A 57,671-nucleotide genomic window follows, 5' to 3' on the forward strand; every position below is an offset into this window, starting at 1 on the left:
ACAACTCAATAAATAATATTAAGGGATTCAAAGAAAATACTTGATTAAATATATAAATCGAGATATTAACGCAGGAAAAAATCTAAAAAATGAAGCCATAAGACTTCTAACCGTTGGAATGACGGGGATAGCCTAATCAATAACTAGCCGATAGGCTGGTGTTCTTAGGAATCTCCCACTTCAATCAGCTCGCAAGAGCGATAAGTGGTGAGAGGTTCAATGTTGACAAAAGTTATTGATTTATATTACAATCTCGTATATAATCAAAACTACAAAAATTTAATAAGTTTTTTCTTCTTATCCAGAGAGGTGGAGGGACTGGCCCTATGATACCTCGGCAGCGGACTTCAATCGGAAGCACCGTGCCAATTCCAGCAAGCTAATGTTACTAGCTTGGAAGATAAGAACGAGTGGTGGAATAATAACAACCTCTCATCTTATCTTGTTTATGGATAAGGTGGGAGGTTTTTTATTCCATTTTTTTCTCCCGCTCAGTGAAAGGGAAGGTGTTGTTTTGTTAAAACCAAGTATTCATATTTATTTTATAGGAAATTGGAGGGAATGGAATGATAATTTTTGAAAAAGTAGGGAAGAAATTTCAGTCAAAAGACCGGGAGATCCAAGCGGTAGAGGATGTTAGTTTTGCAGTAGAGGAAGGGGAAATTTTTGGCATTATCGGTTTTAGTGGAGCGGGAAAAAGCACCCTTCTTCGTTTAGTAAATTTGTTAGAACGCCCAACGACGGGCACAGTTTATGTGGATAATTTAGCAATTGATAAACTATCTCAAAAGGAATTGAGGAAACTTCGGCAAAATATCGGGATGATTTTTCAAAACTTCAATTTATTCAATTCCCGGACAGTGTTTGGCAATGTTGCTTATCCATTACGCATTGCTAAGCTGCCGAAAGACGAGATAAGCAGGCGGGTAACGGAGCTGCTCCGATTTGTTGGGTTGGAGGATAAAGCTAACAGTTATCCAGATCAACTGTCAGGAGGACAAAAACAACGAGTAGGGATTGCTAGAGCATTAGCAACTTCGCCGAAAATACTAATTTGTGACGAAGCAACATCTGCCCTTGATCCAGAAACGACAAATGAAATTTTACATTTGTTGAAAAAAGTTAATGAGGAATTAAACATTACTATTTTATTAATTACCCATGAAATGAACGTTATTCGAAAAATTTGTGACAGGGTAGCTGTCATGGAAAATGGACGAATTATTGAAGAAGGTACAGTTCTAGATATTTTTTCAAACCCAAAAACGAAAACGACGAGAAATTTTATTAGCTCCATTTTAAACGATTCGCTTTCCGATACGTTAAGGAAAAATTTACATAGTGAAGGAACAAAAGTACTTTACCGCTTAACTTTTAAAGGGGAAGTGACGAAACGTCCGATTTTATCGGAAATTGCTAAAAATTTCAATGTTGATGTCAACATTATCAATGGGACCATTGATGAAATTCAAGGAGGTTTATTTGGAAATTTAATGGTTGAATTGAGAGGCAAAAACAGCGAAGTAGCAAAAGTAATTGCACAGTTGAGTAAAGTTGTTCAAGTGAAGGAGGTTTATTTACATGAAAGTTGATTGGCAAACATTTTGGCCACGAGTGCTGGAGGGGACAGGGCAAACGTTAACGATGGTTTTCTTTACACTTATCTTTTCCTCTATTATAGGCATTGTCATGGGATTGATATTATTTGTCACGAGAAAAGGTAATTTACTAGAAAATAAAGTTTTAAATACAACATTAAATATTTTTATCAATATTATTCGACCAGTTCCGTTCATTATCTTTCTTGTTGCAATTGCACCATTAACTCGAGCTGTAGTTGGTTCAACGATTGGAACGGCTGCAGCCATTTTTCCAATGACAATCGCAGCATCATTCGCAGTAGCCCGGGTGGTGGAAAATAATTTAGTTTCCATCGACCCTGGTATTATTGAGGCTGCTAAATCTATGGGGGCGAGTCCGTTAAGAGTTATTTTCGATGTTATGATTCCAGAAGCTATTGGCCCATTAATTTTAGGCTTAACTTTTATTACAATTTCATTAATTGATTTTTCAGCGGTTGCCGGAACGGTCGGTGGCGGTGGGCTCGGTTACTTGTCTCTAACTTATGGTTATCAACGATTTGATACATCGGTTATGTTTGTTACTGTCGTCATTTTAATCATATTAGTACAAATAGCTCAGTTCATAGGTAATTATTTTGCTAGATTGTTTCTTCGGCGTTAATCGAATAATTACTATTTTAAAAAAACAAGTTTTGTTCTTAAATAGACTATAAGAGGAGACGATAGAATGAAAAAGAGATTGATTGTAGGAATACTGTTGATTGCAAGTGTATTCATTTTAGGTGCTTGCGGAGAGAAGACAAGTGGGGAAAATGTCGTGAAAATTGGTGTAACAGGGTCAGATGGTCAAGTATGGGACGTAATTAAGAAAAAGGCCGCGGCAGAAGGAATTGAAATCCAATTAGTGGAGTTTAACGATTATACGTTACCAAATAAAGCTCTAGCAGATGGAGATATTGACTTAAATGCATTCCAACATATTGCTTTTTTAAATCAATTTATAAAAGAACATAAATTAGACCTAGTACCAATTGGGACGACACAAATTGCGCCAATGGGCATTTATTCTAGCAAATTAAAATCAGTAGAAGAGATGAAGCAAGGTGCAAAAATTGCAATTCCAGATGATCCTTCCAACCAAGCTCGGGCATTAAAGGTGTTACAATCCGCTGGTTTAATCAAATTAAAGGAAGATTTTGGGTTATTTGGCGATGTTAGTGGTGTTGTTGAAAATCCGAAAAATGTACATATTATTCCAATGACTGCACAACAAACTCCAAGAGTATTAGATGATGTTGCTATTTCCGTTATTAATAATGGTGTTGCTGGGCAAGCAGGATTTGTTCCTAATGAAGATGCGATATTTTTAGAGGATCCTAATGATAAGGAAGCCCAGCCATATATTAATATATTCGCAGCCCGTGCAGCGGAAAAAGATAATGAAGTATATCAAAAAATTGTTGCCATTTACCATGATCCAGAAGTGGTAGAGAAAATAAAAAAGGATACGAATGGAGGATCGATTGTAGTTAATATTCCGATAGAGCAGTTGGAGGATGTAATCCAATAAGTCTTTTTGAAATCACGTTAGATAAAAAACTAATATATTAAGGGGGAATTTTGGATGGCAAGCAATGTTATTTTACAAAGAGAGACGATTGTTAACCATATTGAAAAGAACAGAGAATTATATATTTCGACCAGTCATGCGATACATGAGAGACCAGAAATAGGCAATGAGGAATTTTTTGCGGCAGAAACGTTAATAAAGCTTCTCGAAGCGGCTAGTTTTGACGTTATAAAAAATGTGGCGGGACATGAAACCGCCTTTGTGGCGAGAAAATCTTCTGGTGTAGACGGACCGAAAATTGCTTTCTTAGCGGAGTATGATGCATTGCCAGGAATTGGTCACGCTTGTGGACATAATATAATTGGAACAACAAGTGTCGCAGCGGGCATTGCGTTAGCAGAAGTGATAAACGAAACGGGTGGAGAAGTAGTTGTATTTGGTACTCCTGCAGAGGAGGGAGGACCAAATGGATCGGCAAAAGGAAGCTTCGTTAAGCACGGATTAGTTGAGGATATCGATGTTGCGCTAATGATTCACCCAAGTGGAAAAACTGGATTAACCGGTCCAACACTTGCTGTCGATCCACTAGATTTTCACTTTTTCGGAAAACCAGCCCACGCTTCCGGCTCTCCTGAAGAAGGAATTAATGCATTGGATGCTGTCATTATGCTGTTTAATGGCATTAATGCATTAAGACAGCAACTTCCGACTGATATCCGGATTCATGGCATTATTACAAGTGGTGGAGATGCCCCAAATATTATTCCTGAATATGCTTCCGCACGATTTTTTATTCGGGCAAGCACGTGGGCTCGTTGTGAAGAAGTTTCTGCAAAGGTTCGAAATATAGCAAAGGGTGCAGCCCTTTCGACTGGGACGAAAGTGGAGATAGAAAGATTTCAAAATGAGGTACATGATTTCGTCTTGAATCGAACGCTTGATTTGATTATTGAAGAAGAATTAATGGCTCTTGGTGAAGTTGTTCATAAAGATAAGGGAAAAGGGATTGGTTCGACAGACGCAGGAAATATTAGTCATGTTACCCCGACTGCTCATCCATACATTAAAATTGGTCCAGATTCATTAATTGGTCATACAGTCGAATTCCGTGAAGCAGCAAAGTCGGAACAAGGAGATGCCGCCCTGATAAAGGGAGCAAAGGTGTTAGCATTAACAGGACATCGATTGTTTGCAGATGCAAAATTGTTGAAACAAGTTCGTGATGATTTTGAGCAAGAAAAAAAGTAGAAAAATAGTTTAGCTACTTTTCAAAAGCTACTCTCCTACCAAGTTTTTTATTTACCTAAAAAAAATCTATCGTTTATAATGAGTTAATAGTAATAAATTACGTTAGGAGAAATGCTTTTTATGAATAAAAAAGATGTAGCAAACTTTCGAAAACAGTTAAAACTTGATAACGACTTGTTGAGAATTACAGATATTTTTAATGTATATGTTCGGAAAGAAAGTAATGAAGTCTATCATTATGAAAGTCATCCATTTTCTTTGTTAGATAGAGAACAACAAGAACTGTTTATGGCCAATTTTAAAAAGGTGTTAACAGGTCAACTCGATATCAAACTATTTGAATTGAAGTTCCAAACGGAAATAGAAATGGAAAATCATACACGTAATGTTTTGCATGGCTCTTTACAATTAGAGGATATAGATGATTGGATTGAGCAAATGCTTCTCATGGTTGAGAAAATGTTTAAAAATAGGCAATATGAAATGGATGTTGTCGTAAGCTTTATTCGTGGGACATTTTTTCAACCATTGAAAAAGAAGAATGAAGCAACGGAAGATAATGAACGGGATGAAGTGACCGTACATCCGTTTATCCTTTGTAGTATAAATAAAACAGAGCAACCGAAGAAGACGTTATTGTTTGATTTTATTGGCAAAGAATTCAAATCCCATGTAGTCGTGGATGCTGTCATTAATTTGACCGCTCCTTTAGGTGGCTTCCTTTATCCATGTTTTACCGACGGCTATTCGGATGTGAACCATATCCTTTATTGTTCAGGGAAAGCAAATGAGCCCGACTATTATCTTATTGAAGATGTGTTAAATGGTGAGGCTATTACAACTGCAATGGAAGAAAAAGTAGTTTTTGAAGAAATAGTCAAACATGTAGTTGGTGAACAAGTCAATGCCGAGACACTTGCCAACGTGTATGAAGAAATTAACCAAATGATTGAAGTGGAAAAAGAAGAAGGTGAAGAAGAACCACGGTTAGATTATAAAGATGTGGAACGAGTGTTAAAAGCTAGTGGAGTGGAAAATGTCGACATAGAAAAAGTTGAAGCAGCCTTTCAAACAGTAATCGATGATGAGTCCTATGAGCTGAAGGCAACTAGTATTTTACCGAAATACAATTCCAAATCCATTAAGATTAGCACTAAAGTGGCAAACATTGCGATAAGCCCACAAGATTTAAAATATATTCGCCAAGTTACAGTAAATGGTAAAAAATGTGTCTTAATCGAAGTAGAGGAAGATATTGATATTGAAGGATTTAAACTAATTCCTGAGACATTGTTAAGTTAAAATGGTGGGATCTGTTACTTTATATTATTCGCGGACATCGGAACAGCTATGTCCGCGTTTTTTTACTAATGGCGTCTGATTGGATGTAAGTCAGCTAAATACAACAAATGTCTTTTTTTGCTAAGAATGGTGTTGTTTCCTTTCAATTGGTAAAGTACAGCATCGAAATGAGCCACCTGATTTAATTATTTCCGTTATATCGACCTCAATTACCTCGTATCCATGACTTCTTAACTGCTCATTGACATGTGTATTTACGGGAAGACTAATAATTTTTTTATTACCGATGGATAACACATTTGTGCCGAGAGTAAATTGTTCTTCATCCGTGACTTCAATTAGCTCGTAACGTTTTTGCAATAGAGCAATATCTTCTTTTCTTAATGCTTTAGGATAGTATAGGGCTAAATTAGGTGAGATAATATTAAATACACAATCTAAGTGTAAAAATTTCTCTTGAAAATCAATTTCAACAACTTCCATTTGTTTTCCAATTAAATTTCTAACATGCTCTACTGCTTCCCGATTTGTCCGATTACTTAAACCGATATAGACAGTATCTTTATCAATTAGCACATCGCCGCCCTCAATTTGATGACCGATTATATTATAATACGAAATTCCTTCATCCTCTAACCATTGCTTTAAAATATCTTCTTCGCCGTTTCTAATATTACTCGCCATATCGGCTACAAATATCGTTTCCCCAAGGGTAAATCCGATGTCTCTTGTGAATACTTGTTCAGGAAATTTTCTATGATAAGGTAGTAAAAAAACTTCAATATCATTGGCCCGTAAAGTTTTAACGAACGTTTCGTGTTGTTCGAGTGCTTTTTCAATATGAATTCCTTCATTTTTAAAATGCTTTTGTGTTTCATTTATTACATCCCGAATGGTCATATATTGAGGTTGACATAATATTACTTTTTTCAGCACATCATATTCAGTAAAGCATTGAATACGTATCGGTTTTCTTTCTTTTAAATCATTCCTATTCATATTTATTCCTCCCATAATAGCTATTATTGACATGTAGGAAAGGTAATATGTAAATGAAAAACATGTGAAAAACATATATGAAAAGAATAGAATTATTTGTAGTGTTGATTAAAGTTGTTAGTCGATAGCTCGGGTGAAATTATGAGAGGGAAAGAAAAAAGAGCATGTACAATTGTACAAAGCTCTTTCGATAAGTAGTGTATTATCTGTCTTCCTTAAGACGATTAAAGGAAAAAAATACGTTCGCTTTCTGGAATGTGATTTTTGCTTTAAAACTTTGCAACTCCAAGCATTTTTTTGATGAACGTTTTATAGTAACTGCATTGTCGTAATACATGTTTTATCGCCTGCAAATGTGGAGAAGGTTAATTCTGATATTTTCCCGTCTTTTTCAATTTTAGCAAAAAATGTATTATCACGTGGTAGCCAAAGATCAATAAAGCCATTGTCAAGAGATGTCATCTTTTCATTGACAATAATATTTCCGTCTTTATCTTCAATATAGACATGAAATTCTTCCTTTGCTAATTCTCCCCGGCAACCAGTTAAACTATGGATTTCACATGGATGGGTTTGCTCGTAAAAAGGAGCGATCGAAACGAAAAACTCATCTTTAGGTAAATCGAATGTTTGCTTCTTCCCGTTTTTCTCTATCAAAATTAATTCATTAGAAGTGATAGATGCGGCAAGATTCGTTTTTGTGTTTGCACTGTATTCTGCGACTAGCTGTTTTACATCATCAGATGGGATATCACTAGCAGAATCATTTCCAAAACTTGAGAAAACCATATATCCTCCAATGGCAACTACGGCTATGGCAATTATTAATAAAAGTTTATTTTTCATATATAGGTAACACCTTCTTTATAATAAAATTTTTTCTAAATGGAAGTTACTGTTTAAAAGCTATCCGTTTCGCACATAGTCTAAGCGCGACAATCCTGCAAATAGTCGAGGACAATTTTTTTAAATAAACTCAATTGTTTCTCTGGCTCGAGGTCAAGTTCAAGCCACAAAATACTACGATGAATCGCTAATTTTCTAGTAAAAAGACCGAACGCATTCATTAATGTTGTCAATGTATCTCGTATATTAATATCGGCACGAATAGATCCATCTTTGATTCCTTCCTCAACAATGGAAGAAAAAACTTTTGAAACTTTTCGATATGCAGCATTAAATTCTTCGATATCCTCTATCGGACTTTGGATTCTTGATACGTATGTATCAAAGTCTTCTAATATTCTCGTAGTGTAGTTGTTTTCTATACGTAATGATTGGAAAAATGAATCTAATATCCATTCGATTTTTTGAATACAAGGAACTTTTAAGGCAGCTGCTTCTTCAAAGGCGTGTAAAATAGAATTAACCTTTCTAGTAGCAACCGCAACGATTATTTTTTCTTTTTTTGAAAAAAAGCGAAAAACAGTTGCAACTCCTAAATTTGCTGCATCAGCAATATCTTGCATCGTTGTATTTTCAATCCCCTTCTCTGCAAAGAGACGACTAGCAGCATCTAAAATAGAGTTAAGCCTTTCTTCTTTCATCTTTTTCCGTTCTAAGTCATAGCGTTGCCTTGGTTTCATATTGTCAACCCCGTTTTTCATCGTTGTTTGTTAATGGTGTTCATAGGGAGTTTTTTATGGATGGTAGGTAAGTAAGGACAATCCCCATTTTTAGTCGTTATACGTCCATTGTATTATTTGTAAAATGTTGATGCAAGTAATCTGTTATTGCTACCAAAGGTTACTACTTCTTCAATTGTTATTCATTAATAATCATTTTAATTGACGTGGCTTTTTACTCGTGATAGTATTACTATCAAGGTAATAGCATATATATCATTATAATAGTGATAATAGAATCTATTACAAAACATGAACAAATTAATTTTAAATAAGTAAGCCAGACAATATGAAATACCTGAAATGTATGCGCTTACTATTGAGAGACAAAAAATAAAACGAACGAGGGGGAAATAAGATGACAGGAAAAAAATATCAATGGGATCGCGTAGTTGATGTAGTCGTTGTAGGAACTGGGGGAGCGGCACTTACGGCAGCTACACTTGCACATGATAATGGAGCTAGTGTATTAGTTTTAGAGAAATCTGCACAAATAGGTGGTACGACAGCTATCTCTGGTGGAGTACCATGGATTCCTCTTAACCATTATATGGAAGAAGAGGGAATTAAAGATGAATATGAAAAAGCAAAACAATATATTTTACGTCTATCCAATGGAAAAGAACCGGACACGAAATTAATTGATGTGTTTTTAGAAAACGGTCGGAAAATGATTAAATATTTACATGATTATACACCAGTGAAATTTGCGGTTCCAAAAGGTTATGGGGACTATTATGCGGACTTGCCTGGTGGGTTAGTAGAAGGGCGTTCCCTCGATCCACTACCATTTGAGTTGAATCAACTAGGTGAATGGGCAGAACTCATCCGCAGAAATCCAATTTTTCCACCATTAACTCTTGCAGAAGGTGGAGCAGATAAAGATTCTATTGACTATGCAGTGATGGCTGAGCGGATGGAAAAAAATATTACAACAATGGGAAGAGCATTAATTGCTGCTTTATTTAAAGGGTTATTGGACCGTGGCGTGGAAACACTTGTAAATACTCCTGGAAAAAAATTAATACAAAATGATGCAGGCGAAATAATTGGCGTTATCGCTGAACAAAATGGGCAGGAAATCTATATTGGAGCAAGAAAAGGCGTCATCTTAGCAACAGGTGGATTCGAGTGGAATAAAGAATTAATTCGTGCTTTTTTACCAGGAGAACCGACACACCCACTTTCCCCTCCATATAATGAAGGAGACGGACTAATTATGGCAATGGAAGTTGGTGCCGCCCTTGCCAATATGAGTGATGCGTGGTGGTACCCAGCAACACAAGACCCTTCGATTGAATATGAAGGAAGACCATTTAATATTATCAATAGTCCAAGAAACTTGGCCAATAGCATAATTGTTAACCGTTTTGGAAAACGTTTTGTCAATGAAGGATCTACTTATAAAGATATGCCGCGTAAATTTTTTGCCTATGATGAAGTAACACAAAGCTATCCGAATGAATCCAATACATGGTTAATTTTTGACAGTCAGTTGAAAGATAACCATCTTGTCGTTACAATCGCACCAGATGAGCCAGCACCAGAATGGATGATTCAAGCTGATAGTTTAAAAGAATTGGCAAGTAAGATCGGTGTCGATCCAGTTGGCTTAGAAGAAACGGTAAATCGCTTTAATGAAAATGCGGAAAAAGGAGTCGATCCAGATTTTCAACGGGGAACATTGTACTTTGAAGGAATGGGTCGTGGAGGAGGTTCTGCTGAGCTAAATCTAGGACCAATTAATAAAGGTCCATTTTATGCAATTCCTATTTATTTCGGTTTATTAGGAACATCGGGAGGACCAAGGGTGGATGAAAATGGCCAAGTCGTCAACGTTAGAGGAGAAAAAATCCCTGGCTTGTACGCTGCAGGAAATACAGCGATGGCAATCTTTGGGCCGAACTATCCTGGTGCAGGAGCTACAATTGGACCAGGCATGACTTGGGGATATTTGTCTGGTAAGGCTGTCGCAAAAGCACCAACTCGATTAGTTGAGCAATATCAAACATTGTCACAAGAATAATGTTTCATTGATTAGTAACATACATTAAATTGTATTGAAAAAATTAGAGAAAACAAAGGGGGATTTGCTATGCCAAGTGGCACACATCATTTAAATATCGACGTACCTATTAATAGAGTTTGGAATTTCGTTAGTTCCATTAATAATTGGGCCCCATTAGTTCCAGGGTATATTAATCATGAAATTATTAATGATTATGAGTCTACATGGGAATTTAAAGGTGATTTAGGTTTTATGAAAAAAACTGTAAAATTAAAAGTTGACATTACGAAATGGGAAGAACCTACGAAAGTAACGTTTAATCTAACAGGTTTATCCGATAACTTCGCAGGTAATGGATATTTTGAAGCGGAAGTTATTAATGATAAAACAACAGCGATGACAGGTAATTTAGACATTACTGCTCGTGGGGCAATGGGACCAATGATAAATGCCATTTTAAAGAATTTCGTTCCACAAACCGCGGAGGAATTAACCGCTGCTGTTGCTAATAAAATAGTGGAAGTTGAAAATGTGAAGGCATAAATGATTACAGAGAAAACAAATAAGCAAGCAGTTGATTCTTTTTACCAACTGCTTGCTTTTTTAATAAATTTCAGCACTGAATAATAGTTAGAAATTATTTGAAAACGATTGTTTTTAGTAGTATTATTGTGTATCTTTATAGTATAAATGGATGTTCAATTTAGTCTCAATAGGTGTACAATTTAATAGGTATTACAGAGTGATAATTATATATTTTGCTTTAACCTATAATTTTTTTGGGGTGAAAAAGATGCACAAAGACAATGTAGTGGCAAAGATTATATTTTGGATTGGTGTTTTTGAGATGATTGCTGGTGTCGTATACGGAATTATTGTTGCACAAACTTCTTCTAATGATGGTTTTTCGTTGCTTTTTACTTGGAACCGTGCCATTATTATCGGCATGCTTTTTATCGGTTTTGCTGAGGTAATCGAATTACTACATCAACTTCGAGAAAACAGTGACCGAAAGTTGGAACATGTAAATGGAAATGAGAAATCTCATTGGGGAGTCTCGAAAAATATCCAAAATAAGATTAATAATTTCTATTACAATCAAGACCATTATCCAACAGAATACTATAAAACTCCTTTTGCCAATCATTATTATGTAAAATTAAACAACAATGAATTCCGAATGTTAGTTGTTGAACGCTTCGGTGTGAAGGAAGAATTGCCGAAACGAGTTTGGAGCGAAGCAATGGTTAAATGGGTGGATGAGAACTATCCTACACTTCCATAATGAGTAATGCTGTATCCCTATGTAACCCTATCTAACTGATAGAAAATAATAGTATGTCACAAAAGCGTGCGATGTATCGTTTCTATGACATTTCTTTTGTCCAGAACGGGGGGAGCTAAGGGAGCCCACAATTGGGCATCTAATTCCCCCATAGGAAAAACCGAATGCCTCAAAATATTTGTAATTTAAGGAAAATCAACTGCGACACATCAGTTATCTAGTATAATAGTAGCCTGCTTGCCTTTTTGTATTAACTTTCCAGTAATTTCACCAAGTTCTTCTAATTTGATGTTCTTTCCGTTCTCAATCGGCTTAGTTTTACTATAATAGTACATTTCTTTACATTGTAAATCGTTCCCTGTTAATGTTGTGAGAATAGGTTGCATTAGGAAATACCTTTGTTTATTTATTGTAAAAATAAGCATTCTTTTATGTAACAATTGTTGTTCTTTAGGTAATAAATTCATCGGGTCGAACCCTGTAATGTTTATGTTGCCGACAATCTTTATTAAATATCCTTCATTATGATAAAACTGTTGGAAATCATATAGTTGCTTTTTCTTAGTTTTTTCAAAAATTAGTTTGGCACTTGCAATTGTTTGTTCGTCTTGTTTCTTATGCGGATGCACAATAATTGAATTTATCCCATACTCTGTGATATTTTGCTTAGATTGCTCGAATGTTGTTTTTTTCTTTATTTTTTTTCGTAAAAAAGTATATAAATAATCTTCTGTCTGAATATATTCTTCCTGCCAATTTGGTGAGATGGAATCAAGTAAAAAGGCGATAGCCATTCCAGATGAATAGCAACTTTTTCTCAGTTCATACAGAGTATCTGTTGGTCTAACTAGTTCATTGCTAAGTTCTGATAAATGGGATAAGGGTGGTTTGGAAGACTCGCTCATTAAAGCTTTTGCTTCCACATATTGGGCAAGACCTTCATAGCTTTCTTGACCTAATTCATAATTCAAATAATCTAGAATGATCGAATGGCGTTGTTCTCGGAAGTAAAAAAATACGTTTGCATAGTTTTGCTTCGTTACAATATCTTCTGCAAATAGTGCATGATGAAGTGCTTTTCTTTCTAATATTCGATAGGTAATATTTTCAATTGACTGCGGGTAATGAAAGTATAAGCTTTCTTTAGCTGACCGATTATAGTTAATCTTTGTCTGAAAAGCATGATACATTTCGTGAACAATTAAGGAATATAGTTTTTCGAATGTCATATCGGGACTAATCGTACTCACATCCCAAATGGCTGTCGGGTAACCGTTTAGTGTAATGGCTGTATTTCCATTAAATTGCTCACTCCATTTTCCAACAAATATACCATTTTTGCACTCGAACTCCGTAGGCGGCTCTGGATGGTTTTTTAAATAAACTTTTTCCCGTGTGAAAAATGCAAATGGAAAAGGTTTGAAGTCGGGCCAATATGTTTGAAAAAGTTCATCAGATAATCTACTAGCTAACAATTTTATCAATGGGAAAATTTTTGTTTCTTCCACAAATAAGACCTCCTTTCTTCCATTTTAATAGAATCATTGATACTAGTCATTACAAGAAATGGCTGTTTTGTGAAAAATGAAAATTTTAACTTGCTAATATTTCATTTGTTGTGAAGGGAATTGGACAAAAAATACAGTTGATTCCCTTGTAATCGCGCATACGGTATTATTGATTCTGTCAATTTGCTATTAATTGAAGTATCGACATTGTTAAATGTTTTTTAAGAGGAGAAAAAACTGATTGAAAGGAAAATCGTCCCTTTGTCTTCTAGATGATAGTTATCTTTGTTATATTATTGTATACTAAATATAGTAAAATTGAGAATCATAAATTGAGGAGTAGGCAATGGAGAAAGCAAAAAATTTGTTACAAACCTTTTTTGGTTATGACTCATTTAGAATTGGACAAGAGAAAATTATTGAACAAATACTAGCAGGAAAAGATACCCTCGGAATTATGCCGACTGGTGGTGGTAAATCAATTACTTATCAAATTCCTGCTTTAATGTTTCCAGGGATCACCCTCGTTATTTCCCCATTAATTTCTTTAATGAAGGATCAAGTCGATGCACTTCAGTCTATCGGTGTCTCTGCGACTTTTATTAATAGTTCCCTAACACTACAAGAAATTCAAACTAGAAATGAGCAAATAATGGCTGGAGAATGTAAGATTATTTATGTTGCACCAGAACGACTGGACTCGCCCTTTTTTACAGAGTTACTACAAAGGATGGAACTCTCGCTTATTGCCATTGATGAGGCACACTGTATTTCTGGCTGGGGTCATGATTTTCGCCCAAGTTATTTACAAATAGGGCCGTTTATTGAAAGTTTGCCGAAGAAACCGGTTGTTCTCGCATTAACAGCAACAGCAACTCCAAGGGTAAAACAAGATATTTGCGAACAATTACACATTTCGATGGTGGATACTGTCCAAACAGGGTTTGCCCGTGAAAATTTGCGTTTTAATGTCATGAAAGGGGTAAATCGTGACGATTTTTTATTAGAATATATCCGGAAAAATAAAGATGAAGCGGGTATCATTTATGCATCCACAAGGAAAGAGGTTGAACGGATCTTTGGACTTTTAAGTAAAAATGGAATATCTTGTGGAAAGTATCATGCTGGAATGAATGAACAAGACCGTAATCAATATCAAGAATTGTTCTTATATGATGAAGTGACGGTCATGGTTGCTACATCGGCATTCGGAATGGGAATTGACAAATCAAATGTCAGATTTGTCATTCATTATCAAATCCCGAAAAATATGGAATCTTACTATCAGGAAGCAGGGAGAGCTGGTAGGGACGGATTGGAAAGTGACTGTATCTTACTGTTTGCAGCACAGGATGTACAGATTCAGAAATTTTTAATTGAACAATCGGAAATGGATGCAGGGCGCAAAGAGCTGGAATATGGCAAATTAAGTAAGATGATTGCCTATTGTCATACAGAATCATGCTATCAAAGTTACATATTGCAATACTTCGGGGATGACGCTAGTAACTGTCATAAATGTGGGAATTGTACAGATGAACGGGATTTAACAGATATTACTCGTGAGGCACAAATGGTTTTATCATGTGTCAAACGAATGAAAGAACGATTTGGCCGGACGATGATCATGAAGGTGCTTACCGGTTCGTCTGATAGAAAATTGAAGAGTTTCGGTTTAGACCAACTTACGACTTACGGAATTATGAAAAAAAAATCCCAAAAGGAAGTTACCGCGCTAATTGATTTTTTAACAGCGGAAGGGTATCTCGTGCCAACGGATGGGGCTTATCCGACATTGACAGTAACAGAGAAAGGGATCGCCATCTTAAAAGGGGATGGGACCGTTTATCGTAAAGAAAAAATGCAAGTGAAACAAATGGTGACTAATGATACTGATGGAGAACTTTTCCAATTGTTACGGAGACTAAGAAAAGAAATTGCTGATCGAGATAATATTCCCCCATTTATCGTTTTCTCCGACCAAACGTTACGGGAAATGTGCATAGTAAAACCAAAGACGCCAGCAGAGTTGTTACAAGTAAAAGGAGTTGGTCAACGGAAATTGGACCAATACGGGGATGCATTTTTGGCATTGATTTTATCGTATAGTAATAATGAAAGTACAGAGGAAAAAATTTCTATTGATTGATTACCATCTATAGATGGCTAGGAAAATGAGAGTGAGGAATAACAAAGCGCAGGGCCGTCAATGTCCTGCGTTTTTGTAACTAACGCAAATATTAAAACTATTCCACAATAGGCACAACTACTAATAAGAAGCGAATTAATCGTAAGGATGGATTAAAAAATTTTTACACGATTACTATCCTTTTGAGAAGGATAAGTTAGTTGGATTAATCCATGATGATAGTGAATTTGGATAGATTGCGGATCAACTAGTCCTGGGAGTTGCATTGTTCGTTCAAATGGACCGTAAAAACGTTCCTTATTCACATCCATCGTGTCTGGAAAAAATGGTTTTGCGACACCTTGAATAACTAATTGATGATTATTTTGTAAAGTAATTTGGATATCTTCCCGATTAATACCAGGTGCTTCTATTAAAATGTATGTTTGTTCCTCATCGCGATAAATATCTATTTTTGGAAAAATGGTGTTATTGCGAGAATCTTCTTGTGGGATAGGTGGAAATTGTTCTGACGAAAATGGATGATTGTATTTGGACCAAAATCCATTTTTTTGAAATTCATTTGTGAAGTCAATCCATTTTTTAATTTTATTATAGTTCATTATCGCACCTCCAAAAAAGGCCGGTTTTTGTCATAATTATTCGTGAAAAAAAGTCGAAGGTTGTTTTCTTCGATTTTTTTCAAAACTTACAGGTGTTTATATTTTCTTTCTTTTAGGAAATAAATTTTAATTTGAACATTTGCTATTGCAATCTCAATGAATTATTGAAACTCCTAACTCCTGTTTTATAATAATAACTATATTTGCCCAGTAATTGGCAAGGATGGGTTAGCATTTTGGTCTTGATCACTGACGTCAGGGTCTAAAATGCTCGTATTCATTTGTGACGACGTCGGTGAAAAATCTCCTTGAGAAAAATTTGCACCAAATAATTTCGTGTTAGCTGTATGGCTATTGTGAACAGTCGGCCCAATATCAAAGTTACCATTTTGGGTAACCCCATTTACTTTAATATTAAAAATATTTATTTGATAAGGCATAATATCCTCCTTAATTATATATCTCCAAGTGGTAATGACCATGGACTGGCTACATTAGTCGAATCGATATTACCAAGATCAGATTGGTCATTTACATCAGGATCTATATAAATATTTTCCATCATTCCTTCTGCCGGTGCTAAATCCCCGAAAGATGAATTAACTCCTTGGGATTTACTATTTGCTGTATGGCTATTATGGGTTGCTTCTCCAACTGTGACCGAACCATTGCCAGAGACGCTGTTAATTTTTAAATAGTAAAGATTAATCGTTATCTGCATGATAACCACCCTTATAATGTCTTTGCAGTACTATATGCAATAGGAAGCCTAATCGTTCATTGACATGAAATGGATTTGATTTGATTTCAAGTAGGGAAAATATCGTTCTTTAAACTATCATCTTAACACCTATTGGACAGTGACAGGTAAACGAAAAAGGTCATAAATTTTTTTGTGGTGGAAAGACTGTTACTGTAATGATGAAAGGAGATGAAATGAATGACAAAAAAATACAATAAAGGTGGCAGTATGAATCAAAATGCCCCTGACAGGCATGGGGAAAAACCAATTAGTGGCGATAATAGTAAAGGAAATAAGCGCAATATTAAAAGGCAAGTCGATAAAACAGCGGAGTAATTTGTGACAAGCAATTTAGTATATCCTATGAATGGTTGGATGAAATAAGGGCAATCTAGCAAGTCAAAATTTCGACTTCTCGATGCCCTTTTAGCTTTTTTATAACAACAATCATGCAATACACTGAAATGGCTGGAAAAACGTATTTGCTATTTTTTTATAAAATCATTGAAATGGATATGGACTTTGTTCATGCCTATATGTTGAATCATTTTTATTATGATCGATGGTATTTGTTAATTGGTGTTGTAGTTGATTGCAGTAGTTAATGATATCTTGACAACGTTTAGCTGCTAGTTCTTGTTTTTGTAAAGCTTGTTCAAGACCAATAATAGCTTGCTTTTCATTTTGAATTACTTGATTAAGCATTTGTACATTTTGTTTTTCTTGATTAATGATTGCTCGATATTGCATGCTACCTTGTTGTGTTTCATGGAGTAATTGTGATGCTATTTGACGCGTTTGATTAAGTTGCTCAAATGTTGATTGGTAAGAATCCACATTAATCCCTCCAAGACCATCATATTCGCTACTATTTTCAACTGTTTTTCAAGAAAAAAACAGTTAATGCCTTCCATTCTTCCACTCAAAGTTATTTACAAATGTTGGATAAAGATCAACCGAATGAAATTTATTACAAAAAGAGGAATAATGATTTTGATTCACCAAATTATGTAAAAAATAATATATAATTAATTTTAAACTTTTCCAGTGATTGTTTTCCTGCGATATTATTTGTCAGTAAAGAGAAAATATACTTTAGGAAGAACTTTAGTGATGCTGTTTTAACATTTATTTTGCGTGGAAGTTTCACTTCAATAAACAAGAGGAGATAAAAAATGGAAGAAAAGAAAAATCCGAAAAAACCGTTAATATATTACTTAGGAATAGCAGTTGGAATTGTTTTATTATTAAATGCTTTTGTTTTTCCAGCCATTTTGAAAAATCAAGTGAAAGAAGTTGATTACGGTACGTTTTTACGTTATGTGGATCAAGGGAATGTAACAGAGGTAGAAGTTCAGGAAAACCAAATTATTTTTGTTGTTCGTAATAAAGGTGGCAAGGACCAGTATTATTTAACGGGAAGAATGGATGACCCAGAGCTTTCTAATCGGTTGTATAGTGCGGGAGTAAAGTTTACGAAAAATATCCCAAAAGAAAATTCACCATTAGTTAGTTTTCTTTTAACATGGATATTACCACTAATTATCTTTTTTGCTATTGCTCAATTTTTTGCTAGTCGGATTCAAAAGCGATTCGGCGGTGGTGGAAACGCAATGACTTTTGGAAAAAGCAATGCGAAAATTTATGTAGAAGCACAAACTGGAATTACTTTTAAAGATGTTGCTGGACAAGATGAGGCAAAAGAGGCGTTGCAAGAAATTGTCGATTTTCTCCATAATCCGAAAAAATATAAAGAAATTGGTGCAAAAATTCCTAAAGGAGCATTATTAGTTGGACCACCAGGTACGGGAAAAACATTGTTAGCAAAAGCGGTTGCAGGGGAATCAAAGGTACCGTTTTTTTCTATATCAGGTTCTGAGTTTGTTGAGATGTTTGTTGGGATGGGTGCTGCACGTGTTCGGGATTTATTTAAACAGGCGCAAGAAAAAGCTCCTTGTATCGTGTTTATCGATGAAATAGATACGATTGGTAAAAGTCGAACGGGTGGTGGACCTATCAGTGGAAATGACGAGCGGGAACAAACATTGAACCAATTATTAACAGAGATGGATGGCTTTGACCCTGATAAGGGGGTTGTAATTTTAGCAGCAACGAACCGTCCAGAAACATTAGACAAAGCGCTACTACGTCCTGGAAGATTTGATCGCCGTGTACCAGTGGAGTTACCTGATTTAAGGGGGCGTGAAGCAATTTTACATGTTCATGCAAAAAATGTGAAAATGGATCATGATGTTAACCTCCATACGATTGCAAGGGCAACCCCTGGTGCGTCAGGTGCTGATCTTGCTAACATTATAAATGAGGCAGCGTTGCGGGCTGTTCGCTTAGGCAGGAAAGAAGTAAAACAAAGTGATTTAGAAGAATCGGTAGAAGTCGTAATTGCTGGTTACCAAAGGAAAAACGCCGTATTATCCATGAAGGATAAATTAACGATTGCTTACCATGAAATCGGGCATGCATTAGTTGCAGCGAAACAAAGTAATTCGGCACCTGTTCATAAAATTACTATCATACCTAGAACATCTGGAGCACTTGGATATACGATGCAAGTAGAAGAGGGCGAGCAAGTGCTCATGTCAAAAGAACAGGCACTGGATAAAATCGCGGTACTCATGGGTGGTCGAGCAGCCGAGGAAATTATTTTTAATCGAATTACGTCTGGAGCTTCTAATGATATTGAACAAGCAACAAAATTAGCGAGAGCAATGGTTACAAGATTTGGAATGAGTGAGCGGTTCGATATGATGGCGTTAGAAACAGTGAATAATCAATATCTTGGTGGCGACACCTCGTTAATCGTTTCATCGGAAACAGCTTCTATTATTGATGAGGAAGTGTTAAATATTATTAAATCTTGTCATGAGAAAGCAAAAACGATCTTAGCAGATAATAAAGAAAAACTTCACGAGTTAACAAAGTACTTAATGGAGAAAGAAACGATAACTGGCGAAGAGTTTTTACATGTACTAAATGGCTAAAAAGATGTTTAGCGTTGTGTAGGCTAAATTTATTGAGAGAGAAATGAGTTGAATAGAAAAAGGAACTTAAATGATAGAGTCCGCTGAAAAAGTATATGGAAAGATGAATCACCCATCTTTTAACTAACAGTTTTTCAGTGGTAAAGATTTTTAAGTTCCTTTTTTCCGTTTTGTAAATTTTGTTTATGTAAGCACTTACAAAAATTAGCTAGTTAATTTTGAACGATGATACTTGATTTTATACGATAACTTTTCCTTTATATTTTCATCTAAACAATCTTGATAAATAATAAAGTAGTAATTATGAAGAATTCGGTGAAGAAATTTCATTTTGAAAACCTCCTTTTTTATATCCCACATAATCGGGCAGTAATCCACCTTCAAAATTTAAGTAAAACGCGGGATCAACTGCTAGTAAAAGCCTAACTGGGTTAAATAACAATCAGTGAGAATAAAGCAAGCAAAAAACTTAATGTCCTATGAGAGCACTTGCACTAGTACGTCTTATACGTCGGAAACCTCTTACTGATGGAAGTTTCACTTTATCAAACCGTACTGGAGGTAATTTAGTATTCGGTAACTGGCTAGCTCCGTCATAGACATAAGCCCCTGTAGTTTTGCGTCCCCATCTTTCAATAGGTTTGCCCTTTCGTACGATTTTCATCATTATACAATAATGATATGTTTGTTTGAAAGGAAATAGGATGGTTTCAGCGAAAAATAGTCCCTTTGGCATATTGGTATTTTGAACTTTTATGATAAATAGCCTTTTAGTCGGGTTTTGTAATGGGGCTAATCGTCACCGTCATTTCATGGAATGTGTTACAATTCACAAATGAACGAGGGGAAAATGAGAAACGATTTTCATTTTTTGTTGTTAATTTCGTAAGTATCACTTTTAGGATAGGTTCTATGAACGGAAACGAGGAATGAAGTTTCCCTTCTGATTTTGTATAACTAGAGCTCTCTTTCTCATGTTTTGAAGTAAATAACATACGGGGATAAGAGCAAGAAAATCATGATTTTCACTATAAGTTGAAAAGTTGATGCAGGCGAAAGACAAAATCATCTTAAAACGCCTGCACTAGTACGTCCTGTACGTCGGCAGGCTAAGAACACGACGTCCTGTCGTACCGCCTGCACTAGTACGTCCTGTACGTCGCATTCAGGATATAATGAGGATGGTTTTAGTTATTATCCATTAATTCGGAGTCGCTACTTAATGCTTCTCTATTCGCATTAGGATCTACGATATTTCCGCCATAATCTGGAACATGACTGGCATTTTCTAAATGATATTGAGAGCCAGATCCTTGCTCATATTTATTTTTTGCTTGATTATTTTTATCTTTGTTTGTCAATGAATGGACCTCCAATTCCAATTTCTTGTACTATTTATTCTCATGTAATGTTTCCAAAGTAGAAGTAAATTATTCAGAGCTTTTTTAAGTAACGCTTATCTCATAACATACTGATGAGAGAGAATGGATTGGTGATTTGTGTATTGAGTGTAGGGAAAAGGGGAATTAAATATTTATCGGTGGTGAAATGAATTCAGTAAGTAGATAACAAGAAAAAAGCTTATTTGCCAGAAAAACGATAGGAAAAATAGTTTTCGTTATTTTTTTATAAAGAAGAAGGATGAAAAAAAATCCATCCTTCTTAGTATAGGTATTACCTAACATTAAATTCGCTAGGTTTTGGACCTTTTCTTTCATTTCGGTTTAGTTTGTTAATCGCATCCATTTCTACTGCAGATAGTTCAAAGTCAAAAACATTAAAATTTTCTTCAATTCTGGATGGCGTTACCGATTTTGGAATGACAATGGTGTCATTTTGTAAATGCCAGCGTAAAACAACTTGAGCGGTTGTTTTATTGTGTTTTTTTGCGATCGATTGAACAGTTTCATTTTTCAATACTTCTCCACCTTGTTGCAATGGACTCCACGCTTCCACAAAAATATCATGCTTGGCGCAAAAATCTTTTAATTCATTTTGTGCTAAAAACGGATGACATTCTACTTGGTTTAAGACTGGTTTTATTTCACATTCATTTAATAACCGTTCTAAATGTTCTATTTCAAAATTACAAACACCGATTGCTTTAACACGACCATCTTTGTATAATTTTTCCATCGCTTTATATGTATCAACGTACTGGTCAAATTTTGGTGTTGGCCAATGGATGAGGTATAAATCAACATAGTCAAGACCGAGTCTTGATAGACTTTCCTCATAGGCGCGTAAAGTATTCTCATATCCTTGGTCACTATTCCAAACTTTTGTCGTTATGAACAGTTCTTCTCTCGAAATCTCTGTTTCACGGATCGCTTTACCGACCCCTTCTTCATTTTGATAAATCATAGCAGTATCAATGGAACGATAGCCAACTTCAAGTGCTTTTTTAACAGCAATAGTTGCTTGATCGTTTTCCACTTGCCAAACTCCGAACCCGAGTTGTGGCATTTTTAAGCCGTTATTTAATGTGACAAAATCCATCTTGTTGACACTCCTTTATATGAACGTTCCCTACTTAGCATAACAATGTGGGAAATTTTTATCAAATTTATCAAGGACTTATCTATAAAAATTTTCTAATGCTATTTTTTTAAAGTGTTAAAGTATATATTGCAAATGACATTTAATTAGAAATTTATGGGAAACGGGAAGTAGCTCGGTTTGGTAGAGCACCACGTTTCGGACGTGGGGGATCGCATGTTCGAATCCTGTTTTCCTGATAAAAAAAGTATTAAGCGATTCTTGAGAATAATAGAATCGCTTTTTTGTGAAACAATATTCGCCCTTTTGTGTTTCACAGGAATTTCACCGGTAAATGACTACGGATTTTTACTGTTTTCGTGGGTGCAATAATTCATTTTAAATTAAAGGACCAATTAAAAAGATTGCTTTACATTTGATTTCATGCTGGATTTCCCTTTGTCTTTTAAGCAAAAGTTGTATGTTTTGTTTTCCACTTTTCTAATTTAATAAATACCCAAAATCCATAAATACCAAAAGTAATTACTGTAAAAAACCACCATTTTATCCAGTGGCCAAATAATCCGATGGCAGTTCCATTAAACTTCAATCTCTTACCATTAATTACGGTATGTTCAATTTTCCAACGATAAATCATTGTATAAGACCAAGGTAAGCAAATCCCAAGTGTAAAGACTGTTACCAAGAAACCAAGGATTCTCCAACCAATATATTGGAGTAATCCTCCATCAAAATAAGACTCACCATCATTTGTTTTATTTCCGGTTAGTTCCATAGTTGGTTTATTCATTACATAACCCACTCCTTTAAATAATTATGTAACTAGGTATTTATACCTAGAATCACCAAAAAGCTATATAAATCTCTCCTACACATACCAAATACCGTTTTCTCTTAAAATATTCTGCTATAGTTCCATTTTTATAAATTGTATATGTAACTCTGGCAGCTCTTATTAAATTGGCTACATATTTTTGTGTAAATTTCCAATTTTTTCTTCCCACCATTATTTTAGTCACTTTGCTAAGACAACCATTAAACTGACACCGAATCTCCTGTATTAATTTAATTATAATATTAGTAACAGAAACTTTAAAGATTATGTTCCAAAAATTTGCAGAATTAGACAGTAAAGCATAAATTGAAAGAATTTTTAAAAAGTCTTTCTAGTTATGCTTTCTCTTATAACGAAAGGGTAATAGGAAGATACTTATGTTAACGGAAACGATGAAGTTTTTCATATTTTATATCAGATGAATAGAAAAGCCGAATAAAAAGACATTACAGCCTAAAAATAAAAGCTATGGCGAAAGGAATTATAGCAAAAGAGGTTGTGAAAAGGGTAAAATAAAGGTTCAGTGGATTCGTTGCTGACAATAAATATTTGGAGGGAAGTAATTTGCTGGAAAACGGTTTAGTAATGGTTGTGATCATTCTTGTCATTAATATTGTTTATGTTTCGTTTTTTACAATTCGGATGATATTAACTTTAAAAGGACAGCGATATTTAGCTGCATTTATTAGTATGATTGAAGTTGTAATTTATGTAATTGGGCTCGGTCTCGTTTTAGATAATTTAAATGAAATACAAAACTTAATTGCCTATGCGGTAGGATATGGGATTGGAGTCATTTCAGGGACAAAGATTGAAGAAAAATTAGCACTGGGATACATCACGGTGAATGTAATTACGAAAGAATATGATGTTGATTTACCGAAACAGTTACGAGAAAAGGGATATGGAGTGACCAATTGGGCGGCGAATGGGTTAGAGGGGGAGCGAATGGCATTGCAAATTTTAACTCCGAGAAAATACGAATTGAAATTGTATCAAACGATTAAAGAATTAGATCCGAAAGCCTTTATCATTGCTTATGAGCCGAAAACCATTTACGGAGGATTTTGGGTTAAGTCTGTGAAAAAAGGAAATTTATTTCGATCCCATAAATCCTCCTAATATTTAACATTTTTGTAAAGAAAGTGATAAATTTTCACAGTATGCACAAAATTGCTATGACATGCTTAATTTTACGAAGCTACCCTGAAAATAGCTGTATTTCCAGGGTAATCTTTACTAAAGTTTCCCACTTTTGGTCTTCATTGTTCAAAATCAAAATGAGTCTAGATTAAAAAAAGCTTGTGTATTATTAAATAGGAGTTCGTACGTTTCTAATAAATTCAATCTTTTGATGCAGGCAATTTTTCTCATTGTTTGATGTATCATTTTAGGATGGGTCATTTTACTAGTGAAAATACCTACAAATGGCCACGGACCATCTGTTTCTACCATTAGTTGTTCAATTGGAAATTGCCTCACAAGCTTTTCTGTCCGTTCTTTATAGAAAATGTCTGGTGTAATTGAAACAAAATATCCATTTCTCGCCAACCGTTCAATGGACTTCTTATCTCCTTTATACCAGTGAAAATGAGCTTTTTTTATTGTGTGTTTTTCTAACAAGTCACAAACGATTGCAGTATGCTCATAAATAGCATGCAAAATAATTGGTTTATCCAGTTTCGCTGCCTGAACGATGAATGCTTCCAACAATTCCATGTATGGTTTCAAAGGAAGTTGTTTCTTTTCTTGTTTTACATAATAAGGAAGCCCAACTTCACCAACGGCAACGATTTGATCGTGTTTATTTTCCAATAACTGTAATAGATCACCCAATTCTTCCTCAGATGGTAAAGACTGTTCGGGGTGAAAACCGATCGCAGGTTTCACTTTATTATTATTTTCATATAACTTTAAATTTGCTAATGAAGATTGGTAGTTTTTAGACACAGAAATCAAGGAGTTAATCGAATACTTATCCAAATCGTGTAAAATAACCTCCCTATCTTCAGTTTTGTACAAATCTAAATGAATATGTGCATCAATAATTTGTTGATTCAATTATTCACACCTCACGATACTTTATAACAAAAAGAAAAGTTTCCCGGGTAATAAATTGTCCATTCGGTAAAGAAAAAACTATTGTAATATAATTTCATTTGTTCAGTAGGAAGGTCGAAACTCCAATGAAAGGCTTGTATAGGAAGTAAGAACAACAGAAATATATTTCAATAATATTTTTGAGAAAATCTGAATTATATAGATGGAAATCCCCATTTCTTTACCCCAAGAGTTAGTAGCTGGCTAATGAGCGAAAGGCACGCTTTGTTCGATGGAGAAAGCTTCATGTTTTTATTAAATATAGTAGTTATGTTATTTGATAATTAGTAATTAGTTGCTCTACAATGGAAAGGATAAATTTTCTCCAATTTTATTGCTTTTTACAAAAGTAAAGTAACCTTTTTAATAAGATTATACCTTATTATGTTGATTGCAAAAAGGTAGATAGGTTCCACTTAGTTGAGGAGATTTGTCAAGGGTTTGGAATAATCATTTTTTGATGTGAACGAAAGAAAGAGGCAGTGAAAATAAGTGGACATACGAAGGAAAGAGGTTTAAAGGATGAGAGAAATATATAGTGATATTATCCAATTTCGCGGTTCCTATTTTGATTTTGGTTTTATGCAAGGTGAACGTTTAAAGAACTCTCTGACAATCATTAATCGAGAGAAACAATGGAAAACAAGAAAACCGCGTTTTTCAATAAATGTGGAAGAAACGAAACAAATGATAACTCGTTTTGCACCTAGTATTTGGGAAGAATTATTAGGTCTTCAAGAGGCATTAAAATGGTCGCTGGAAAAAGTTTTACAAGAATTTGGCGGTTATCGAGTGAATTATTACAGATCTGGATGTTCCATTTTTACGGGAAAAAATTTTTTAATAAGAAATTATGATTACCATCCGAAAACGTATGAAGGGAGATATACGATATTTCAGCCGACAGATGGGAAGGGATATGCAATTATTGGACCTAGCCAAAGGATTACAGGAAGAATGGATGGCTTAAATGAAAAAGGGTTAGCGATGGGGTATAACTTTATGAATCGGAAGCAACCAGAAGATGGTTTCGTTTGCTTTATGATTGGGAGAATGATATTGCAGTCTTGTGCAAATGTAGAAGAAGCAGTGGAAATGTTGCGAGAAATCCCTCATCGGCATTCCTTTAGTTATATTATTTATGATAAGAGCGGTAGAACGTATATTGTGGAAACTTCTCCAAGGCGAGTGGAAGTTCGACAATCGAATATTTGCACGAACCACTTTGAAATTATGACAGAGGAAAATCGCCATCATTTAGTCGATTCTATGCGAAGGATGGAAATAATTGAACATAATAGTTCCGAGATGATCGATGGTTATGAAGCGTTCCGTTTATTTAATGATGCGGATAAAGGGGTATTTTCGAAGTTATATAGTAGTTGGGCTGGCACAATCCATACTTCTGTATATTTTCCACAGGAAATGAAGGTATGGTTTGCATTAGGTCATAATCAAGAACCTACCGAAATAAATTTTGCCCAATGGTTAGCAGGGGAGGATTTGAATCAGCAACGAATTTTTGGAACAGTTGAGACAGATGTACCGTTTTTATATTTGGATGAAGGGGCAGATTGGGTGAAACGGTGATTTTTTGTAAGAAATTTTTGAATTGTTGGGGACAGTCCCCCGTATAAGGAAGGAGTTTGTGGCGATTGGATATTCCGATATTATATGAGGATAATCATTTGTTAATTGTGGAGAAACCAGTGAATGTCCCAGTTCAAGAAGATAATTCAAAGGATAGGGATTTGTTGACAATTTTGAAAGCGGATATAAAGGACCGCTATCAAAAGCCAGGAAATGTCTATTTAGGTCTTGTGCATCGACTAGATCGGCCTGTCGGCGGAGTAATGGTTTTCGCGAAAACATCTAAGGCAGCTTCAAGGCTTTCAGAGAAAATTCGGACAGGAGAGTTTGAAAGGAAATATTTAGCTATCGTCAGGGGGCGACCGCCTCAAGAACAGGGGACACTGAAACACTATTTAGTGAAAAATCATAATAAAAATAAAGTTTTTGTAGTGTCAAAAAAAGATAAAAAGGCAAAAATAGCTATCTTGGAATATGAGACAATACAACATTACGAAAAACTTAGTTTAGTTTCTGTAAGACTGCACACTGGCAGATCTCATCAAATACGTGTTCAGTTTGCCTCATCAGGTTGCCCTTTATATGGAGATCAGAAATACGGCGAAAATATAAATAAGCCGGGAGAACAAATAGCGTTATGGTCCCATTCTATTAAATTTGAACATCCAACGAAAAAAGAAATCATTGAAATTAAATCAACACCACCTATTAATTATCCTTGGTCTATTTTTGACTCAGAACAGATAAAAAATAGTTTTACAGTGGGGGACTGTCCCCTACAATTACTAATTTTCTAATAATTCATCTGTCTTGCGTGTTGGGTGGGGTTTGTATTACAATTGTTATTTGTAAATGTTGTTTAGATTATTTTCTATGTGAAAATGGTTATTATGTAACAAACATTAGTAGATAGGTGGTTGACATAGATGGTTGAATCAAAACCATATCGAGTATTGCTTTATTATTATTATACGAAGATTGATAATCCAGAAGAGTATGCTGCTGGACATTTACAATTTTGTAAAGAGCTCGGTTTAAAAGGGCGCATTCTTGTGGCAGAAGAAGGGATTAATGGAACAGTTTCTGGCACTGTTGAACAGACAAATCAATATATGGAAATGATGAAAAGCGATCCACGCTTTAAAAATATTATGTTTAAAATCGATGAGTCTGAGGGACATGCATTTAAAAAGATGCATGTACGTCCCCGCAAAGAACTTGTTACGCTTCGATTAGAAGATGATATTAATCCGAATGAATTAACAGGGAAATATTTAAGTCCAAAAGAATTTTATGAAGCAATGCAAGATGAAAATACGGTCGTATTAGATGCACGAAATGATTATGAATATGATCTTGGCCATTTCAGAGGAGCCATTAAGCCAGAAATAAAAGCCTTCCGCGAACTGCCAAATTGGGTCCGGGCTAACCGTGAAAAATTGGAAGGAAAACGAATTTTAACATACTGTACGGGTGGAATTCGCTGTGAAAAATTTTCCGGCTGGTTAGTGAAACAAGGGTTTGAAGATGTTGGCCAACTACATGGCGGTATCGTAACATACGGAAAAGATCCAGAAGTCCAAGGAGAATTATGGGACGGAAAATGTTATGTATTCGATGAACGGATTGCTGTTCCAGTTAATCAAAAAGAACACGTAATCGTTGGTCGTGATTACTTTACGGGTGAACCTTGCGAGCGCTATGTGAATTGTGCAAACCCAGAATGTAATAAACAAATCCTTTGCAGCGAAGAAAATGAGCACAAATATATGCGTTCTTGTACGGATGAATGCCGTGTCCATCCGCGTAATTTATATGTTAAAGAGCATAATTTAAGTGAAACCGACATTGCTGAAAGATTAAAAATGATTGCAGAAGATAAGGCTGTCGCTAAATAAATAATATGGTAATCTTATGCCTTCATATAAAAAACTTAACAATCCATGTTAGTTAGACAAAAATCTTGCTGTAGCTAGTCTAAATATAGTGAAATCTCGGATGTATAAACTAGAAAATATGGAGATGGAAAAAGAATTACAAAAAGCCTTTATAGTAATAAAATTGGAAAATGCAAAACCGATGGTTGTTGAATGATCAGCAATCCTCGGTTTTACTTTTTGACCCAGTTTATGGGACAAAGTATTTCAGATAAAGAAAAAACCGAACTATCATACGAAAATGTCGTTAAGTACTTCATAATAGCTCGGCTTTTTAATTATTATTTCTTAATAAAATGCTCTGTTAAAGATAAATGTTGATATTTGATACCTTCTCTATTCAAAGATTGTCTACAAAGTATCTCGACAACTATCTTGCGTGGTTCTTGTTTTGGATAGTCGAAGGAACGAATGCACAAAACACAACATTAAAGAATTTCTTTTAACATCATTTGTAATTGAAATGACTGATACTTATGATAGTTTACGTCTATCTAAATTGGCTATGTAGTCAATTAAAAAATGAATGGAGGTATCAATGTGAATGCTAGAAAAATGATGGATATCGCACTGAAAAATGTTGTAATACCCAAATTAAGAGAACAAGGATTCAAAGGTTCATTCCCACATTTTAGAAGGGTCAACGAAAACAATATAGATTTGATTACATTCCAATTTAATAGATGGGGAGGTTCATTTGTTGTAGAGTTAGCTTCTTGCCCCAAGGATGGGACAACTATGAGTTGGGGAGAAAAAATCCCTCCAAATAAAGTAAATGCTCAACATATGAATGACCGTTTCAGATTAGGAGCGGAGTCTTTAGAAGAGGATGGAATATGGTTTGATTACGAAAAAGCCATCACCGAAGAAGATTATTCCAAAGTTGCTGAAAGCGTTATAAATCATCTTAAAACCTCGGATACAAGTTGGATTTCATCTCTCATACGATAAATCTACATCTACATAGTCGGAAGTTCCCAAAACATAGGAACCTCCAATTTTTTTAACAATAAATCAACATTAAAGTTTAACAGAGAAACCAATGAAACCAATATTCTACCATGGTGAATGAAAATAGCTGTATTTTCAGGGTGGCCAATAAAATAAAAACCACCATGCTTTAACAATAGACAATTTTGTTTTGTCCCAGTCTCTTTTCGTAAAATGATCTTCTTCAACTACCGCCCCGTTAGTCGCACAAAACATTATGTTCATTCGCATATTTCGTTAATCTAAATACATTAAACTTTTACGAAATCCGCACAAACCCACCCTCAAATAACCAGTCCGTTCCTTTTTAACTTATGATAATGATGGATAAAAGCAATTAAGGCGCATTTAGTAGCGAAATTTATTATAATAGAAGTTCAGTGACAGCCTGGAAGGAGAATAGACTTGACTTGGGAGATATTGAACATCATTGGTACTTTAGCGTTTGCTATAAGTGGGGCTTTAGTTGCTACTGAAGAGGAATTTGATATTTTCGGTGTATTTATACTAGGTTTCACTACTGCCTTCGGGGGTGGCCTTATTCGTAATTTGTTAATTGGATTACCAATAGAAAAAATTTGGCAGCAAGATTTATTGTTTATTATTGCCTTTTTGGTTATTTTACTCGTCTTTCTTTTTCCAAATCGATGGATGAATCATTGGAAAAGATGGGTAATATTGTTTGATGCCATTGGTTTAGGCGCTTTTGCCATCCAAGGAGCAAATTATGCTGTTTCCATTGATGCCCCATTAATTGCAGTAGTTGTTGCAGCAATTTTAACTGGTGCTGGTGGGGGAATGTTGCGTGACGTCTTCGCAGGTAGGAAACCAATGATATTTCGTTCCGATATATACGCATTATGGGCCGCATTAGCAGGAGTAGCAATCGGTTTTGACCTTGTACATACAACATTTTCGACTTTTCTTTTACTAGCGTTAGTAGTAGTGTTTCGAATGCTTTCCGTTTATTTTCACTGGAATTTACCTAGAAGCATTAACTGGGATAGACAAAAGAAACTTCGTGGAAAAGGACGCGAAACAATAGGCGGGTAGCGACTTTTTTTCATAACAGGTTCTCCTTATGGTGCAAAAACTAAATACTATATCAATTCACACAAGCAGAGCAGGGCGATTCACATAGGACTTTCCCTGCTTTTATCGTAATAAAAGCTGATCAATAAAAAACTATTGTTGCATAACATTTTATTTGGGTTGTTATTTAGAGTGTTTGCCCGTTCATTGAGAACCCGTTACGTTTTCTTTGTTATCTCTTTTAAAATTTGTATAATAATAGTGAAAAGCTAGACGAAAATCTTATTTCGTCACATGAAAGCACCGTCATTTTTTGTTAAGCCCTTTAATACCGATAGTTTGATAAAAAGGAATGAAAAACTTCTTAAAGTTTGAACTCATTATAGGGATGGAGGAGAAATAATTTGAGCAAAAAACCATTTTCTATTCGTGTTGAACAAACTGTCAGTAATAAATTTAAGGCACTTTCTTCTGTATTAAATGTCGATAGTGCTACGTTGTTTTCACAGTTAATTTCAGAAAAAGAGAGTAAACTTACAGACGATGAGCGAAAAGCATATGAAGCACTGCTAGTTGTTTGGAAAGATGACTAGAAACGATAGACAGATACATACTACACATAGTTGAAATGTTTATTAAAACAGGAATTATCCCGAAAAATTCGGTTTGTTCTAATCAAAGGTTTGTCTAGTTCCTTCGTGCTGCGGAAAAAAGTATATGCTAAACTAAAAGAAATAGTGTAAAGGGGATGATTTAATGAGAGAAAACGAACAAAAACACGAGCAAAAATCTGAGCAAAAACCCGAACAAAAACAGGAAAAAACAAAACCAATTAAGCAAGTGAAATTTGAAAATGAAGAAAGTCAGTGTGTACACGAATTTGCAACAATGCTAGAGACTATTGCCAGAAAACTAAAAGAAGATGGGAAGTTCGTAATTGCTCATGGAGAAGATGAGATTATTGTATCACCGACAAACGAGTTATCGGTTGAGTTAGAATATGAAGTGAAAGGTGATAAACACTCATTTGAGATTGAATTTGAGTGGTATGAAGGCAAGGACAAAAATAAAGTTAGAATTTTATAAAAATATCATTCGTGACCGGTTTCTATTGCAGAAATCGGTTTTTTGTTATAAATAACCGGATCATCGTTGAAAGCTAATCGTAATAACCGATAATATTGGCTATTATTTTTTCAAACTAAGTAAATCTCATCATGGATGAGACTAGAGGGGCTGTCCAGAAAGTCGTATTTTCAACATCTGGATGCCCCTCTTTATGTTTCAAACTGTTAATATATCAACATTCTTATTAACCGCTTTTTTTGGGGGGGGGTACTTTTTGGGCAGCCCCATTTAGAAAACTTGATGATAATGGAACCGAAAAACGAACAAGTCCATATGAATCGCAATAATTATCCGTGTTTAGATCAAAAAACACGAACATTATATTTAAAAATTTAATAAATGTTAGCGTTTTTCGTTGACTTCCCTTTCGTTCCATGTTATAAAAAAGAAGTATTCAACAAGTAGGGGGGATTAATGGTGAAATCATGGTTAGAGAAACAATTTAAATTAAGTAATTTTGGCACGAATCCGCGAATTGAAATGACTGCTGGTTTTACAACATTTATAACGATGGCGTACATCATTATTGTGCATCCGAATTTAATGAAGGCTGCTGGAATGCCAGTTGGGGCGGTAATGACGTCAACGATTATCGTATCGGCATTATTTTCTATCATTATGGGACTTTATACGAATCGCCCATTTGCACTAGCACCAGGATTAGGGGGAAATGCATTTTTTGCCTATACAATTGTTGCTAGCGGTTTAGCGAGTTGGCAAACAGGGTTAGGGATGGTCTTTATAGGTGGCGTTATTTTTGTATTATTGACGGTATTAGGAATTCGTGAAGCGATTGCTAAATTTATTCCGAAAAATATTAAGCTAGCAATTGGAAGTGCTGTTGGTCTTTTTATCGTTGGCATCGGTTTAACGCAAGCAGAAATAATTGTTATTAATAGTTCAAGTGGAAATTTAACGTTAGGAAATATGCATAGTAAAACAGTTGTACTTGCATTAATTGGTCTTATCGTTACTTTTGGTTTGATGGCACGGAAAATTAGAGGGGCTGTTCTTTACGGAATTTTATTGACAACTATCATTGGCATTCCACTAGGTGTAACAAAATTACCGACAGATTGGTTTACACTACCGCCGAGTCCAGGCCCAATATTGTTTGAAGTTGATTGGCTGCAAGCATTACAACTGTCATTCATTCCTTTAATCTTTACTTTTTTTGCGGGCGATTTCTTTTCAACGATGGGAACGTTATTAGGTGTAGGGGCAAAGGCTAAATTACTTGATGAAAATGGAGATTTACCAGGAATTAAAAAACCGTTCTTAGTGGATGGAGTAGGTACTATTGCTGGTGCGTTTGCTGGATTAACGACAGTAACAACATATATCGAGTCAGCAAGCGGTGTGGAAGTTGGCGGACGTACAGGTTTAACAGCTATATGGACTGGGTTTTTCTTCCTATTATCTTTATTATTTATGCCAATTTTATTAATGATTCCGACCGTAGCAACAGCACCTGCATTAATTGCAATCGGTTTAGGAATGTTAACGACATTACAAGAACTAGATTACGAGAAGACGGATGAAATTATCCCAGCATTCGTAACGATTATTTTTACAGGTCTTTCTTTCAGTATTGCCAATGGGATCGTTTTTGGAATTTTAACATATGCCGTAATGAAAGTTCTTTCTGGAAAATTAAAAGAAGTGCCTGTTAGTTTAATCATTTTCTGTATTCCGTTAGTGTATTACTTATGGCTAAATTAGTTTCAGGAGATTTGAGAAAATCATTCCAATTATTACACTTACAAGAATAAATGGGGGGCGGAAAAGTGAATCGTTCATTAATTACTGCTGCAAGAGGAGATAAAAAATTAGATTTAGCGATTGAAAATGTTCAACTTGTCAATGTCTTTACAGGGGAAATTTATCCATGTGCCATCGGAATTTCTGAAAAAACAATCGTTCATGTAACAAAACCAGGCGAGATAACTTTAGATGCAAAGACAAGAATCGATGGGCAAGGTAAATATGCAGTTCCTGGGTTTATTGATACGCATGTACATATAGAAAGTAGTATGTTAACACCGAGTAAATATGCGGAAGTCGTGTTGCCACACGGAACGACTACGGTTGTTACGGATCCTCATGAGATTGGCAACGTGCTAGGTACAGACGGGGTTCGTTATATGGTGGAGGCGGCGAAAAATTTAGATTTGCGGATTTTGACATTTGCGCCATCTTGTGTTCCAGCTGCCCCGTCCGTAGAAACTGCTGGAGCTGATTTTACTCCAGAAGTGATTGAAGAAATGTTGCGTTGGGACGGGATTGACGGTCTTGCCGAAGTGATGAATTATGTTGGAGTTATTGAAGAAGAAGAACGGATGATGGGAATTCTCGAGGCTGCAGAACGTTCAGGAAAAATCGCTCAAGGTCATGCACCAACTGTATCTGGAAGAGATCTTTCTGCCTATTTAGTGGCGGGGATTGATTCAGATCACGAATGTCGTACAGGTGAAGAAGCGTTAGAAAAATTACAAGCGGGAATGTTCGTCGAAGTAAGAGAAAGCTCTTTTTCATTTAATATGGCTCCCCTTGCAGCGGTAATTAAAAACCTTGGTTATGTTCCGAACGTTTGTTTTTGTTCGGATGACGTGCTTGCCAGTGATTTGTTAAAACAAGGTCATATTAACCATGTTGTCCGCCGTGCGATAGAAGAAGGAATTTCTCCAATCAATGCAATCCGTTTTGCAACGTTAAATGCGGCCAATCGGTTAAAAAGAACGGACATTGGGGCAATTGCACCAGGTAGAATTGCCGACATAGTTTTACTGGATGACCTATGCACGGTGAAAGTTTCCGAAGTTTTTACAGCGGGAGAACATGTAGTTGCTGGCGGTAAACTAATCAAAAGTCAGGAGCAAATTCTAACACCTGCCACATATTTAAATACAATAGACGTTCCTACATTATCAAAGAATGACTTTACTATTGCAGTAGAGCCAAATTGTCGTGAAGTGACCGTACGTGTCATTGAATATGACTATTCTCCAGGCATTCCGACTAATTTTATGGAAGTAACTTTACCTGTAAAAGATGGTGAAATAGATCTTCCATCTTATAACGGTAAAAAAGGTCCACTGAATTTAGTTGGAGTTTTTCACCGCCATGGAAAAAATCAAAACCGAGCGCTAGGTATATTAGCTGGATTTGGAGTTACTCATGGTGCGGTTGCAACAACGGTTGCTCATGATTCGCACAATTTAACAGTACTTGGTGTGGATAAGGATGATATGGCATTAGCAGCGAATGAATTGAAGAAAGGAAAAGGTGGCATGTTAGCTGTGAAAGATGGAAAGGTAATCGCCCATCTGCCACTCCCACTAGCAGGATTGATGAGCCTAGAGTCAGCGGAAACATTAACTCCAATGATTGAAGAATTTGTTGAAGTGTTACAAAGAGAAATAATGCCTGGTCAAAATCCAATTATGCGTCTAATTGTCGTTACACTTCCAGTCATCCCGAAGGCAAAAATTACCGACATAGGTTTAGTTGATGTGGATACGCAGGAATTATTGCCGTTAGTGATTGGCCAAATGGTGAACAGTTAATCGGGATTTTCAGTTAATAGTTGTTGGATAAAATTGCCGTTCTTGCAACAATGAAGCGTTCGCTACAGATGTGCTTAAATGAAAAACAAATTTTCCGATTTCCAGGAAGACAATGCAAATTTTTCCCTCTTTATGATAAAACAACAAAGCCCTACTTACTTCGCATAGTTTAGTAGGGTCTTTGTTATTATTTAAGGTAAGACTAACAAACAAGTGGGAGAGTTAAACTTTTTCACATAACTCACTCAACAATCCGTAACAATGAACAACTTCCTGTTGACAAAAATTCACTTTTATCCGAATTACTTGTAGGAAGCCTCATTTTTCGAAGTAGTCTTATTTGTTCAATTCGTTAATCAAATCTTCTACCGTATTAACACGGGCAAAGGCAAATTGGAAGTTCCCAATCGCGCCGAGTTCTGATTCTTCCGTAAAGGATGCAGTCGCCTCTCTTGGGACGAATACGTTGAAGTCGCGATAAAAAGCATCACGAACAGTGGACTCAACACAAACATTGGTAGCAAGGCCAGTTACGACTAAAATTTCCACACCTAACTCCCGCAATATATCCTCTAGTTGAGTATTATAAAACGCACTGTAGCGGTGTTTTTTCACAATAATATCATCATTATCTGGGGTTAATTCTTCTGTAAAATCAGCATCCCATGTTCCATCGAAGCAATGACCAAATTTCATAATAGGGGGAAATACTTTTGCCACTAGACCAGCATCTAAACCGTCTGGACGATGCGTATGTTGAATATAAATAACTGGTCGGTTATGTTTTTTGAATTCTGCTTTTAATTTTTTTATCGGTTCGATCACGATGGAAGAACGCGTTGTGTCAATTCCCATTTTAGATAAGGAACCTTCTGGATGGATGAACGCGTTTTGCATATCAACGATTACGAGCGCACTTTTTTCTTTAATGAACGATAAATCTGTCATATTACTATACCTACCTTTATTCAAATTTTGATATGGAACAATCATTTGTGTATGCATTTTCCTGGAAGAATTATGTTCAATTATTCACAAATAAAAATACTAATACAAACGCAAGCACAGGAGCATACGGAAAAAATATACTGGGTTTATTATAGACATTCATTTATTAAAAGGTAAATAAGTTATTAATAGTGTTCATAAAAAATTAATAATTTGTATCTTTCTGCAGACAGACTAAAAACGCAATCGGCATCGTAACGCATGCACTACTACGTTCAGTACTCCAACATCATCAAATAAGAAAGTCAGGTTCTTTAGCACTTGAAAAAGAACTTGTGTTCGCGTATAATTAGATTATAGAACATAAGTTCCGGAGGTGGTGAACGATGAGAGGATTGCTTATAAGGTCGATACTAAAAGGTGAGAAATTAGAAATGATTTACCAATCAGAAAAAGGGGTATTATCCCAAAGAATTATCCAAGTAAGGAAAGTCTCTGAAAATCACTTTATCGCTTTTTGTCATACGAAAAAACAAATACGCACCTTTAAATTCAGCAATGTTCTGTCGATTGCGCCGCTCAAAAAAACATATCGTACCGGTGCGTAAACAATGGATGAATCTTTTCTCAAACGTTAGTACGATTTTTTCTTAGAGGAAAAATTCTTTTGAAATAATGACGGACAATCGAACGGGAAAAATCTAATCGATTGTCCGTTAAAAGTTTTCAAGCCCACTCCACGTTCACTTTAACATTCTAGACTAATTGCGAAACACATATGCTTCGAATCGTTGACACGTAAAAAGGTTGGTCCAACAAGCACGAGACAAGATAGGGGGGAATTGTGAACTCACACTACTCGCACCGACATGTCCTGTACAGTGGCAGGGAAAGAGAGACAATTTTTGATTGCATCCTGCCATAGAAATGTTCAGTAAGTCGTAAGCCTCCATTTACTCGATACAGTCTTTTATCGTCTCGATGATTGCTTTCCGTATATCTGCCTTTTTATATTGTAAAAGTGGCATTGTGTCTTCAGGATTTAAATAGGCATCCCGGTTTTGAATATCTGCGGTTAGGGCAACATGGATACCATGTTCTTTTCCTTGAGAAGTAGCATGTTCATCCCTTGCAGCATAGCCAGATTTCATTTGTTCAAGTGGAAGAACTTTTACCACTGTGTCATTTTGCCCGAGTACTTCGGCAATAATTTGGAAAAATTCTTGATGTTTCATATTTGTATCACAAATTGCGTATTTAGCACCATGTTTTCCATATTGAAGAGCCCCGACAGCAGCCTCTGCCACTTGTTGTGTTGTAACCATCGCAGTTCCGCCACCTAGGACAGGAACAAATTCTTTTCCTTGAATTTGCGTGAGAAACATTTGCCAAAGCGGTTTTCTTCCTGGCATCGTTCCAAAAATGTATGGAAGACGCAATGACATGACATCCATTGCACCTTCTCCTTCTAGGATTGCAACTTCTTCTTGAAGGAGCCTTGTACGAGGATATGCTTGGCTTCTAAGATTTAAGTCTGTCCATTGTTCAGCAAAGTGGGCAAAGTAAGAACCGAAAATAACAAATTTTTTCACTCCAGCTTTGCGAGCAAGTCTTGCTAGACGTTGGGTTGGAAGGACATTTTGCTCATAAAAGAAATGGGCGGCTGGAGCATCTGGAACTACACGTTCATCCACACCAGCTGCATAAATAAAACCTTCCACATCTTTCAATAAATCTAGTATTTCTTCGTCTGTTAATTCATTAATATTTCCAAGTTGGCATTCTACTTCTCTTGGCAATAATTCTTCTGTTGGCATTGGAGGGAGGGCAATTGTAGAAACTTGTATTTTTTGTTTTAGCAATTCTTTAATAGTATAATATCCTAGTAAACCAGTACCGCCTAATACAAATACTTTTTTCATGAAAATCACTCCTCGGTTTAAATGAAAGTTTGTGAAATATTTAACAATCTTTACACCTTTATTATACTATTTAAAGTGCTTTCATTACTCATTATTTGTGAAAAATTATTGACATACGATAATCTATTCTCCAGTCATTTTTCTTGCAAAGATTTTTTTAAACAGAAGGATGTAGGGCAACAATTCATATAAAAAGAACTTGCACCAACTTTTACAGAAAAAATGACACAGTGTCACAATTATCATTGACTAATGACATCCCATCATATATGATAAAAATGACACGATGTCATTTTATCTAAAGGAAAGGTTATTTTAGAGAAAACAAACGATTACTTGCGAGGAGTATAGTTTCTCAACTTATAAAATTATTGAAGGAGTCCTAAAAATTATGAGTATAAATACAAAGATGAGTGGATTGGATAAAGTGAAACTGTTAAAGACAGAACTCACACGCTTCATGCTTACTTATAAGTTTGCTTTAGAAGAAGTAAATACTAAAATCAATATATTGTCGCAAGAATTTCAACATATACATGAATACAATCCAATTGAGCATGTGAACTCAAGATTAAAATCACCAGAAAGTATTTTAAATAAAATTACTAGAAAAGGATGTCCATTTTCTGTTGAGAGTATAAAGGAAAACATACGCGATATAGCGGGAATAAGAATCATTTGTTCTTATATATCCGATATTTATAAAATTAGTGAAATGTTACAAAAGCAAGAGGATATAAAAGTGATTGAAGTAAAAGATTATATTCAAACTCCGAAGCCAAATGGATACAGAAGTTTACATTTAATTATTCAAATCCCCATTTTCATGTCTGACCGTACAGAAGATGTGTATGTGGAATTGCAAATTCGAACGATCGCCATGGATTTCTGGGCAAGCTTAGAACATAAAATTTATTATAAATATAATAAAGACATACCGAAATATATTAACGATGAATTAAAAGAAGCAGCTGAAACAGCAAATATGCTTGATAGAAAAATGGAAAAACTGCAAAAGGAAATGTTACTTATTAAGGAAGAAAAGAATGAGGATGAAAATGTCATGGACTTCTTTATTAATCCAAGTAAGGAAATTTTGCTGAAAACGTACGGATTTCTGGAAAAGAAAAATTGGGATGGGAAATAAAATGCCAAAACCGACATTTTTTAATTTACCTGAGGAGAAAAAGCAACTACTTTTAAAAGAGGCGGTTAAGGAGTTTTCGAGAGCATCCTTACCTGAAGCATCCATAGCAAATATAGTTAAAGCAGCTGGTATTGCTCGTGGAAGTTTCTATCAATATTTTGAAGACAAAGAAGATCTGTATTTCTATATACTTAGCGATTTTATCCAGTCGAAAAGAAAGGCTTTTATAACCATTTTAGAAAAAAACAACGGAAATCTATTTTCCACATTTTTTCATTTTTTTGAGGAGTTTATACGGGATAAAGAAAACTATCATTTTTATCAAAATGCATTGTTAAATATGTCCTATAAAATTGAAAAGAAATTTGAAGCAATGATAAGTGTAAAAGAACTTAATGAGGATTTTATTGTTTTAAGTTCAATGATTGATATGTCTAACTTAAAAGTTACTGATCATAAAGAACTTTTCCATGCAATTCAACTTATGGTTAGTATAACGATAAGGAATTTTATTCAAGTTTTTGCTCGAGAAGTTTCTTATGAAGAAGCAGTCAATAATTTTCGCATAGAGATGAAATTATTAATGACAGGTCTATTAAAAGATGTGAATGTATAATAACATGAATAGTCATAATGGATGGAGAAAGGAATATCGTAATGAGCAATAAGTTTGTCATTGGATTAGATATAGGAACGACTAGTGTGAAGGCAGTGGCATTTAATAAAGAGGGACAGGTACTAAGCGAAGTAGAGGAAAATTTACGATTAAAAACGAAAAAAAAAGGATGGGCAGAACAAGATCCACTCGAAATTGAAAACGCAACAATAACCGCTATTCGAAATGCAATAACTAAAGGGAGATTAAATCCGAATTTGTTAGAGATTATCGGTATTTCTTCCGCGATGCATTCGATTATTTGTGTGGATATGGACGGGAATCCACTGTCACCAGCGATTATATGGGCAGATGGAAGAGCAGCAGAACAAGCAAAACTGTTGAAGAAGGACAAAAGTAATGTGTGGTATAAAGAAACTGGAACTCCCATCCACCCAATGACCCCTTTTGTCAAATTATTGTGGATGAAAGAAAACAAATATGAACCATATGTAAAAGCGAGTAAATTTTTATCTATCAAGGAGTTTTTGCTTTCTCGCTGGTTCGGTCTTTCAATCGTGGACTATTCCATTGCATCTTCAAGCGGAATGTTTAATATTCATACCTTCTCTTGGCATAAAAGGGCGCTAGATTTGCTTGGTGTTTCTGAAGAGAAGTTGTCTACTCCAGTTTCCCCTACTACGGTTTTGGAAGGGTTACATAAAAGTGTGGCTAATCAGCTTGGCATCCTTCCGAGTACAAAGTTTGCTATTGGGTCTTCAGACGGACATTTGGCTAATTTAGGTACCAGTGCCATTGGTGAAGGGGAGTTGGCCGTTACGATTGGCACTAGTGGGGCCATTAGACAAATGGCTCCATCTCCGTCTATTAATCGTGATGAAAAAACATTTTGCTATCCGTTTAACGAGTCACTGTTTTTAATTGGCGGAGCAACAAATAACGGGGCTATTGTAATGCAGTGGCTAAAAGACTTTTTGAGTTACGAAGAGAGTATGGACAGCTTTATTGAAATGGCGAAGGACGTACAGCCGGGAGCGGAAGGTGTATTATTTTTACCGTTTATTAATGGAGAAAGAGCCCCACTTTGGAATTCGGAAGTGAGCGGGGAATTTTACGGATTGTCCATCAGTCATAAGAGAGAACATCTCGTTCGGGCTTGTTTAGAAGGAATCATTTACAATATTTATCATATTGGTTTAGCTTTAGAAGAAATGCGAGGACCTGCTAGAAAAATCGTTGCCAGTGGAGGGTTTGCCAAATCGGAACTTTGGTTACAAATACTTGCAGATGTATTTAATAAAGAAGTTGTTGTTCCAATTAGTCATCAAAGCTCAGCATGGGGAGCGGCATGGCTTGCACTTTATTCCGTAGGTGAAGTCGCCAATCTGATGGATATTAAGCAACATACCCCAATCAAAAAAGTCATACTACCAAAGATGGAAAGTCACGAAAGATATATGGAAGTATTTCGTGCTTTTAAGAAATTGTCGGAACGGTTGCTGGAGTGAATGTCACAGTATTGGTGGCGGTTCCCTTGCTAAGACGCTTCCATTTTCCGGTTTTTTATTTCTTTCTTCCGATGTTAATTGTCACCCACCACGTAAATATGTTTGTGAATTCATCTGTAATAATTGCGATGCTAACTATTCATTATGCACTCCACTCGTAAAATCGGACATGTATTCGGCGTCAAAGTTTTTCAGCGCATTGAGAATATGTTAAGCTTGTCACTCATATCCTATTCCCTATAAATAGCAAGTAATTTTTGTTCACTTATTTCTCATAATAAGATACGAAGGAGGGATATTTGTGGCTAAAGCGCATAAGAAAAACGATGCCCAACAAAAAAATAAGCAGGGCTTTGATTCGAATAGACATGACTCCGAATTTTCTACAGAGTTTGGCAGTGCGAAGGCGAATCAAGCACATAAAGAAAAAGCGAAACAAATGAGAAAAAAATTCGGTATGAACAATACTTAAATTAGATAAAGTTCATTTCAAAAGGAGAATGTTTACTCATGACTTGGTCAAAAAAGACAAAAGAACGAATGTGGCGTGCCCGGAAAAATACGAACAATCCACATGGGAAAATAAAATCACTAGAACAATTAGCTGAAGAAACAGGAAAAGAAAGTAAATAAACGAAATCTGTCCTCCAGAAAAAAATGAGACCACCTTTCAAAAACTTCTAATAAGTACGCTGACTCATCTGTTGCGAGACGATATCGTTCGAAGTTGGAAAAATTTGTTCGAACGAATGGATAGGGAAAATTTAGGTGGTTTCTTATATGTAAGAATGGAGGACAGGCACTGATATCTTCGTATGGAATTGAATTCTGAGTGAAAAGAGGAGAATTACTTTCACTCATTTTCGACATTCTATTTGTCATTTATATAGTATCCATTGCTCTTCCATTGCTTCGACTGCGTATTTCCGTAAAACTTATTTCCCCCATCCTTTTTCTTACACGAACTTTAGATTCCATTGTTTCTCCGTAAAATGTAGTAGTTTGCAAATTTTTATAAGCAACATTAACTAAGTTATTTATTTTTTTCGTTCGTATTCCTTTACACCCCACATGTTACTCTTGCCGTTTCACTCCCTATTTTGGCACTGCTATTTTTATCTTCGCTTATTCCTAAACAAAAAAATGTCCATACATAAAGGAAATTGGAATTTTATGAAACATTCTTTTCCTCTAACCGTAATATCAGTGGAGAATAAAAGTTGGGGTGGTCAAAAATATGGATGGGTCAATTGTAAGTTTAATTATTACACATATTATTTTGCCAATCTTTTTTATTTATTACTTAATGTTTGGAAAGTTTCAATCGAAATTTGAATGGTTTTTGCACCTGATGTGCACGATTTTCATTACCTCATGGCTTGTTATTTCAGGTCGTTGGGATTGGTTCAGTTACTATATACGCTTTTTTTGGATCGTGCCATTAATAGTAGCAATTTTTCTATCTTGGCGAAAAGTGAAGAGACTACCGAATTACGTGAAGTATGATAAAGGACAAATATTTTCGATAGTGATTTCAGCCATTCTCATTTTTGCGTTTGGCTTCTATAACGTTTTTTCTATTAAAGGTTTTTTTACAAAAGATGAAGCGATTGAACTTTCTTTCCCACTAAAGGATGGTACGTATTATGTTGCACATGGTGGAAACAGTGCTTTGATCAATTACCACAATGAATATGAAAGTCAACAATATGCCATTGATGTGGTGAAATTGAATAGGCTTGGGATGCGAGCAAACGGGCTCTATCCGAAGCAATTGGGAAAATATGCGATTTATGGGGAAACGCTCTATAGTCCGTGTAGTGGGGAAGTAATGGAAATGGAGAACAATCATCCAGATCTCGTCCCACCAGAAACAGACCAAGAACATGCACCTGGAAATTACATTGCCTTAAAATGTAAAAACACGTCGACAATTGTGTATATCGCACATATGCAAAAGGGTAGTGTGTTAGTTGATGTAGGGGACTCAGTTGAGGCAGACGAACCGATTGGGAAAGTAGGGAATTCCGGAAATACAACCGAGCCACATCTTCATATTCATGCAGAAAAAGACGGAATTGGTCAGCCTATCCGTTTTGAGAACCGCTTCTTGAAAAGAAACAGTCTTGTCAGTGCAGAATAATGGGATGTTCGTAATGGTGAGGTGTAAAGGTTGTACAATAAAGGAGGCGATTGTTCAATAAAGGGCAGTCGCTTTTTTACTTATGAATCAGAATATTTGAGTAAACCAATTTAGTTATTAAGAGACTAAAATGAGGTGAAGTAGTAATGAAAAAATGGGTAGTTAAGTTTATGATTGGAGTGCTTTTTGTGATCTAAGGATTAACGCTTTTTTGTTAGCTATTTAAGTTAACGGGAAATTAGCAAAGGACTCTCCTCAGTTAAAAAATCTAACAAAAGGTAATGCTTAGGTGAATATAGGGATTCTTCACATAGGATATAGTTTGTTTATCTAATGGTATTTCACATAAATAACACTTTTTTTGTTTTTTATTGTAAAATGAAGAAAGGAATATCTTTAGAAGGAGAGTTTTGAAATATGGCAGATAATAAATCAATCAGTCTGTATCAAGCATTATGGAATTCAGCAGATATATTACGTTCAAAAATGGATGCTAACGAATATAAAAGTTATTTATTAGGTCTCGTCTTTTACAAATACTTATCGGATCGGATGCTTATTCATGCAGCATCACTGTTAGAGGAGCCAACCACTGATTTAAATGAAGCGCAAAAGCTTTACGAAGAAGCTTATCAAGATGAAGAAGTGAAAGATGATTTATTAGCGGAGCTTCAATATGATTTTTCTTATACCCTTGAACCGAGGTTAACTTTTTCATCTCTAGTGAAAGACATACATAAAGGTACTTTTCAACTTGAAGATTTGGCACAGGGCTTCCGTAACATTGAACAATCAAGTGAAATCTTTGAAAATCTTTTTGAAGATGTTGATCTATATTCAAAAAAACTTGGGGCAACACCGCAAAAGCAAAACCAAACTATTTCAGAAGTAATGAAAGAATTAGCAGTTCTGGACGTGGCTGGACATGCAGGCGATGTGTTAGGCGATGCGTACGAATATTTAATCGGGCAATTCGCTTCAGACTCAGGAAAAAAGGCGGGTGAGTTCTATACCCCACAACCAGTTTCAAAACTGATGACGAAAATTGTATTACATGGTAAGGAAAATCAAAAAGGTTTTACAGTATATGACCCTACAATGGGTTCGGGCTCGCTGCTATTAAATGTAAAAAAATACTCAAATGAGCCAGGAACAATCTCATATTTCGGACAGGAGTTAAATACATCCACTTATAACTTAGCAAGAATGAATATGATTTTACATGGTGTCGACACGGCAAACCAGCATTTAAGTAATGCAGATACCCTAGACCAAGACTGGCCTACTGATGAACCAACGAATTTTGACGCAGTCTTAATGAATCCTCCTTATTCAGCAAAATGGTCAGCGGAAAAAGGTTTCTTAGACGACCCGCGCTTTTCTATGTATGGAGTGCTAGCTCCTAAGTCCAAAGCTGATTTTGCCTTTCTTTTGCATGGTTATTACCACTTAAAAGAGGATGGGGTAATGGCAATCGTTCTTCCGCATGGTGTGTTGTTTAGAGGAAATGCAGAAGGAAAGATTCGTAAAATTTTGCTTGAAAACGGTGCGATTGATACGGTTATTGGTTTACCAGCGAATATTTTCTTTAATACGTCCATCCCAACAACGGTGATTGTATTAAAGAAAAATCGACAAACGCGAGATGTGCTATTTATTGATGCGTCAAAAGAATTTGAAAAGGGGAAAAATCAAAACAACTTAAAAGACGAACATATTGAAAAGATACTTAATACGTATATCGATCGGAAAGATGTGGAGAAATACGCCCACGTCGCTACGTATGAGGAAATTGTTGAAAATGATTTCAACTTAAATATTCCACGGTATGTAGATACGTTTGAAGAAGAAGAGCCAATTGATTTGGTTTCATTAGGAAAAGAACTTGTTGATTTAAATAAGGAAATTAAACAAGCAGAGAGTGCATTTTTAGCATTACTTGATGAGTTAGAAGTCAATGAAAAAACAAAAGATCTCATTGAAGCAACAAAGGAGGTCTTCCGATGAACAAGAAAAAAAACGTGCCAGAAGTGCGTTTTAAAGGGTTTACGGACGATTGGGAACAGCGACAGTTAAAGGATGTAGTTGATGTTCATTCAGGTCGGGACTATAAACACCTATCTGACGGGGATATTCCTGTGTATGGTACTGGTGGATATATGTTGAGTGTGAATGAAGCATTATCCTATGATAACGCAATCGGAATTGGTCGAAAAGGTACTATTGATAAGCCATATCTGTTACGGGCACCATTTTGGACTGTTGATACACTATTCTATGCAGTTCCAAAAGAAAAATACGATTTGGATTTTGTTCATTTAGTTTTCCAACGTGTAAATTGGAAACAGAAGGATGAATCGACTGGTGTACCGAGTTTATCTAAATCCACAATAAATACCGTACATGTGACGCTTCCTGAGTGTGATGAACAAGCCCAAATCGGTCATTTTTTCAGCCAACTAGACCACCTCATCGCTCTTTATCAGCAAAAAGTTGAAAAATTACAGAAAATGAAAGGTTCTTACTTTGATTTAATTTTTAACCAAAAAATACGTTTTACTGGATTTACAGAAGAATGGGAACAGCGTAAGTTGGATAGTCTGGTAACACCTGTAGTTCGAGAAGTACCAAAACCAGACAGACCTTATAAACGTATTTCTGTTCGTTCTCATGCAAAGGGAACATTTCATCAAAAAGTAGATGATCCAAAAACTGTATTAATGGATAAATTGTATGTGGTTAGAGAAAATGATCTGATTGTTAATATTACTTTTGCTTGGGAGCATGCAATAGCTGTTGCTAACAAATCAGATGATGGATTACTTGTTTCACATCGTTTTCCAACATTTATTATTGATAAATCAGATAATAATTTTATTCGTTATACCGTGTCTCAAGAAAGTTTCCGAAAAAAAATGGAATTAATATCGCCAGGCGGGGCAGGAAGAAATAGAGTCCTCAATAAGAAGGATTTCATCAACCTAAAAATAAATGTACCGTCTCTTATAGAAGAGCAAACCAAAATTGGTGCCTTTTTTAAACAACTCGATGAGACAATCGATCTTTATCAACTCAAAATTGAAAAATTAAATAAAATCAAGCAAGGTTTTTTGCAAAAAATGTTTATTTAAAAAAGGCGAAATTTCGCCTTTTTTATTTCCCTAATACAAAGAAGATAAGAGCTTCATTACTTTCTCATTATCTTGATTTTCTAATTCTTGAATAATATGAAGATAGGTTTGTTGTGTTGTTGTCATATTCGAATGTCCAAGTCTTCGTGCAACACTAGCTGTGGAGACACCTGCATAAAGTAATAATGACGCATGGGTATGTCTTAAACCATGGATAGAAATAATAGGGATATTGGCTTTTTGGCAATAGTTAGCTAATCTTTGGTTTACCGTAGAATTAAACACACGGCCTTGAACAAAAATAGGTTGGTCTAGCCCTTTACCAGATACTAATTGAGAAAATTGTATATTCGTTTGCCAATCAAGCTGTATCTTTCTAACTGATGAGCTGTTTTTCGTAGGTGAAAATCCTCCTTTTGGATCTTTGTAATTCCAAGTTTTACTAATTGTAATGATTTGTTTTGAAAAATCAAAGTCATCTGGTGTAAGTCCTAAAGCTTCCGAAAAACGAATTCCAGTTTTTGCTATTAAGAGAATTAACCAATCCCATGTCACTGATTCAGTCAAGGAAAGTTGATTGAGTAATGCACGTAATTCAAATTGATTCAAATATTTTATCTTTTTTGCAGCAGGTTGTTTCCCTTTAATTACAACTTTCCTAGTTGGATCATGTAATAATAGACCTTCATCATGAGCATCCAAAATCGCCCCTTTAATTTGATGATGGAAGTCCATTGTTGTTTGTCTTTCATGTGTTACCGCGTAGTCATTTAGTAGTTTCTGGTACGTCTTTCTATCCAGCTCGTCTAAAGATAAAGAAGGAGCTAACTCCAGTAACCATTGATGATTAATCCAATACTTTTGGAGTGTCACTGATCTAACAGCTCCCACTTTGTATAATTCTATCCATTCTTTAAAATAGTCATGAAACAGGACCGACTGCTTTTTCCCCTTTTTCATTTTAAAAAACCTCCTAATAATATTTTGATGAAAGACCTCATCAAGTTAATTATCGGGAGTTTAAAGGACGATTCAAAATATTTATACGTGTCAAATAAACATTTTTTGTAAATAGGCTTTTTTAAGTTCAATAAGTTTATTTACCTTTTTTTCTTGAAGGTAAATAATGTAGTCGAGTTGTTTGAAAAGATGCCCAATTCTAGATTGTTCTTCAATCGAAGGAACTTGGTAAACTGTTTCAGATACAGTTTTCCAATCTGAACGTGGCATTTTTGTACCGGTAGAGAGATTAGCTACTAACTGAAATTTACCTGTTTGAATCAGGTAATAGTTAAAAGTTGGAATTGAATTTTTTGATTCAAAAACCCAAAAATCACCTACTGCTTTCCCTTTAAAATTAACAAGAAGCCAATTTTTTAAGTACGGACGCAGTTTACCAAATAAAATAAAATTAGGTTCAAAAATCACACCCTTTCTATCATCAAATTTTTGAGTGACATCTTTATTTAATCTTCCTTCACAAGAAACAATATCTTCATATTCGACTATCGGAAGATTGGCATCATTCGTCTGCTTAGAAACCCTATTTACTATTTCGGAAAATTTATACTGTCTCCATTCGTTTGAAAAGCCTAAAAAACGTATGTTTTGGTTGAATATTTCACTTAAAAAGGCCGATTTCATTTCTTTCAATTTTTTTAGTTTCTGCTGATAAAGAGCGATGGTATTATCTAGTTGTTTAAAAAAGTTTCCGATCTTTTCTTGCTCCTGCATATTAGGTAATCCTACTGTTATTTTCATTACTTTGTTTTTTGAAATGTTATAGCGTGATATACCTTGAGCTAATAACATCATTTGCTCACGTACAGTATGTGACCTGAGTAAGTAAGCAAAAAATAAATAATTAATTTTAACTTTAGGTCTATATCCAAAGCAAAAACTATTTAGGTACACATTTGGTTTACTACTTAACCATACAGAAGACATTCCTACTTCTTGAGGTGTCTCCGAAGATGTAGTAAATAACACATCACCATACTTTAATTCATTTTGTTTTGAATCAATCTCAACATTTTCTGTCATTGATGTGTCAGAAATAGGATTACTAAATACATTCATGTAAGTTACAAACTCAGCAGCACCATGTCCGAAATCCTCTTTTGTTTTGCCTGATAACCCTGTAAATGTATCTCCCATATCCCCCAACTTACGCTGTTCCCAATCTATACACATTCGTGAAATGGTATAAAATCCATTAAACATTAGTTGGCTAAAAAGAACCTTAATTCTAACAGTCTATCGTGATATACTGAAGATAATGAAACGGAGGTGTGTTAATTCGGTAAGTATTCCGTACCTTCGTATGGCTTTAAATTTCGAAAGTAGCATTTTAACATTCTATGTTTTAATTAAAAATAGCGGGAATTATTCGCCATAATTGTTTACCTAGATATTGAAGCACCGGTTAGAGCTTGTATAAGAATGAGGTGAATATATGTCAAAAAAATTTAGCTCAGAAGCGGAACTAGAAAACAATTTAATTAAGCAATTAATTAATGGAGAATCCCAATGGAAGTATCGGGATGATTTGCACACAGAAGCTGAGCTGTGGCAAAATTTTCGATTGAAATTAGAAAGCAACAACAAAGATGTTTTGAATGATGTTCCTCTAACAGAACAAGAATTTCAGCAAGTGAAAAACCAGCTGAATTTTTCCAGTTTCTATGAAGCGGCGAAATGGCTAGCTGGTGAAAATGGAATTGCAAAAGTACAAGTACAACGAGAAGATGCCACATTGGGTACGATTCGCTTAAAAGTTATTAATCGAGCTGATGTGGCTGGCGGCATGTCCTCTTACGAAGTCGTTAACCAATTTGAAAGCGACAAGAAGAATACGGAAGATCGTAATCGCCGCTTTGATGTGACACTACTCATAAACGGACTACCCATGATTCATATTGAGTTAAAGAATCGCAGACATCCTTACATGGACGCGTTCCGACAAATTAAGAAGTATCTAAAAGAAGGCAAATTTACGGGAATATATTCGACATTACAAATGTTTGTTGTGTCAAATGGCACCGATACCCGATATATTGCTAGTGCACTTGATACAAAATTAAACGAAAAGTTTCTAACGAAATGGGTTGATAAAAACAATCGGCCGGTCAATGACTACTTAGAATTTGCCCGTGATGTCTTATCCATTCCTCAAGCTCATAAGATGGTTACACAATATACGGTTATAGATAAGGACAAAAAGGCGTTAATTCTATTACGTCCTTATCAAATCCATGCGATTGAAGCGGTTAGAGAAGCTTCAAAACGACAAGAGTCAGGATATATATGGCATACGACAGGATCAGGAAAGACGTTGACATCGTACAAAGTTGCTCGTAATTTATTACAAATACCTTCCATTCAAAAGACGATTTTTATTGTTGACCGGGTGGATTTGGACCAGCAAACCACCACTTCCTTTGAATCATATGCTGAACATGATGTCATTGAAATTGATGAAACAGATAACGTAAATGATTTAATTAAAAAGCTATTATCTGATGAACGGACGGTTATTATCACGACCATTCAAAAGCTTAATTATGTGATGAAACGGTTTAATGATAAGGAAGACTCAAAGAAGGCACTTAAACTTAAAAAATTGAAGGTTGCCTTTATCGTCGATGAATGTCACAGGGCTGTTTCACCGCAAAAGAAACAAGAAATTGAGCAATTTTTTGTTCATTCCTTGTGGTATGGTTTTACTGGGACACCGATTTTTGGAGAGAATGCTAAGCAGGTTGTAGGTAATTTACCACGGACAACCGAGGAACAATACGGAAGACGTTTGCATGAATACACGGTTAAAGAAGCGATACATGATGAGGCAGTATTAGGTTTTCAGGTTGAGTATAAGAGTACTCTCTCAGAAGAAATGATTGATGATATTTTAAAACATGTAGCCAAAGCAAAAGATTTAGATGACTTATCACTGGAGGAAAAAGAAGCTCATTTGCCTAAAGGTGTGTATGAAGATGAACGGCATATGCTTGAAGTCATTAAATCAATTGTCAATGAGTCAAGAACAAAACTTGGATTTCAAAAAGGAGCAGGTCAAACATACGCTGCCATCTTAACAACTTCATCGATTGCACAGGCACAGCGGTACTACGACTTATTCAAACAAGTTAAGGCCGGGAAATCTAGTGTACAAATTGATGAACGAACAAAACGAGTGTTACCTGATTTCCCAAAAATGGCCATTACATATTCGATTTCTGAAAATGAAGAAGCGTCCATCATGAACCAGGAAAAAATGAAAGAATCGTTACGTGATTACAACGAAGAATATGGAACGAATTATACGCTAGACACGATTAGAGCCTATAATCGGAACGTCAATGACCGCCTAGCAAGGAAAAAGGAGAAATATTTGTCCCGCTCCGAACAGTTGGATTTAGTAATTGTAGTTGACCGTTTGTTAACAGGATTTGATGCACCTTGTGTTTCAACGCTGTTTATTGACCGTCCGCCGATGAAACCGCATGATTTAATACAGGCTTTTTCTCGGACAAATCGTCTGTTTGATAAATTGAAAAAGTATGGGCAAATTGTAACATTCCAAACACCGAAAACCTTTGAAAAAAAAGTAAAGGAAGCATTAGTATTATATTCCAACGGCGGTGAAAATGCCGTATTAGCACCTGATTGGAATGAAGCTAAGCAAGATTTTTTAGACTCAATTCGTGCGTTAAGAAAGACAGCAGAAACACCTGCAATTGTCGAAGGATTAACACTCGTTCAAAAGAAAAAATTTGCGAAGGCATTCCAAAAGTTGAATAAATCTTATTCATCCATACAAGTGTATAGCGAATATGATGAAAATCAGCTTGGTAATGTTTTTCCAATCACTATAGGCGAGATGGAAGATTACTATGGAAAGTATGTTAATGTGATTGAAGAGTTGAAAGGGGAACCCGGTGATTCTGAAGATGAGGTAGAAATTGATATAGAATATGAATTAGAATCTATTAAAACCGAAGAAATCAACTATGAATATATTTTAATGCTGATTCAGTCCTTTGTTCCATCAGGAAATGACGAAATGGAATTAATTCGGGAACAAGACGAAAAAGTGGTGAAAGAAGTCGAACATTACTTAGATGAATTAGCGAAAAATAATCCGAAATTAGCCCAATTGATGAAAGAATTATGGGACAATATCCAGAAGGACCCAGAAGCATACCGGGACCAAAATGTATCGGTTCTGTTAGAAGAAATGATTCAGAAAACGACGTATAAGTTGATTGATGATTTTTCAAAAAAATGGTACGTGAAAGAAGAAGAATTATCATTTATGGTTGCCAATTACAATCCGTCATTGGACAAACAAAATGGTGAATCCGAACTAAAACGCACAAGTAACTACGAATCTTATAAAGTCAATACTGAAAATCCAGTCAAACGGTTATCTTATTGGAAGACCGTTAAACAGGACTTTGAGAAAATGATGTCAAATGAAATTTTACCGTTACAAAAGCGTTAATTTCCTCTTTTTATAGCCTTGATTGCTTCTCAAGGCTATTTTCTCTTTTTAGTGCTAAATAATCAGCGTAAAAAACACCTGTGAAGAGGTGCGTTTATTTTTTATTTCGGGTGTCTATTAATATCACGAACTATATACGTCCAAATTTTCAGCAAAATCATTTACTTATATTTCAATAAGCAACAAACAATTCTTCCTAGTGCGTTTTTAGCAAGTGTCTTCCATTCAAATATCCATTTAAAGAAGAGCCTGGTTTGAACAGACTCTTCCAAATAGATGATGATAAAGGTTTGTATAATTCATTATATAGGCACGAAGGAGTTGTATTTCTTATCCTTTTATTGTTTCTCGATGCCATTGATTATTTATTTTTCTAATTTCTTCTAAGTCACATTTTGGTTTTCTATCATAAGTTAATAATCCGTTTATTTCTTGTTCAACGTCCGTTAATTGTGTGTAACAGTAGCCATGAAGTATTTCTGATGCATACACAGCATCTAAAACTCTTTTGTAATCTGCAATAAATTCATTCGTATCTTTTACTGAAGTATAACCCCAACCGGATTCTTCGCCAACTTTATAGCCAATTCCACCAAATTCTGTCAATAGTATCGGTTCACCTTGGTGTTCAAATCCATTTGCATATATATTTCGTTTAGCCGGACGGGAATTTAAAATATTTTCTTTCGTGAATAAACTGTCTTTAAACTCTTCGTATTTACTAACCTCATCACTTGAACCATGATTATAATTATGAATGGCACAAATATCAGTTTTTGTTAATTCCCAGCCATCATTAGAAATTACTAATCTTGTCGTGTCTAACGAATGTATTAAATGATACATAGCGAGTGAATGATTTTGTTGTTGCTTATCGTGCCGAATAAAAGGAACGCCCCAGCTTTCATTAAGAGGAACCCAAGCAACAATACAAGGATGATTATAATCGCGTTCAATAATTTCAATCCATTCCCTTGTAAGACGAGCTACAGCGTCTTCACTGTAATAAGGAGGAGCAGCACATTCACCCCATACGAGGAAACCAAGTTTATCCGCCCAATATAAGAATCGTGAATCTTCTACTTTTTGATGTTTTCTGCACCCGTTGAAACCCATTTCTTTTGCAAGTTCAATATCCTTTTTCAAGTCATCGTCAGTCGGCGCTGTCAATAAACCTTCTGGCCAATACCCTTGATCTAAGACAAGTTTTTGATAATACGGTTTATTATTTAAATAAACCATTCCATTTTCAGTATGAATTTTTCTCATCCCAAAATACGATTCAATACTGTCTAGCACTTCATCCGTTTCGTCTCTTAATGTCAATTTCACATCAAAAAGATTCGGTGTTTCTGGTGTCCAAGTCCAGCCGTCGTTATGAAAATTCGTTCTAAAGATATGTTGGCTATATAAATTAATCGCTCGTTTATTGTACTTTTCAAAAATTTGAATGGACTCACTTGCTACCTTTTCCCCTTGAAAGCTAATTTCTAAGTCTACCTTTTTATTTTCGTAATGTCCGGATACTTCAAATTCAATCGTAATGTCTCCATTATCTATATTTGGAGTATATTTCGTTTTGCAGATCCGTGTTTCGTTAACAGGCTCTAACCAGACTGTTTGCCATATTCCAGTAGTTCGCGTATACCATATTGCATCTGACTTTTCTTTCCAGAATTGTTTTCCTCTAGGAATCGTTTCATCCGTCGAAGGGTCCTCTACTCGAACAACGATCGTCTCTGTTTTGTATGTTAGGAAATCAGTGATATCAAATGAGAACGAAACATGTCCCCCTTCATGGAAACCTACTTGTTGACCGTTTACATAGACCCATGCCCGATAATCAACAGCACCGAAGTGAAGGATTACTCTCTCATTTCCCCAATTTTCTGGTATAGTAACTTCTCTTTTATACCAAACAACATCGTGAAAAGTAGTATCATGCACTCCACTCAATTTTGTTTGATATGCAAACGGAACATTAATTTTCTCTTCAAACAATTCCTTACCAGAATACCATCCGTTTTTTAAACCGATATTATGATCATCAAAATTAAATTCCCATTCCCCATTTAAATTTAGCCACTCACTTCTTTTGAATTGTGGTCTAGGATATTCACTTCTTAACATATTGATATGTCTCCTTTCCATCATTAACCGCTTACATTTTAGTTAATTTTAAAAGTTTGTTAGGTAATATTTTAGTAAAAAACCTTTCACTATCTATCATATTAATTTAATTGTAGATAGTCAATTGTTTTTCTCCTTTATTAATACTTTCTAATCGCTATAATTAATATTTCTTTTAAGATTCACTGTATTATATATTTATAAACCTTTATTATAGTGCCTCTATAGTAAAAAAATATTCCTTCTTTCTTGAAAAAATCTAAATTATTCGTTGACATTAGAAGTTATTTTTTATATATTTAGAGTGTAGTAAAAATCCCGTAAAAATTTACTTTATTTTTTTACTCTATTTTGAAAGCGTACACATATTTAACATTTCAAGTATTACTTGGAGGTGAGAATTTGAGTAAAAAAAGTAAAACAGTTAAGTGGATATCAATTTTTTTAATCGCTGTTTTACTAATTGTAGTAGGAGTGACTTTTTACATGAAAAACAATACGATAACCTATACGAATCCTGTTGGTGGTATGTCAAATATTGGGGACCCATTTATTCTAAAAGACGGAAAACAATATTATATGTACGCTACTTCTGAGGCGTCATATGGATTTAAAGTTTGGAAGTCTAATAATCTTGTAGATTGGGAAGACATGGGAGATGCATATGATCACTATGCTCAAGATGAACGATGGGCATATGGAGACTTTTGGGCACCAGAAGTGGTCAAATATAAAAATCAATATTATATGACATACAGTGCAAGAAATGAAGGCGGATCCCTACAGATTTCAATTGCCGTGAGTAAAGATCCTTTAGGTCCTTTTAAAGACTTAAGTACTCAAATAATTCCAGAAGAAGGATCATATATTGATGGGCATATCTTCTTTGAAGATGACGGGACACCATACCTTTATTATGTAAAAGATTGCTCTGAAAATATTATTAACGGCAACCATGTAAGTCAGATTTTCGTTAGTAAAATGAATGAGGATTTAACTAGACTGGAAGGACAATCTACATTAATTCTCGAACCTGACCAAGAATGGGAAGGACTTGATGGGGATTACCAGTGGAATGAAGGACCGTATTTACTAAAAAGAAACGGGAAATACTACTTAATGTACTCAGCAAATTTCTATGCAAGCCCTGATTATAGTGTTGGCTATGCTGTATCAGATAATCCTTTAGGCCCATTTAAAAAGGCAGAAGAGAATCCTATCCTTAAACAGGATATGAAAATTGGTGTATCTGGTCCTGGTCATAATAGTGTAACTGTTGGACCTGACAATAATACTCTTTACATTGTCTATCATATTCATACCGATCCAAATAATCCTAGTGGCGATAGACAAATGGCGATTGATAAACTAACCTTCGATGGGAAGGATAAATTGAAAGTAATTGGGCCAACCAAATCCGAACAAAAGATTAAACTACAATGAATTGCAAACGTTTTAATTAGTGCTTTATAAAATTTTTAATAAAATTATATAATAGGGGGATTTACCATGAAAAAGAAAAGATTATTATTTGTATTAATTACAATCATCGCCCTTACATTAGCTGCATGTGGTGGCGACAAGTCTGATAAGGGGAAAGATGGTTCAGGAAAAGGGGAAATTTTATTATGGTCATCTACAACAGGACCTGATGGCGACTTAATTAAAAAGAATATCGACCAGTATAATGAAACAAATCCAGATTATAAAGTTAAACTTGTCTCAATGGAAGGGAACACATTTAATAACAGATTAGCTACTGTAACACGTTCTAAAGAAGGTGTACCTGATATAGCATTAATCGCTTCTGAAAACGTTGCCACTTACCAAGCTCAAGGTATGTTAGATTCATGGGATGATTATATTAACGGAACTGAAGTTAAAAAAGAAAATTATGTGGAATCCGCTTGGAATGTTGGTACCGTTGATGGTAAACAATATGGTATTCCAGCTACAATGGGCACATGGGTTATGTACTATAATAAAGATTTAGTAGATAAATATGTTCCTGGTGCAGTGGATGATGGTATCGTTACTTACGAAGAAATTGAAAAAGCTGGTGAAGCTGCTAGTAAAGACGGCATTCTCGCATATGGATTTAGTTGGCCAATGCAAAACTTTAACAATCTATACCTACAAATGGGTGGAAAATTTTCGGAAGGTGGAAAGCCAACTGTAAATAATGACACTGCTGTAAAAGTATTTGAACAGTTTAAGAAAATGCAAGACTTAGGTTACATGAATAAGAATGGGGAAGATACAACTAAGTTATTTAAAAATGGAAAAATCATCTTCTTGCCAGAAGGAACTTGGATGGTTAATACGATGAACGAAATTAAAGATTTCGAATGGGGCGAAACATTTACTCCACAATGGGATGCGAATAATATTGTCCAAGCTAGTGGTGCCGATCAATTTGCTATGTTTGTAAGTAAAGACCGTAACGAAGATAAAGTGAAAGCAACGGTTAAATTTATCGAATGGTTACAAGGAAATATCGGTGAATGGATTAAATCTGGTGCAAATCCAACTAGCTTAGCAATGTTGGAAAATGAGGAATATAAAAATATGCCACAATCCTTCTTATTGGATAAACCAGAAGTAATTAAAATTGTAACTGATCCAGGTTCTGGTTATATCATGAGTGAAATCGATACTTCCGCTTGGGATATGATACAAGGTAAAGTGGATATTAAGCAAAAGTTAAAAGAAATTCAACAAATCGTTGATGATAAAATGGCTGCACAATAATTATTTATTATAGGATATTTCATAGAGGGGGATGATATCCTCCTCTATCTTCCTAAAAATAGAGGTGAATTTCTATGGACGCAACGGCAGTAAAAAAACCGGTGCATAGTAAAAAAAAGAAATCATTTAATCTTTGGCCCGCTTTTTTTGTTGGACCACATTTATTAATATTTTTAGTATTTTTCTTAATTCCAGCAGTATATGGTATCTATATATCTTTCACTAAGTGGAATCTCTTTACATCCCCTGAGTTTGTTGGACTTGACAATTATAAAACAATTCTTTTTGACCAAGACTCCAGTTTTTATCAACAATTTCGTAATGGGTTAAAAAATACATTCCTTTTCGTTATCTTTTCTGTACCATTTTGTATAGTGGTTCCATTAATTATTGCAGCTGCTTTATCAGCAAAACCAAAAATGGCTAAATTTTTCCAGTCAATCTTTTACTTACCTTCTTTATTTGCTATTTCTGCTGTAATGATTATATGGCAATTTTTACTAAGCGTATCTTATGGTCCGCTAAGTAATTATTTTGATATTTCTACTAACTTTGTTAATACACAACCTTAT

The 57,671-nt window shown here is 35.3% G+C and carries 52 protein-coding genes, 1 tRNA gene, 1 pseudogene and 2 riboswitches (1 of these 56 running past the window's edge); of the genes and pseudogenes, 36 read left to right on the top strand and 18 right to left on the bottom strand.

The genetic code is table 11. From position 1 onward, the window contains the following. Positions 1–294: 294 nt before the first annotated feature. A riboswitch (SAM riboswitch) is annotated at positions 295–407 on the top strand. Positions 408–566: 159 nt separating this feature from the next. The 5 genes from BN1242_RS00465 (at position 567) to BN1242_RS00485 (ending at position 5,703) form a co-directional block, all read left to right on the top strand. Then, a complete protein-coding gene (locus BN1242_RS00465) occupies positions 567–1,592 on the top strand; it encodes a methionine ABC transporter ATP-binding protein (RefSeq protein ID WP_062349919.1) in 1,026 nt (341 codons plus the stop codon). After that, on the top strand, positions 1,582–2,244 hold the full coding sequence (locus tag BN1242_RS00470) for a methionine ABC transporter permease (RefSeq protein ID WP_062349921.1): 663 nt from the start codon (positions 1,582–1,584) through the stop codon (positions 2,242–2,244). The genes BN1242_RS00465 and BN1242_RS00470 overlap by 11 nt, the downstream gene beginning before the upstream one ends. 66 nt (positions 2,245–2,310) lie before the next feature. After that, entirely contained in the window at positions 2,311–3,153 is an 843-nt protein-coding gene (locus BN1242_RS00475) for a MetQ/NlpA family ABC transporter substrate-binding protein (RefSeq protein WP_062349923.1), read from the top strand. Positions 3,154–3,207: 54 nt separating this feature from the next. After that, the gene (locus tag BN1242_RS00480) at positions 3,208–4,401 is read left to right on the top strand and encodes a M20 family metallopeptidase (RefSeq protein ID WP_062349925.1); all 1,194 of its coding nucleotides are present in this window, start codon (positions 3,208–3,210) and stop codon (positions 4,399–4,401) included. A gap of 120 nt (positions 4,402–4,521) precedes the next feature. Beyond that, on the top strand, positions 4,522–5,703 hold the full coding sequence (locus BN1242_RS00485; RefSeq protein WP_062349927.1) for a DUF4317 domain-containing protein: 1,182 nt from the start codon (positions 4,522–4,524) through the stop codon (positions 5,701–5,703). A gap of 120 nt (positions 5,704–5,823) precedes the next feature. Here BN1242_RS00485 and BN1242_RS00490 read toward each other — a convergent pair whose 3' ends face one another. The 3 genes from BN1242_RS00490 to BN1242_RS00500 all read right to left on the bottom strand — a co-directional run bounded on the left by BN1242_RS00490 (position 5,824) and on the right by BN1242_RS00500 (position 8,288). Next, positions 5,824–6,702, bottom strand: coding sequence for a dimethylarginine dimethylaminohydrolase family protein (locus BN1242_RS00490; RefSeq protein ID WP_062349929.1), 879 nt, complete (start codon positions 6,700–6,702; stop codon positions 5,824–5,826). A 309-nt stretch (positions 6,703–7,011) separates the two neighbouring features. After that, positions 7,012–7,548 carry a CueP family metal-binding protein gene (locus tag BN1242_RS00495; RefSeq protein ID WP_062349931.1) on the bottom strand — a complete coding sequence of 179 codons (537 nt, stop codon included), beginning with the start codon at positions 7,546–7,548 and terminating at the stop codon, positions 7,012–7,014. A gap of 80 nt (positions 7,549–7,628) precedes the next feature. Then, positions 7,629–8,288 (bottom strand): TetR/AcrR family transcriptional regulator, encoded by a 660-nt coding sequence (locus BN1242_RS00500; protein ID WP_238985049.1) that lies wholly within the window; start codon positions 8,286–8,288, stop codon positions 7,629–7,631. Positions 8,289–8,685: 397 nt separating this feature from the next. On the opposite strand from BN1242_RS00500, the gene BN1242_RS00505 reads away from it, so the two are divergent. The 3 genes from BN1242_RS00505 (at position 8,686) to BN1242_RS00515 (ending at position 11,620) form a co-directional block, all read left to right on the top strand. Continuing rightward, the gene (locus BN1242_RS00505) at positions 8,686–10,353 is read left to right on the top strand and encodes an FAD-binding protein (protein WP_062349933.1); all 1,668 of its coding nucleotides are present in this window, start codon (positions 8,686–8,688) and stop codon (positions 10,351–10,353) included. Between the two features lie 69 nt (positions 10,354–10,422). Beyond that, positions 10,423–10,878, top strand: coding sequence for an SRPBCC family protein (locus tag BN1242_RS00510; protein ID WP_062349935.1), 456 nt, complete (start codon positions 10,423–10,425; stop codon positions 10,876–10,878). Between the two features lie 250 nt (positions 10,879–11,128). Then, a complete protein-coding gene (locus BN1242_RS00515; RefSeq protein ID WP_062349937.1) occupies positions 11,129–11,620 on the top strand; it encodes a hypothetical protein in 492 nt (163 codons plus the stop codon). 209 nt (positions 11,621–11,829) lie between these two features. Here BN1242_RS00515 and BN1242_RS00520 read toward each other — a convergent pair whose 3' ends face one another. Further along, complete coding sequence (locus tag BN1242_RS00520; RefSeq protein ID WP_062349939.1) at positions 11,830–13,128, bottom strand: hypothetical protein; 1,299 nt, start codon at positions 13,126–13,128, stop codon at positions 11,830–11,832. A 346-nt stretch (positions 13,129–13,474) separates the two neighbouring features. On the opposite strand from BN1242_RS00520, the gene recQ reads away from it, so the two are divergent. Beyond that, positions 13,475–15,277 (top strand): DNA helicase RecQ, encoded by a 1,803-nt coding sequence (gene recQ, locus BN1242_RS00525; RefSeq protein ID WP_062349940.1) that lies wholly within the window; start codon positions 13,475–13,477, stop codon positions 15,275–15,277. Between the two features lie 152 nt (positions 15,278–15,429). On the opposite strand, the gene BN1242_RS00530 is transcribed toward recQ, so the two are convergent. The 3 genes from BN1242_RS00530 to BN1242_RS00540 form a co-directional block, all read right to left on the bottom strand. Then, positions 15,430–15,879 carry an Hsp20/alpha crystallin family protein gene (locus tag BN1242_RS00530; protein ID WP_062349942.1) on the bottom strand — a complete coding sequence of 150 codons (450 nt, stop codon included), beginning with the start codon at positions 15,877–15,879 and terminating at the stop codon, positions 15,430–15,432. A gap of 197 nt (positions 15,880–16,076) precedes the next feature. Continuing rightward, a complete protein-coding gene (locus BN1242_RS00535; protein WP_062349944.1) occupies positions 16,077–16,319 on the bottom strand; it encodes a spore germination protein in 243 nt (80 codons plus the stop codon). A 14-nt stretch (positions 16,320–16,333) separates the two neighbouring features. Further along, complete coding sequence (locus BN1242_RS00540) at positions 16,334–16,600, bottom strand: spore germination protein (protein WP_062349947.1); 267 nt, start codon at positions 16,598–16,600, stop codon at positions 16,334–16,336. Between the two features lie 219 nt (positions 16,601–16,819). On the opposite strand from BN1242_RS00540, the gene BN1242_RS13665 reads away from it, so the two are divergent. Next, positions 16,820–16,957: a hypothetical protein gene (locus BN1242_RS13665; RefSeq protein WP_203226016.1), complete on the top strand. Its 138-nt coding sequence runs from the start codon at positions 16,820–16,822 to the stop codon at positions 16,955–16,957. A 165-nt stretch (positions 16,958–17,122) separates the two neighbouring features. On the opposite strand, the gene BN1242_RS00545 is transcribed toward BN1242_RS13665, so the two are convergent. Further along, positions 17,123–17,458: a hypothetical protein gene (locus BN1242_RS00545; protein WP_062349949.1), complete on the bottom strand. Its 336-nt coding sequence runs from the start codon at positions 17,456–17,458 to the stop codon at positions 17,123–17,125. 338 nt (positions 17,459–17,796) lie between these two features. On the opposite strand from BN1242_RS00545, the gene ftsH reads away from it, so the two are divergent. Continuing rightward, complete coding sequence (gene ftsH / locus BN1242_RS00550; RefSeq protein WP_062349951.1) at positions 17,797–19,620, top strand: ATP-dependent zinc metalloprotease FtsH; 1,824 nt, start codon at positions 17,797–17,799, stop codon at positions 19,618–19,620. Positions 19,621–19,824: 204 nt separating this feature from the next. Here the strand turns inward: ftsH and BN1242_RS13795 are convergent, their stop codons facing one another. The 3 genes from BN1242_RS13795 to BN1242_RS00555 all read right to left on the bottom strand — a co-directional run bounded on the left by BN1242_RS13795 (position 19,825) and on the right by BN1242_RS00555 (position 22,119). After that, positions 19,825–19,950: a hypothetical protein gene (locus tag BN1242_RS13795; RefSeq protein ID WP_275259433.1), complete on the bottom strand. Its 126-nt coding sequence runs from the start codon at positions 19,948–19,950 to the stop codon at positions 19,825–19,827. Between the two features lie 242 nt (positions 19,951–20,192). Next, a riboswitch (cyclic di-GMP riboswitch) is annotated at positions 20,193–20,276 on the bottom strand. A 531-nt stretch (positions 20,277–20,807) separates the two neighbouring features. After that, positions 20,808–20,981, bottom strand: a complete 174-nt coding sequence (locus BN1242_RS13560; RefSeq protein ID WP_158661023.1) for a hypothetical protein — start codon at positions 20,979–20,981, stop codon at positions 20,808–20,810. 313 nt (positions 20,982–21,294) lie between these two features. Next, complete coding sequence (locus BN1242_RS00555) at positions 21,295–22,119, bottom strand: aldo/keto reductase (protein ID WP_062349953.1); 825 nt, start codon at positions 22,117–22,119, stop codon at positions 21,295–21,297. 164 nt (positions 22,120–22,283) lie between these two features. Between BN1242_RS00555 and BN1242_RS00560 the strand changes: the two genes are divergently transcribed. Beyond that, positions 22,284–22,358: transfer RNA gene (locus tag BN1242_RS00560), tRNA-Arg, on the top strand. 206 nt (positions 22,359–22,564) lie between these two features. On the opposite strand, the gene BN1242_RS00565 is transcribed toward BN1242_RS00560, so the two are convergent. Next, positions 22,565–22,909: a DUF898 domain-containing protein gene (locus BN1242_RS00565; RefSeq protein ID WP_238985050.1), complete on the bottom strand. Its 345-nt coding sequence runs from the start codon at positions 22,907–22,909 to the stop codon at positions 22,565–22,567. A 630-nt stretch (positions 22,910–23,539) separates the two neighbouring features. Here BN1242_RS00565 and BN1242_RS00570 point away from each other — a divergent pair. Continuing rightward, a complete protein-coding gene (locus BN1242_RS00570; RefSeq protein WP_162491218.1) occupies positions 23,540–24,076 on the top strand; it encodes a DUF2179 domain-containing protein in 537 nt (178 codons plus the stop codon). Between the two features lie 153 nt (positions 24,077–24,229). Here BN1242_RS00570 and BN1242_RS00575 read toward each other — a convergent pair whose 3' ends face one another. After that, positions 24,230–25,015 carry a TatD family hydrolase gene (locus BN1242_RS00575; RefSeq protein WP_062349957.1) on the bottom strand — a complete coding sequence of 262 codons (786 nt, stop codon included), beginning with the start codon at positions 25,013–25,015 and terminating at the stop codon, positions 24,230–24,232. Between the two features lie 561 nt (positions 25,016–25,576). Between BN1242_RS00575 and BN1242_RS00580 the strand changes: the two genes are divergently transcribed. The 10 genes and pseudogenes from BN1242_RS00580 to ade all read left to right on the top strand — a co-directional run bounded on the left by BN1242_RS00580 (position 25,577) and on the right by ade (position 35,297). Next, the gene (locus tag BN1242_RS00580) at positions 25,577–26,644 is read left to right on the top strand and encodes a C45 family autoproteolytic acyltransferase/hydrolase (protein ID WP_062349960.1); all 1,068 of its coding nucleotides are present in this window, start codon (positions 25,577–25,579) and stop codon (positions 26,642–26,644) included. A gap of 65 nt (positions 26,645–26,709) precedes the next feature. Next, positions 26,710–27,441 (top strand): RluA family pseudouridine synthase, encoded by a 732-nt coding sequence (locus BN1242_RS00585; protein WP_062349962.1) that lies wholly within the window; start codon positions 26,710–26,712, stop codon positions 27,439–27,441. Positions 27,442–27,570: 129 nt separating this feature from the next. Continuing rightward, positions 27,571–28,542 carry an oxygen-dependent tRNA uridine(34) hydroxylase TrhO gene (gene trhO, locus BN1242_RS00590; RefSeq protein WP_062349964.1) on the top strand — a complete coding sequence of 324 codons (972 nt, stop codon included), beginning with the start codon at positions 27,571–27,573 and terminating at the stop codon, positions 28,540–28,542. A gap of 386 nt (positions 28,543–28,928) precedes the next feature. Continuing rightward, positions 28,929–29,092, top strand: a pseudogene (locus BN1242_RS13510) (IS1595 family transposase); the annotation flags it as partial. Positions 29,093–29,121: 29 nt separating this feature from the next. Further along, positions 29,122–29,532: a DUF4304 domain-containing protein gene (locus BN1242_RS00595; RefSeq protein WP_062349966.1), complete on the top strand. Its 411-nt coding sequence runs from the start codon at positions 29,122–29,124 to the stop codon at positions 29,530–29,532. A 444-nt stretch (positions 29,533–29,976) separates the two neighbouring features. Beyond that, positions 29,977–30,624: a trimeric intracellular cation channel family protein gene (locus tag BN1242_RS00605; protein ID WP_062349971.1), complete on the top strand. Its 648-nt coding sequence runs from the start codon at positions 29,977–29,979 to the stop codon at positions 30,622–30,624. Positions 30,625–31,007: 383 nt separating this feature from the next. Next, a complete protein-coding gene (locus BN1242_RS00610; RefSeq protein ID WP_062349973.1) occupies positions 31,008–31,196 on the top strand; it encodes a hypothetical protein in 189 nt (62 codons plus the stop codon). A 163-nt stretch (positions 31,197–31,359) separates the two neighbouring features. Beyond that, entirely contained in the window at positions 31,360–31,689 is a 330-nt protein-coding gene (locus BN1242_RS00615; protein WP_077216031.1) for an amphi-Trp domain-containing protein, read from the top strand. A gap of 459 nt (positions 31,690–32,148) precedes the next feature. Then, positions 32,149–33,453, top strand: coding sequence for an NCS2 family permease (locus tag BN1242_RS00620; protein WP_203226017.1), 1,305 nt, complete (start codon positions 32,149–32,151; stop codon positions 33,451–33,453). 65 nt (positions 33,454–33,518) lie between these two features. Continuing rightward, positions 33,519–35,297, top strand: coding sequence for an adenine deaminase (gene ade / locus BN1242_RS00625; RefSeq protein WP_062349977.1), 1,779 nt, complete (start codon positions 33,519–33,521; stop codon positions 35,295–35,297). A gap of 336 nt (positions 35,298–35,633) precedes the next feature. Here the strand turns inward: ade and BN1242_RS00630 are convergent, their stop codons facing one another. Beyond that, the gene (locus BN1242_RS00630; protein ID WP_077216037.1) at positions 35,634–36,302 is read right to left on the bottom strand and encodes a cysteine hydrolase family protein; all 669 of its coding nucleotides are present in this window, start codon (positions 36,300–36,302) and stop codon (positions 35,634–35,636) included. 329 nt (positions 36,303–36,631) lie between these two features. Between BN1242_RS00630 and BN1242_RS00635 the strand changes: the two genes are divergently transcribed. Then, the gene (locus BN1242_RS00635; protein ID WP_062349981.1) at positions 36,632–36,853 is read left to right on the top strand and encodes a hypothetical protein; all 222 of its coding nucleotides are present in this window, start codon (positions 36,632–36,634) and stop codon (positions 36,851–36,853) included. 345 nt (positions 36,854–37,198) lie between these two features. On the opposite strand, the gene BN1242_RS00640 is transcribed toward BN1242_RS00635, so the two are convergent. Beyond that, the gene (locus tag BN1242_RS00640) at positions 37,199–38,167 is read right to left on the bottom strand and encodes an NAD-dependent epimerase/dehydratase family protein (protein WP_062349983.1); all 969 of its coding nucleotides are present in this window, start codon (positions 38,165–38,167) and stop codon (positions 37,199–37,201) included. A 391-nt stretch (positions 38,168–38,558) separates the two neighbouring features. On the opposite strand from BN1242_RS00640, the gene BN1242_RS00645 reads away from it, so the two are divergent. The 8 genes from BN1242_RS00645 to BN1242_RS00675 all read left to right on the top strand — a co-directional run bounded on the left by BN1242_RS00645 (position 38,559) and on the right by BN1242_RS00675 (position 46,712). Continuing rightward, positions 38,559–39,314 carry a GTP pyrophosphokinase gene (locus BN1242_RS00645; protein ID WP_062349985.1) on the top strand — a complete coding sequence of 252 codons (756 nt, stop codon included), beginning with the start codon at positions 38,559–38,561 and terminating at the stop codon, positions 39,312–39,314. 1 nt (position 39,315) lies between these two features. Next, positions 39,316–39,930, top strand: a complete 615-nt coding sequence (locus BN1242_RS00650) for a TetR/AcrR family transcriptional regulator (RefSeq protein WP_062350039.1) — start codon at positions 39,316–39,318, stop codon at positions 39,928–39,930. 41 nt (positions 39,931–39,971) lie between these two features. Further along, the gene (locus tag BN1242_RS00655; protein ID WP_062349987.1) at positions 39,972–41,438 is read left to right on the top strand and encodes a gluconokinase; all 1,467 of its coding nucleotides are present in this window, start codon (positions 39,972–39,974) and stop codon (positions 41,436–41,438) included. 301 nt (positions 41,439–41,739) lie between these two features. Then, the gene (locus BN1242_RS13670) at positions 41,740–41,910 is read left to right on the top strand and encodes a hypothetical protein (protein WP_203226018.1); all 171 of its coding nucleotides are present in this window, start codon (positions 41,740–41,742) and stop codon (positions 41,908–41,910) included. Between the two features lie 38 nt (positions 41,911–41,948). Then, complete coding sequence (locus BN1242_RS13740) at positions 41,949–42,071, top strand: DUF6254 family protein (protein ID WP_238985051.1); 123 nt, start codon at positions 41,949–41,951, stop codon at positions 42,069–42,071. Between the two features lie 604 nt (positions 42,072–42,675). Next, positions 42,676–43,581, top strand: a complete 906-nt coding sequence (locus tag BN1242_RS00665; RefSeq protein WP_062349991.1) for a M23 family metallopeptidase — start codon at positions 42,676–42,678, stop codon at positions 43,579–43,581. A 417-nt stretch (positions 43,582–43,998) separates the two neighbouring features. Next, complete coding sequence (locus BN1242_RS00670) at positions 43,999–45,588, top strand: type I restriction-modification system subunit M (protein WP_062349993.1); 1,590 nt, start codon at positions 43,999–44,001, stop codon at positions 45,586–45,588. Beyond that, positions 45,585–46,712 (top strand): restriction endonuclease subunit S, encoded by a 1,128-nt coding sequence (locus tag BN1242_RS00675; RefSeq protein ID WP_062349995.1) that lies wholly within the window; start codon positions 45,585–45,587, stop codon positions 46,710–46,712. Before BN1242_RS00670 ends, BN1242_RS00675 begins: the two co-directional genes overlap by 4 nt. 30 nt (positions 46,713–46,742) lie before the next feature. Here BN1242_RS00675 and BN1242_RS00680 read toward each other — a convergent pair whose 3' ends face one another. Together BN1242_RS00680 and BN1242_RS00685 are read right to left on the bottom strand one after the other, a co-directional pair. Then, complete coding sequence (locus BN1242_RS00680; protein ID WP_062349997.1) at positions 46,743–47,672, bottom strand: site-specific integrase; 930 nt, start codon at positions 47,670–47,672, stop codon at positions 46,743–46,745. A gap of 90 nt (positions 47,673–47,762) precedes the next feature. Beyond that, positions 47,763–48,935, bottom strand: coding sequence for a restriction endonuclease subunit S (locus BN1242_RS00685; protein WP_071435382.1), 1,173 nt, complete (start codon positions 48,933–48,935; stop codon positions 47,763–47,765). Positions 48,936–49,167: 232 nt separating this feature from the next. Between BN1242_RS00685 and BN1242_RS00690 the strand changes: the two genes are divergently transcribed. After that, positions 49,168–52,218 carry a type I restriction endonuclease subunit R gene (locus BN1242_RS00690; protein ID WP_062350000.1) on the top strand — a complete coding sequence of 1,017 codons (3,051 nt, stop codon included), beginning with the start codon at positions 49,168–49,170 and terminating at the stop codon, positions 52,216–52,218. A gap of 330 nt (positions 52,219–52,548) precedes the next feature. Here BN1242_RS00690 and BN1242_RS00695 read toward each other — a convergent pair whose 3' ends face one another. Further along, a complete protein-coding gene (locus BN1242_RS00695) occupies positions 52,549–54,348 on the bottom strand; it encodes a glycoside hydrolase family 2 protein (RefSeq protein WP_062350002.1) in 1,800 nt (599 codons plus the stop codon). 402 nt (positions 54,349–54,750) lie between these two features. Between BN1242_RS00695 and BN1242_RS00700 the strand changes: the two genes are divergently transcribed. The 3 genes from BN1242_RS00700 to BN1242_RS00710 form a co-directional block, all read left to right on the top strand. Continuing rightward, positions 54,751–55,791: a glycoside hydrolase family 43 protein gene (locus BN1242_RS00700; protein WP_203226019.1), complete on the top strand. Its 1,041-nt coding sequence runs from the start codon at positions 54,751–54,753 to the stop codon at positions 55,789–55,791. A gap of 66 nt (positions 55,792–55,857) precedes the next feature. Then, positions 55,858–57,099 (top strand): ABC transporter substrate-binding protein, encoded by a 1,242-nt coding sequence (locus BN1242_RS00705; protein ID WP_062350004.1) that lies wholly within the window; start codon positions 55,858–55,860, stop codon positions 57,097–57,099. A gap of 74 nt (positions 57,100–57,173) precedes the next feature. Next, positions 57,174–57,671: the 5' portion of a carbohydrate ABC transporter permease gene (locus BN1242_RS00710; RefSeq protein WP_062350006.1), read on the top strand. 414 nt of this gene lie beyond the right edge of the window; only the first 498 of its 912 coding nucleotides appear in the window; the start codon lies at positions 57,174–57,176; its stop codon lies beyond the right edge, outside the window.

It is taken from the genome of Bacillus kwashiorkori (assembly GCF_001375515.1).
GTDB classification, from domain to species: Bacteria; Bacillota; Bacilli; order Bacillales; family Caldibacillaceae; genus Bacillus_BK; species Bacillus_BK kwashiorkori.

Coding starts and splice junctions, on each gene's coding strand:
- BN1242_RS00465 (WP_062349919.1), top strand. CDS start 567: ATGATAATTTTTGAAAAAGTAGGGAAGAAATTTCAGTCAAAAGACCGG.
- BN1242_RS00470 (WP_062349921.1), top strand. CDS start 1,582: ATGAAAGTTGATTGGCAAACATTTTGGCCACGAGTGCTGGAGGGGACA.
- BN1242_RS00475 (WP_062349923.1), top strand. CDS start 2,311: ATGAAAAAGAGATTGATTGTAGGAATACTGTTGATTGCAAGTGTATTC.
- BN1242_RS00480 (WP_062349925.1), top strand. CDS start 3,208: ATGGCAAGCAATGTTATTTTACAAAGAGAGACGATTGTTAACCATATT.
- BN1242_RS00485 (WP_062349927.1), top strand. CDS start 4,522: ATGAATAAAAAAGATGTAGCAAACTTTCGAAAACAGTTAAAACTTGAT.
- BN1242_RS00490 (WP_062349929.1), bottom strand. CDS start 6,702: ATGAATAGGAATGATTTAAAAGAAAGAAAACCGATACGTATTCAATGC.
- BN1242_RS00495 (WP_062349931.1), bottom strand. CDS start 7,548: ATGAAAAATAAACTTTTATTAATAATTGCCATAGCCGTAGTTGCCATT.
- BN1242_RS00500 (WP_238985049.1), bottom strand. CDS start 8,288: ATGAAACCAAGGCAACGCTATGACTTAGAACGGAAAAAGATGAAAGAA.
- BN1242_RS00505 (WP_062349933.1), top strand. CDS start 8,686: ATGACAGGAAAAAAATATCAATGGGATCGCGTAGTTGATGTAGTCGTT.
- BN1242_RS00510 (WP_062349935.1), top strand. CDS start 10,423: ATGCCAAGTGGCACACATCATTTAAATATCGACGTACCTATTAATAGA.
- BN1242_RS00515 (WP_062349937.1), top strand. CDS start 11,129: ATGCACAAAGACAATGTAGTGGCAAAGATTATATTTTGGATTGGTGTT.
- recQ (WP_062349940.1), top strand. CDS start 13,475: ATGGAGAAAGCAAAAAATTTGTTACAAACCTTTTTTGGTTATGACTCA.
- BN1242_RS00530 (WP_062349942.1), bottom strand. CDS start 15,879: ATGAACTATAATAAAATTAAAAAATGGATTGACTTCACAAATGAATTT.
- BN1242_RS00535 (WP_062349944.1), bottom strand. CDS start 16,319: ATGCCTTATCAAATAAATATTTTTAATATTAAAGTAAATGGGGTTACC.
- BN1242_RS00540 (WP_062349947.1), bottom strand. CDS start 16,600: ATGCAGATAACGATTAATCTTTACTATTTAAAAATTAACAGCGTCTCT.
- BN1242_RS13665 (WP_203226016.1), top strand. CDS start 16,820: ATGACAAAAAAATACAATAAAGGTGGCAGTATGAATCAAAATGCCCCT.
- ftsH (WP_062349951.1), top strand. CDS start 17,797: ATGGAAGAAAAGAAAAATCCGAAAAAACCGTTAATATATTACTTAGGA.
- BN1242_RS13795 (WP_275259433.1), bottom strand. CDS start 19,950: ATGAAATTTCTTCACCGAATTCTTCATAATTACTACTTTATTATTTAT.
- BN1242_RS00555 (WP_062349953.1), bottom strand. CDS start 22,119: ATGGATTTTGTCACATTAAATAACGGCTTAAAAATGCCACAACTCGGG.
- BN1242_RS00565 (WP_238985050.1), bottom strand. CDS start 22,909: ATGAATAAACCAACTATGGAACTAACCGGAAATAAAACAAATGATGGT.
- BN1242_RS00570 (WP_162491218.1), top strand. CDS start 23,540: ATGGTTGTGATCATTCTTGTCATTAATATTGTTTATGTTTCGTTTTTT.
- BN1242_RS00580 (WP_062349960.1), top strand. CDS start 25,577: ATGAGAGAAATATATAGTGATATTATCCAATTTCGCGGTTCCTATTTT.
- trhO (WP_062349964.1), top strand. CDS start 27,571: ATGGTTGAATCAAAACCATATCGAGTATTGCTTTATTATTATTATACG.
- BN1242_RS00615 (WP_077216031.1), top strand. CDS start 31,360: ATGAGAGAAAACGAACAAAAACACGAGCAAAAATCTGAGCAAAAACCC.
- BN1242_RS00630 (WP_077216037.1), bottom strand. CDS start 36,302: ATGCATACACAAATGATTGTTCCATATCAAAATTTGAATAAAGGTAGG.
- BN1242_RS00635 (WP_062349981.1), top strand. CDS start 36,632: ATGAGAGGATTGCTTATAAGGTCGATACTAAAAGGTGAGAAATTAGAA.
- BN1242_RS00640 (WP_062349983.1), bottom strand. CDS start 38,167: ATGAAAAAAGTATTTGTATTAGGCGGTACTGGTTTACTAGGATATTAT.
- BN1242_RS00645 (WP_062349985.1), top strand. CDS start 38,559: ATGAGTATAAATACAAAGATGAGTGGATTGGATAAAGTGAAACTGTTA.
- BN1242_RS00650 (WP_062350039.1), top strand. CDS start 39,316: ATGCCAAAACCGACATTTTTTAATTTACCTGAGGAGAAAAAGCAACTA.
- BN1242_RS00655 (WP_062349987.1), top strand. CDS start 39,972: ATGAGCAATAAGTTTGTCATTGGATTAGATATAGGAACGACTAGTGTG.
- BN1242_RS13740 (WP_238985051.1), top strand. CDS start 41,949: ATGACTTGGTCAAAAAAGACAAAAGAACGAATGTGGCGTGCCCGGAAA.
- BN1242_RS00665 (WP_062349991.1), top strand. CDS start 42,676: ATGGATGGGTCAATTGTAAGTTTAATTATTACACATATTATTTTGCCA.
- BN1242_RS00670 (WP_062349993.1), top strand. CDS start 43,999: ATGGCAGATAATAAATCAATCAGTCTGTATCAAGCATTATGGAATTCA.
- BN1242_RS00675 (WP_062349995.1), top strand. CDS start 45,585: ATGAACAAGAAAAAAAACGTGCCAGAAGTGCGTTTTAAAGGGTTTACG.
- BN1242_RS00680 (WP_062349997.1), bottom strand. CDS start 47,672: ATGAAAAAGGGGAAAAAGCAGTCGGTCCTGTTTCATGACTATTTTAAA.
- BN1242_RS00685 (WP_071435382.1), bottom strand. CDS start 48,935: ATGTTTAATGGATTTTATACCATTTCACGAATGTGTATAGATTGGGAA.
- BN1242_RS00690 (WP_062350000.1), top strand. CDS start 49,168: ATGTCAAAAAAATTTAGCTCAGAAGCGGAACTAGAAAACAATTTAATT.
- BN1242_RS00695 (WP_062350002.1), bottom strand. CDS start 54,348: ATGTTAAGAAGTGAATATCCTAGACCACAATTCAAAAGAAGTGAGTGG.
- BN1242_RS00705 (WP_062350004.1), top strand. CDS start 55,858: ATGAAAAAGAAAAGATTATTATTTGTATTAATTACAATCATCGCCCTT.